We start from the raw sequence: 57671 nt of genomic DNA, 5'->3' as shown, positions 1-57671 counted from the left end.
CGGGGTGGGGCTACATTCATTTCCATGAGCGACAGCAACGACACCTCAGGCACTGGCGCGCAAGGCGGACTGCATCCGGTGGACCCGACGTTGACCGAACGTCAGCGGACCATCCTGAATGTCATCCGCACCTCCGTCGTCAACCGCGGATACCCGCCCAGCATCCGGGAGATCGGTGATGCGGTCGGCCTGACGTCGACTTCGTCGGTTGCTCATCAGTTACGCACCCTGGAGCGCAAGGGCTACCTGCGCCGTGACCCAAACCGGCCGCGGGCGGTTGACGTCCGCGGCGCCGACGACGGTGCGCCGACGGCGCCGGTGACCGACGTGGCCGGGTCAGATGCGTTGCCGGAACCCACTTTTGTCCCGGTCCTCGGACGTATCGCGGCCGGTGGGCCGATCTTGGCGGAGGAAGCGGTCGAAGACGTCTTTCCACTGCCGCGTGAACTGGTCGGCGAGGGCACGCTGTTCCTGCTCAAGGTCGTCGGTGATTCGATGGTCGAGGCCGCGATCTGCGACGGTGACTGGGTGGTCGTGCGGCAGCAGAACGTCGCCGACAACGGCGACATCGTCGCGGCCATGATCGACGGCGAAGCCACCGTCAAGACCTTCAAGCGTGCCGGTGGTCAGGTCTGGCTGATGCCACACAACCCCGCGTTCGATCCCATTCCCGGTAACGACGCGACCATCCTCGGCAAGGTCGTCACCGTCATCCGCAAGATCTAGCGTCAGTCCGCTCTGACGAAGCCGTTGGCTCGCGCGGTCTCTTCGCTGGTGAACCAAAGCTCAGCGAGTGTGTCGTGGTACAAGGGGCTGCTCGGCGTGTAGTACAACCCGAACCGCGCGCTGGCCTTGATGGGATAGCCATTGGGCGGCCGGTACGGGTCGTCTTCCAGCGGCAAGTGGATGGTGGGGCGCACTGCCGCCGTGGGGCCCGCCGCGGCCGCCGTGACCGGCTCCGACACCGGGTTCAAAGCCGGTTCGTGGCCGCCTGACAGCGCGTAGTCCTCGTCATCGTCGGGATCCGCGGCCGCGTGCCGTCCCGACCGAGCTCGACGTGGCGCGGGCGGCTGGGAGCCGGCATCAGGGAGCACGATGTCAGGACTCGAAGGCTCACCGGCGTCCGAAGGCTCACCGGCCGCACCGCCGCTCGTCGGGTAGAAGGTGTCCGGAATCGCTTCCCGGCCGTCAGACTCGTCGGGCCTTTCCGGGACGCCGCCATCCGATACCGGCGCCTCCGGGGCTCCCGGCGCAACGGCACTGGGCACCAAAGCTTCCGGGGCGAACTCGTCGGGCGCGACGGTTTCTGGAACGTCGGGCTCCTGCAGAACCTCCGATTCCTCGACCCGGGCACCGTCGGCCTCGGCCAGGGCCTCGGTCAGGGCGCCGTACGACGGAATTGGCGTCGTGTCCACCGAGTCAGGGTCGTCATCTTCGTGCGGGCTCGCATAGTCGGCCGCGAGCTCGTCAATGTGCGGTTCGGGCTCGACGTCGGAGTCCCGCGCGCCCTGCTCGAACGACCCGACCCCGGCTGCGCCGCGCGGCCAGCTGACTCGCGGCGCGGCCCCAGACTCCGGTGCAGCTGGTTCCTGCGGACGCTGATCCTCCGACCGGAACTGCTCGGACCCGAAATCGCCCTCGTCTCGCGACCCCCAGTGCCCGTCGGGACCGGCGTCATAGCCGGCAGCGCCCTCGTGTTCGTGTTGGTCTTCGTGTTCGTAGTGCCGGTCGAGCTGGTCGTAAGCCGCGGGCTCGCCTGCCGCGGCCCGCCGCCGACGCAAACTGAGCACCACCAGGACACACATGACGATGAGCAGCAGCACCGGCAGGATCCCCACCAGCCACCACCAATGCCAGGTGAATTTCTTGTCCTGCGGCGCCGGCCCCGCGGTGGCGGGCGCATTCTGGCCCGTCACCTGCACGCCCGACAGCAAAGGAGCGAGGTTCGCCGGGTCGGTGCTGAAGGAGTTCTTGGCGCGGTTCCAGGAAATCTTGCCGCCGGCGAACTTCTGCGAGATGACGTCGCCGTCCACGGTCTGATCGGCGACCGGTGCGCCGAGCTTGCCCGTGGGGCCCTTGAGCTTGTCCCAGGCGGCCTTCATGGCTCCCCGCACCACGAATGCCCCGTGTTCGGGAGTCCAGAAGATCACCGGTTTGTCAGCGGCCGAGAACTCAACGATTCGGCTGGCTGGGGTGATGCCGCCATCGGTCTCGTTGCTGGTGGGGAAACCCAGATCGCTGCTGACGGGCCCGCCGAGGGATTCGTACTTCTGCAGGATGGGACCTTCGACGGCATTCGCCCCGGTGGCTGGGCTGTAGAAGATCTTCCCGCCATTGAAATCCTGGGCGATGCCGTCACCGCCGATGGGATATTGACCGCCTTTTTTGGCACCTAGCGAGCCCGCTGCGCCACCAGCGGCGCGCCAGGCCATGTTGATAGCTGCCGTGGGATCGAGCGTGATCTGCAGGTCTTTCAGCTGGTCGCCCAGGTTCCCCGGATCGGTGGTGAATTCCTTGGTCTTCCGGTTCCAGGAGATCGAGCCGCCAGTGAACTTCTGCGAGGCGACGTCCCCGGCATAGGTTTCGTCGGCAATCGGAGCTCCCAAGACTCCGCCCGAGCTGCCGAGCCGGTCCCAGGCCGCGTTGATCGCGCCACGCACGACGAAGGCACCACGATCGGGTGTCCAGAAAATCACCGGGTTGTCGCCGGCGGCGAAGGTGCCGACCCGGCTGTCCGGTCCGGCAAGGCCGGGAACCTCGTTGATCGTTGGGAAGCCCAGGTCACTGTTGACCGGGCCGCCGAGCTCCTCGTACTTGTTTAGGATCGGGCCGTACAGGTAATGAGCGCCGGTGTCCGGCGTGAAGTACATCTTGCCGCCGTCAAACTCGAGGGCAAAGCCGTCGCCGACCGGGTAGACGTCACCCTTACGCGCGCCCAGCGTGGAAGTGGCTCCCCCGGCCTTTTCCCAAGCGGCCATCATTGCGGCCTCGGCGTCGCCGATTGGGGACGCCGAGGCAACGGGCGCGGTTGGCGCCAGCAACACAGCAGTCATCGCCGCAGCCACCAAGCTCAGCAGCGCACGCCCGACCAGCCTGCTCACTTGACCCCTCTGCCCGTTCACCAAGCCTCCCAGCCGATGGCCCCAGCTCCGTTTCGCATAGTCGCCGGGCTCGCATAACTTTGCTCTTGCGAACGAGAAATGCGAAGTCAAATCGTAGATATTACGGAAACGGATATCCAGCCGATGTCGAAATGATGCCGGGCTGCCGCCGTGTCGCGAGAAAGTGCAGTGCGGCCGGCCGGGTGGTTGCGCTACCGTGCCGTAGTCATCTGCCCCACCGATGCCGCGGGAGGAATCCCAGCACCAATGGGTGTTTCCGGAGCCGTCTGGGGCCTGACGATCGTCCTGATCGTGGGTCTGATGGTGTTCGACTACACCGTCCAGGTACGCAACACGCACGTGCCGACGTTACGTGAGGCGGCAATCTGGTCAACGTTCTATATCGGCGTTTCGGCTGTTTTCGGGATGGGCGTGGTGATATTCGGCAGCCCGAGCATGGGCGTCGAATACTTCGCGGGCTATCTGAGCAACGAAGCGCTGTCCGTCGACAATCTGTTTGTCTTCCTGGTGATCATCAGCAGCTTCGAGGTGCCTCGCATTGCGCAACAGAAGGTGTTGTTGTTCGGCATAGCCTTCGCTCTTGTTGCGCGCACCGGGTTCATCCTGCTCGGCGCCGCCCTGATCGAAAACTTCAGCTGGGCGTTCTACCTGTTCGGTCTTGGCCTGTTGGTCATGGCGGTCCACCTGGCGAAGCCGGAAGAGGACGAAAGCCGCAGTGCCGACAATGTCATGGTCCGGTCGGCTCATCGCTTCCTGCGGACCTCGGCGCACTACGACGGCGACCGCTTGCTCGTCGTCGAGAACGGCAAACGGGCGATGACCCCGCTGGTGGTGGTGATGTTCGCCGTCGGCGGCAGCGATCTGCTGTTCGCCTTTGATTCGGTGCCGGCGATGTTCGGTTTGACCCAGAACGTCTTTCTGGTCTTCGCTGCGACCGCGTTTTCGCTGATGGGCCTGCGCCAGCTGTACTTCCTGATCGACAACCTGCTGGATCGGCTGGTGTATCTGTCGTACGGGCTGGCACTGATTCTTGGCTTCATCGGCGTGAAGCTGATCCTTCAGGCGTTGCACGACAACAACATTCCGTTCATCAATCACGGCAAGCACGTCGCGCTGACCGAGGTCAGCACGCAGACGTCATTGGTCGTGATAGTCGTGATCCTGACCATCACCGCGTTGGTTTCGGTCGTCTCGGGACGCGGTCGCATGCAGAACTCCGTGAACCGGGCCCGTCGCATCGCTTGCGAATATCTCGACCTGGGCTCAGCGGCGGATCACGCCGAACGCGAGGCCAAATTCGTCGCGCTGGTGGCAGCCGAACACGAGATCGATTCGCTGGCAATGAAATACCGCACCAACTCACAACAGGAACGCGAACTGCGGGCGCTGTTGCAAAGCGCCCGCGTCGCGCACGAAGCGTACAACCTGCAGAGTTAGACCCCGAGACTGCGGCCCACGATCTCCTTCATGATCTCGGTCGTGCCGCCGTAGATCGTCTGCACCCGGGCGTCGAGATATGCACGGGCAACGTTGTATTCGCGCATGTAGCCGTACCCGCCGTGCAGTTGCAGGCAGCGGTCGATCAGGTGGACCTGCTTCTCAGTCGAGTACCACTTGGCCATCGCGGCCTGTTCGGCGGTCAGCTTTCCTTCGAGGTGCAGTGCGACGAACTGATCGACCATGATGCGCACCACCGTGGCCTCGGTGGCCAGTTCGGCCAGCAGGAACCGGCTGTTCTGGAAGCTGCCGATCGGCTTGCCGAATGCCTTGCGCTCCTTGGTGTATTGCAGCGTCTCTTCGAGCACGGCCTCCATGGCGGCGGCGGCCATCACCGCGATGTTGATGCGCTCTTGGGGCAGGTTCTGCATCAGGTAGATGAAGCCCATGCCTTCTTCACCGAGCAGGTTTTCCACCGGAACCTTGACGTCGGTAAACGACAATTCGGCGGTGTCCTGAGCGTCCAAACCGATCTTGTCCAGGTGACGACCGCGCTCGAAGCCCTCCATGCCACGCTCGACGACCAGCAGACTGAACCCTTGCGCACCTTTCTCGGGGTCGGTCTGGGCGACGACGATCACCAGATCCGAGTTGATTCCGTTGGTGATGAACGTCTTCGACCCGTTCAGTACGTAGTGGTCGCCCTGCTTGACGGCGCGGGTCTTGATGCCCTGCAGGTCGCTACCGGTTCCCGGCTCCGTCATAGCGATCGCGGTGATGATCTCTCCGGTGCAGAACTTGGGCAACCAACGCTGCTTCTGCTCCTCATTGGCCAGGTGCAACAGGTACGGCGCGACGATGTCGTTGTGCAGGCTGAATCCGATACCGCTGAAGCGCCCGCGGGTGGTCTCCTCGGTGACGATCGTGTTGTAGCGGAAATCCGGGTTGCCCCCGCCGCCGTACTCCTCGGGCACCGCCATCCCGAGAAAGCCCTGCTTACCGGCCTCCAGCCAGACCCCTCGGTCGACGATCTTGTTCTTTTCCCATTCGGCGTGATACGGCGCGACGTGCCGCTCCAGGAAGCTCCGGTAGGACTCGCGGAACAGATCGTGCTCGGGTTCGAAAAGTGTGCGCTGGTATTTGATGGCGCTGCCCATGGATGACCTTCCGAAAATGAAGACTGGCTTCCCCGAATATACCAACCGGACGGTTGGTAGATGCCCCGGCCCATTCCGGCATTGACCAGGTCCCGAACAGTCGGGGTGAGCTTGCGGCGCTACTGCGACGAGAACGGTCGCAGGCTGGCGGCCAGTGCCACCGGGACGCGGGCTTTGATCCGGGTGCCCTCGGGGTCGTGCTGGGTTTGCTGTACGCGTCCGTCGGCGTGCACGCGGGCGACCAGATCGCCGCGGTCATACGGGATCACCACGTCGACCGCGGTGTCGGTGGGGGCTACGAGCTCGGCCATTCGGGTCCGGAGTGCGTCGATTCCGTCCCCGGTGCGCGCGGAGACGAACACCGCACCGGGCAGTCCGTGCCGAAGCTTGGCCAGCGCGAGGTCGCTGGCGGCGTCGACTTTGTTCACCACCAGCAGTTCCGGCGGCGGTTCGCCGTGATGATCGGAGATCACCTCGGAGACGACTTGACGGACCGCGTTGATCTGTGCGAACGGGTTCACATCGGATCCGTCGACAACATGCACCAACAGGTCGGCGTCGACGACTTCCTCCAGCGTTGAGCGGAACGCCTCCACCAATTGAGTGGGCAAATGCCGCACGAAACCGACGGTGTCGGTGAGCACGAACGGGCGCCCGTCGTCGAACTGCGCACGACGAGTGGTGGGTTCCAGCGTGGCGAACAGCGCGTCCTGCACCAGCACCCCGGCATCTGTCAGGGCATTCAGCAGGCTGGATTTGCCCGCGTTGGTGTAGCCGACGATGGCAATGGACGGGACGTCGCTCTCGAGCCGTCGACTGCGCTGAGTGTCACGCACCTGCTTCATGGCCTTGATCTCGCGGCGCAGCTTCGACATGCGCTCGCGGATACGACGGCGATCGGTCTCGATCTTCGTCTCACCGGGGCCGCGCAGGCCCACTCCGCCGCCGCTGCCACCGGCGCGTCCGCCGGCCTGTCGCGACATGGATTCGCCCCAACCCCGCAGCCTGGGCAGCATGTACTCCATCTGCGCCAGCGAGACCTGGGCCTTACCCTCCCGGCTGGTTGCGTGCTGGGCGAAGATGTCCAGAATCAGCGCGGTGCGGTCGATGACCTTGACCTTGACGGCCTTTTCGAGAGCGGTCAGCTGGGCCGGAGACAGTTCACCGTCGCAGATGACGGTGTCGGCGCCGGTCGCGACGACGACCTCGCGCAGCTCGGCAGCCTTGCCCGAACCGATATAGGTGGACGGATCGGGGCGGTCACGGCGCTGGATGAGGCCCTCGAGCACCTGCGAGCCCGCGGTTTCGGCCAACGCGGCCAGTTCGGCCATGCTCGCCTGGTTGTCGGCCGCGGTGCCCTCGGTCCATACCCCCACCAAGACGACCCGCTCCAGCCGCAACTGGCGGTATTCGACCTCGGAGACGTCGGTGAGTTCGGTGGACAGCCCGGCGACCCGGCGCAGTGCCGATCGGTCGTCGAGTGCGAGTTCACCGACGCTGGGTGTGGTGTCTTTGTCGAACGAATCAGAATGTGTCATAAGCAAGATCCGATGGTGGCAGGTCCTGCGGACCGGCGCATCTGAATATTCACGATGTTCACGCCAGCGATTTCCACCAATCGTCGGAAAGCTCTCCCCGGGCCACCAGCACCGACGGTCCGCGCAGGAAGCTGGTGGCGTTCGTGACGGTGACGCTGACCTCACCGCCTGGTACGCGGACGGTCAGTGAGCCGGTGTCGGCGCCCGTGCTGGCCAGCGCGGCGACCGCCGCCGCGACCGTGCCGGTGCCGCAGGAACGGGTTTCCCCCACGCCGCGTTCGTGTACCCGCATATTGACCGCCCCACCCACGGGCGCCGTCAGCACCTCGATGTTGACGCCCTCGGGGAACTGCTCGTGGTCGAAATCGACGGGCGCCGCGACATCGAGTGCGGCCAGGTCTTCGTCGGACAGCTGGGGGTCCACGCAGGCCAGGTGCGGGTTGCCCACGTCGACCGCCATGCCGGCGAACCGTCGGCCACCGACCACGGCTTCGAATGCCGCCGAGCCGGCGCCGAGTTTGTTGGCCTTGCCCATGTCGACGGCGATGTCAGCGGTGGTCTGATCCACCTGGTGCACCGTCACCACGCGGGGCCCTGCCAGTGACCCCACGACGAACTCGTCGCGCAGCTCCATCCCGCTGGCCCGCAAGTAGTGCGCGAACACCCGCACGCCGTTGCCACACATCTGCGCGGTGGACCCGTCCGCGTTGCGGTAGTCCATGTACCAGTCGTAGTCGCTCACGCCGTCGGGCAGGCGTTCCAGGACACCGGCCTTGAGGAGCGCACCGGCAGTGGTGACCCGCAAAACGCCGTCGGCACCCAACCCCCGGCGCCGATCGCACAGGGCGGCCACCCGATGAGCGGCCAGGTCAACCCCTGCATCCGCATCGGGCAGCAGAACGAAGTCATTCTGGGTGCCGTGGCCCTTGGCGAAGATCACTCGATCAGGATACGTTCCGCCACGCGCGCAACGCGTCGTCGACGATCCCGTCCGCCTGAGTGTCCAACCAATGCACCCGGTGGTCCCGGCGGAACCAGGACCGCTGGCGTCGCACATAACGCCGGGTGCCTATGAAGGTTTGTTCGCGGGCCTCGCTCAGCAGATCGGCGTCACCGCCCTTGTCCAGAGCCGCGATCACCTGGGCGTAGCCCAGCGCCCGGCTCGCGGTGACCCCATCGCGCAGACCCTTTTCCAACAGGTCGCGGACTTCCTCGACCAGGCCCTGCTCGAACATTGCCTCGGTACGCCTCCGCAGACGCTCATCGAGAATCGTTGTGTCGCAATCTAATCCGACGATAACGGTGCCCCACCGTGGGACGCCGATGCGCGGCGCGGAGGCGGCAAACGGCTGCCCGGTGAGCTCGATCACCTCGAGCGCACGCACTGTGCGCCGGCCGTCGGTGGCCAGGATCGTCGCGGCGGCCGCGGGGTCGCGGCGAGCCAGTTCGGCGTGCAGCGCGCCGACGCCGATCTCGGCCAGCCGCTGTTCCCATCGCGCCCGCACCGCCGGATCGGTCGCGGGGAACGACCAGTCGTCGAGCAGCGACTGGATGTAGAGCATGGAACCGCCCACCACCACGGGCACCGCTCCCCGAGCCGCGATCGCCTCGATGTCAGCGGCCGCGGCCTGCTGGTAGCGGGCCACGGTCGCGGTTTCGGTCACATCGAGCACGTCGAGTTGGTGGTGCGGGATACCGCGGCGCTGTGCGACGGGCAGCTTCGCCGTCCCGATGTCCATGCCGCGGTAGAGCTGCATCGCGTCGGCGTTGACGATCTCCGCGTCGAATTCGCCGGCGAGCCGGTCCACCACGTCGAGGGCCAGTTGTGACTTGCCGGTGCCGGTCGGGCCGATGATCGCCAGCGGCCGCACGGCCGCCTCAGAGTTGCCAGACACCGGCGAAGTACCCCACGCCGTAGGGCGCACCACGGTAGAGCTCCTTGGCCGCGCGCGGTCCCGGCTCGGCAAGACCGGCCAAAACGTGAAATGCATTGCGCCCCAGAATTTGTGGTGGCAGTCGATGCAGTGCGCCGATGTCACCGCCGGCCAGGGCGTCGTCAAGGTGGAGCTGGAACTCGGCGCTGCGCGGGTCGTAGCCGCCGGGGGCTTTCGAGGTCAGGCTGTTGGCGCCGTCCGCGACGACCAGCACGCCGACGGGTTCGGGTGCCTCGTCGATTTCGGCTCGTAATGCCCTACCACGGGTCAGCGCAACATCCGGATCCTCGTCGGTGGCATAGCTGTACACCTGAGCTTCGGCGTCCGGCCGCACCTGGCCTCGCACCCAGCCGGCCATGAGAGCGCACAAGGGCAGCTCGGACGGCAGCTGCATGGGGTCACCCGGTGACAGTCGCACGCGCACGTCCGCGCCGAAGCCGGCAAATGTGCCAACCGCGTCCGGTCCGACCGAGATGTTCCGGTCGCCGACGCCGATGGCAATCCAGCGCGGCGGTAACAGGGCGGCCGCCGCGGCTACCGCCGCCGACAGGTCCGCCAACTCGGCCGAGGCTGCGCCGGCCAGTTCCGGTACCAGCACCGGTGCGGACGGGACGATCGCGATCGAGCTGAGCACGCCACCAAACTAACGTCTCGGTTAGGCGGAACCGACCCGGATGCCGGGGCCTACCGGGTCTTACCGAGCCTCAACGGGCTTTATCGGGTCGCAGAGGACCCCAGCGCCGTGCCGGCGCTGTCGGGAGCTGGGCCGCCCTCCACATCCTCCTTGATGTCGCGGCCAGTTTCGGCGACCATCGTCGCCGCCTCACCGCGGGCTAACCCGACGGTCGCAGCGATCACCACAACCACCGCCGCGAGCAGGACGAACCCCTCATATCCGGTGGCGTCAAGGGTCTCGCCGAGCACGGTGATCCCGAGCACCGTGGCCACAACCGGCTTGGCCACCGTGATCGTGGGCAGCGAGGCAGTCAGCGCGCCCGCACGGAAGGCGGACTGCTGGAAAATCATCCCGCACAGGGCCGTCGCCAACCAGGGGTAGAACTCCGGAGCGACAAGCACGCCGGCGAAACCCTTTTCATGCAAAACGTCGACGACGCCCTTGGTGAACACCGCGAACAGCGCCAACGACGCACCCGCGACAATCGCCAGCAGGACCGCAGCCTGGGGTCGGCCAACCCACACCCGCGCCAGCACGACGCACAACACCAGCAATGGGATCACCACCGCGGCCACGATGACCCAGATGTGCAGGGGCGCTCGGTGACGGCCTTCGGTCGGGTCGCCGACTTTGATGGCCACGGCCAGAGCAGCCGCGAGGAGCACCGCCCACATCCACTCAGACCGGGTGATGCGGTGTTTGGTCATCCACGAGTAGATCGGCAGGGCGAAGAGCAGCGCCGACACCTGCAGTGTGGTGACCAGCATGACGGAGCCCCAGATGAGCGCCACGGCCTGCAGGCTGTAGTTGATGACGGCCGCCACTCCGCCGAGCCACCAGCGGGCGTCGCGCAGCGACAGGCCAAACAGTTGTAGGTGGCCGACGTGCTGATCGGTGACCTCTTGTGCGGAACGCTGGCGGATCACGTCCCCGGTCGCCGATGCCAGCGCAGCGCATAACGCGATGATTGCGGCCAGCTGAAACCCGGTCATATGTGACCCCTCAATTCCCCAAAGTCCCCACCAGCATTCCCCCTGGCAGGTGCGCATACACCTGTCGTTCGCTGGTGGTTCGCTGAATACTCTATGGTCCTGCTCACAGTCCCGGAAGTTGTTCTCGGCTGCTAATGCATTTGGATACTTGCTTGCCAAGCTAAGCGGATCCGGTGCCTCCGCTGTGTAGTAGCTGTGCGAGATGGGTTCGCAACCAGTGTGCGTCGGCATCTGCAAGAAGCGCTACCGCGTTACCAAAACGGGATGTGGAGCCCGGCCAGAAGCCGGCCCAGAAAGCGCTGGTTCTTCGATGAAGCTGTACCCGGCGGGCCCGACACTGCCGAGGTCGCGGCACAGGGCCCTGTGCAACTGCTTCATACTGTTGAACACTGGTTGGCAGTGCCTGGCGACCGGCACGCCCGGCCGACCAACCGAATGGGTGCCGCTTCGCGCGGCAGGTGCGCGGGAAAGTGCCGCGCGAAGGGTAGGTGACGAGCGTATGACGGCTAGCGAGTCCAGTAGCGACACTTCCACCGGGTCGGCACCCGGACCCGTCCCCGGAGCGGTTCCGCGCCCTGGACCGCGTCCAGGCCCGAGGCCGGTGCCGCGACCTACCTCCCACCCGCTGATAGCGCCTCCGCGCAGCGATCCCCATCAGTTCGGCCGTGTTGACGACGACGGAACTGTCTGGTTGATCAGCTCGGCCGGCGAGCGCATCGTCGGTTCCTGGCAGGCCGGCGACCCGGAGGCCGCGTTTGCGCACTTCGGCAGACGATTCGACGACCTGGCTACCGAGGTCACGCTCTTGGAGGAGCGCCTGGCGTCGGGTACCGGTGATGCTCGCAAGATCAAGGCCCATGCCCTGGCGCTGGAGGAATCCCTGCCGACGGCGAACGTGCTGGGCAATGTGGACGCGCTCGCCGCTCGACTGGCCGCGCTGCGGGAGCACGCCGATGCCACCGCGGCCGAGGCTCGTGCCAAACGTGAGGAGCACCGGGCCGCGCAGACTGCCCGCAAGGAGGCGTTGGCTGCCGAAGCAGAGGACCTGGCGGCAAATTCGACTCAGTGGAAGGTCGCCGGCGACCGGCTACGCGCGATCCTCGACGAATGGAAGACGATCAGCGGCCTGGACCGCAAAGTCGACGACGCATTGTGGAAGCGCTATGCCGCCGCCCGGGAGGCGTTCAACCGTCGACGCGGCTCGCACTTCGCCGAGTTGGACCGTGAGCGGTCGAACATCCGGCAAGCCAAGGAACGGCTTTGCCGGCGGGCCGAGGAGCTGTCCGACTCCACCGACTGGACCGCGACCAGCGCCGAATTCCGCAAGCTGCTATCCGACTGGAAGGCGGCCGGGCGGGCGAGCAAGGACGTCGACGATGCCTTGTGGCGTCGATTCAAAGCCGCGCAGGATGCATTCTTCAGCGCCCGCAACGCCGCGACGGCAGAAAAGGACGCTGAGCTGCGTGCCAATGCGGCCGCCAAAGAAGCGTTGTTGGCCGAGGCGGAGAAGCTGGACACCAGCAATCGGGAGGCCGCCCGCGCGGCATTGCGGACCATCCTCGACAAGTGGGATGCCATAGGCAAGGTGCCTCGCGAACGGTCCGCCGAGTTGGAGCGCCGACTGCGCGCCGTTGAGAAGAAGGTGCGGGAGTCCGGCGAGCCGGATGGGCCGGACCCGCAGGCGCAGGCCCGAGCCGAGCAGTTCCGCGCCCGCGTCGAGCAATTTGAACAACAGGCTGCCAAGGCCGAAGCGGCCGGAAAGACCAAGGAGGCCGCAGAGGCCAGGGCAAACGCCGAACAGTGGCGGCAGTGGGCTGAAGCCGCTGAAGAAGCGTTGACCCGCCGGTCTTAGCCGTTTTTCCCAGCCGTTTCTACCAGCCGGTTCTCCCAGCCGGTCGGGGTCGTTACTGGGCGGAGGTCCCGGGGTCGGGGCCGCCGGCCGCCTTGCCGTCGTCGCGCGTGTCGTCCTCACGCAAGTTGTCCAGCAACGTCCTGGATTGTTGCTCGGCGACCGCGCGCCGACGCTGCTCTTCGGCCGCGAGCTGGACGATGGTGCGTTGCCACACCACCCGAGCCCAGTGGAACGTCAGCACGATCACGGTGAACCACGTGACGAAGATGCCGATGGCCGGACCGGGATGCCCGGTCGCCACTGTCTGGCGTGACCAAATGGCCAGCATCCCCGAAGCGCTGGCCAGCGCTGAGCCCGCCAACGCCACCCAGGCCACCGCCCAGCGTCTGGTCAGCAAGGCCAATATCGAGAAGCCGACGCCGAACACCAGCGCCAACCAGGCGAAAACCCGCTCGGGTAGGCCGACGGCGGCCGCGCCGGCGCCGTGACTGCCAAACAGTAGGTCCCAGCCCCGAACGCCGCCGGTGTGGGGCAGCGCAAACGATCCCACCAGGACGAATACCAGGATTGCGACAACCAAAGCCCTTGCCCCAGGGTCGATTTCGCGCGCAATGCGGCGCTCCGCCGCTTCGATTTCAGATCGGAAGGCGTCGAATTCCGCCACGTTCAGCTCTCCGTTCATTTGTCGCACCCGCCCGAGCATCCGGTGAGTTCGACGGGTGCGGCGGGTCCGGTCTGAGGCCGCCCGACTCCGGGAATGCCCAGTCCGACACCGCGCGGACGCTCCCCCGCGGCGTGTGCGTCACCGGCGCGGGTGCGACGGTGGGTGAGGATGCCTGCGTCGGCGATCAGATAGTGCGGTGCGGCGTCGGTGACTTTCGTGGTGATGATGTCGCCGGGACGCACGTGCTCGTCGCCGGCGGCGAAGTGGACCAGCCGGCCATCGCGCGCCCGCCCACTCATGCGTGCGGTGCTGGCGTCCTTTCGTCCTTCGCCGGTGGCTACCAGCACCTCGACGGTCTGCCCGATCAGTGCGGTGTTTCCTTCCAGCGAGATCCGCTCCTGAAGTTCCACCAATCGCTCGTAGCGTTCCTGTACGACAGCTTTCGGTAGCTGCCCGTCGAGTTCGGCCGCCGGCGTGCCGGGACGCTTGGAGTACTGGAAGGTGAACGCCGCGGTGAACCGTGCTTGCGCCACCACGTCGAGGGTGGCCGCGAAGTCCTCTTCCGTCTCACCTGGGAATCCCACGATCAGGTCGGTGGTGATCGCGGCGTGCGGCATGGCCGCGCGCACCCGCTCGATGATCCCGAGGTAGCGCTCGGCGCGGTAAGACCGGCGCATGGCACGCAGGATGCGGTCCGATCCGGATTGCAGCGGCATGTGCAGGGCTGGGCACACGTTGGGCGTTTCCGCCATGGCCTCGATGACGTCATCGGTGAATTCGGCCGGGTGCGGTGAGGTGAACCGAACCCGCTCGAGTCCGTCGATGTCCCCGCAGGCCCGCAGCAGCTCGGCGAATGCCCCCCGGTTTCGCGGTAAAGCGGGATCGGCGAATGAGACGCCATAGGCGTTGACGTTCTGACCCAGCAGCGTGACCTCGAGCACGCCGTCGTCCACCAGGGACCGGACCTCGGCGAGGATGTCGTTCGGGCTGCGGTCCACCTCTTTGCCCCGCAGCGACGGGACGATACAGAACGTGCAGGTGTTGTTGCAGCCGACGGAGATGGAAACCCAAGCTGCATAAGCGGATTCGCGCGCGCTGGGCAGCGACGAAGGGAACTCCTGCAGCGCCTCGGCGATCTCCACTTGGGCGGCTCGGTTGTGTCGTGCGCGTTCGAGCAACGTGGGCAGCGACCCGATGTTGTGGGTGCCGAAGACCACGTCGACCCACGGAGCCTTGCGCAGCACCGTGTCGCGATCCTTCTGCGCCAGGCAGCCGCCGACCGCGATCTGCATGTCGGGATTGTCGCGCTTGCGGGGCGCCAGGTGGCTGAGGTTGCCATAGAGCTTGTTGTCGGCGTTCTCCCGCACGGCACAGGTGTTGAAGACGACGATGTCTGCGTCGGAGCCGTCGGCGGCCCGCTGATAGCCGGCGGCCTCGAGCAGGCCGGCCAGCCGCTCGGAGTCGTGCACGTTCATCTGGCAGCCGTAGGTGCGGACCTGGTAGGTACGCGCCGAAATCGCGCTCGGGGCATCCCCCGGCACGTCTCGCGCCACCGTCGAAGTCACCCGGACATGGTACGGCGAGCCGGGCCTGCTCGATGAACGCGCAGGCCGGGGCACGAAGCCGGGCGGGTTAAGCGGACCCAGTGGCGCGCTTGACGGCGTACATGTTCCTGTCGGCGGCCCGAAGCGGGTCGGGCTCCCCCGCGGCGATCCCGGCGCTGAAGCCGACCTGCCCGCCCACCTCTGTCCAGCGCTGACGCAGCCGGGCCACGACCTGCTCTGCGTCGCTGTGGTCGGCCCCGAGCAGCATCAGCAGGAACTCGTCACCCCCGATCCTGAACACGACGTCGTCCTGGCGCACCGACCAGCGCAGCGCGTCGGCAAAGGTGACGAGGAGTTCGTCGCCGGCGGCGTGCCCGTGCGTGTCGTTGTACTGCTTGAAGTTGTCGAGGTCGATCAGCACGATCGTCGACTCTCCGGTGTGCAATGACAGCTGGTGGCCGAGCGTGCTGCGGTCGAGTAGCTGGGTGAGCGCATCGGTCTGGGCGATCTGGTGCAACAGCTCCGTCTGCCGCGTCAGCTTGGCGATCAGCCAGGCCGGGACCTCGGCCACGATGACCCACATGAGTGCGGCGGTCACCGCGGTCGGCGGCACCCCGCCAGGATGGGGGCCGGTGCCCACGATGAACGCGACGACACCGAGCGGCGCGAGGACCAGCGAGCGCCAGCGCGGACACGTCAGCCCGATGTAGACGAACGTGATCGTGATCGTGCCCGGCAGTTGCCGAGTGGCATCCGAGTCGACGGACCCGACGAGGATCGTGAAGAGGAGCGAAACAATCGGCCAGCCCAGGAGCAGGATGCGCTTGTTCTGCCAGCCGATCATCCTGCCGACCACCGCGACAGCCCCGACTAAAACCGTTGCCCCGCACAAGAGCCAGTACAGCCGGACGTCGACGCTGCCGCCGGCCACGTACGCGGCGTGCGCGCCGGCGGTGCCGTAGAGCACGACCAGGATGAGGAACCCGATCAGGCCGATCGCGTGCCAACGACCGGTCGACGGCTGAGAGTCGAACGGCCGGGGCACGAGCCAAGGATAAAACTAGACTCGCCGACGCTCCCGTTCTGCGGCCAACTCGGCCAGGACCACCTCACACGCCAGATTCTGGCTGTAGCCGCGACGTGCCAGCATCCCCACCAGCCTGCGGCTAACCCGCGTCTCGTCGGTCAGCGACTCCCGCCTCAGCTTGGCCCGCACCAGCTGTTCGGCTCGAGCCCGCTCGGCGCCGGCATCGATGCCGTTGAGCACCGTGGTGATGATGTCGTTGTCGACGCCCTTGGTGTGCAACTCGGCGGCCAGCGCACGCCTGCTCTTGCCCGCGTTCACTCGACGGGATTGCACCCACTGTTCGGCGAAGTCGGTGTCGTCGACCAGTCCGACGGCGGCCAACCTGTCCAAGACTCGGTTGCTGATGTCGTCGGGATAGCCACGTTTTGCCAGCTGGCCGGCAAGCTCAGCCCTGGTGCGTGCTCGCGCGGTGAGCAGGCGCAGGCACAAGGCCCGCGCCAGCTCCTCGCGAGACGGCTCAGAAGTCGACGGGGGCGGGCAGGACGCTGTCATCGGTCACCACTGCACCAATGCCGAGCTTTTCCTTGATCTTCTTCTCGATCTCGTTGGCCGTGTCGGCGTTCTGCATCAAGAAGTTGCGAGCGTTCTCCTTGCCCTGGCCGAGCTGCTCACCTTCGTAGGTGAACCACGCGCCGGACTTGCGGATAAAGCCCTGATCCACGCCCATGTCGATCAGCGAGCCTTCCCGACTGATCCCCTTGCCATAGAGGATGTCAAACTCGGCCTGTTTGAAGGGTGGCGAAACCTTGTTCTTGACGACTTTGACGCGGGTCCGGTTGCCGACCGCGTTGGTGCCGTCCTTGAGCGTCTCGATGCGCCGCACGTCCATGCGCACCGAGGCGTAGAACTTCAGTGCCTTTCCGCCTGTTGTCGTTTCGGGCGAGTTGTGCACCATCACACCGTCGACGAAGTAGTTGTGGTTGCCCTCGACCTCGATGTCGAAGCGATTCATCGAGCGGGTGTGCGGCTTGACGTGGACATCGAGAATCCGGGCGGGGACCAGCGCTTGAGTCGATTCAACGAACTCGGGCATCACTTTGCCCTGGCCACGGAACCGGGGCAGCAATTTGTACTCCATGGATGGCGCCATGTACGGCGCCACCAACTCCTGGAACTTGGACGAGGACGCCGTTGAAAACGTCAATACCGCCTTGCCGGCCGAACCTGCGACGCGCAGACGCACATCCATGCCGTATGTGTCGCGCAGGTAGTCACACAACCGCACCCTCGTGCCCTCGCTCATTGCCTCGACACAGATCTCAATGCGACCGGTACCGCCATCAGTGCGCTGCTGCAATCCCTTGGAGCGCAAGCTGAATGAACCATCATCCATGTACCAAATGGCCAGCGCCAACGGGGTCAGCGCCTTGAGGTACTCCTCCGAGAAGAACTTCTTCCCGTCCCCCAGATACACCGCCCGCTGCAACTCAGCGAGCTCTGGCAGCGGGGTGAAGTCGACAAAGCTTGCACCCTTGGAGTTCTCCCGCACGGTGTGCTGGATATTGCCCATCAATGCGGTTTTCCACCGCAGGTACTCCAACTGCTTGGCACCGTGCCCCAGTCGGAACCGGACGCCATTGCGACCCCGCAGGTTGGGCGACAGGTTCCCGTCACCCATAAGCGAGCCCAGCACCACCTGGAACTGCTGCTCACTCAGCAGATGGGGTTCGGTGACCAGCACCCTGTCGCCGGTGTTGAGGTCTCCGGCTTCGGTCCAGCCTCCGGGCGTGCGGATGAGGTGGTTAGGTGTGGCGGCAAACTGCGACTTACCGTTGCCACCGGACTTCTCAACGGTGAACTGCAGAAACTGCTCGGCGGGCCCGTTGTTGAACCAATTGACCACTTTGCGCGGGACAATCTTGTTTGCCACCGGGTCGTAGGACAGCACCTCGACGTCCATTTTGTTGTTGACGATTTTGCCAATCTTTTCGGTGCTGCCGTCTGCCAGGGTCACACGGGTGGAGTAATTCATGCACCCGAACATCACGCCGATTTTGTCGCGGAGCTGGTTGATGAAGATCGCCGTGGTTCCCGCATTGTTCAGCGCCCCAGTCATTTTCCGCAGCGCCTGGCTCATCAGCCGGGCTTGCAGTCCGACGTGGCTGTCACCCATCTCGCCCTCGAGTTCCGCGCGCGGAACCAACGCCGCCACCGAGTCGATCACCAGGATGTCGAGCGCGCCGGAACGGATCAGCATGTCGGCGATCTCGAGGGCTTGTTCGCCGGTGTCCGGCTGGCTGACCAGCAGGGCATCGGTGTCGACGCCGAGCTTCTTGGCGTACTCGGGGTCCAGTGCGTGCTCGGCGTCGATGAACGCGGCGACACCGCCGGCGGCCTGGGCGTTGGCCACCGCGTGCAGTGCCACGGTGGTCTTACCCGAGGACTCCGGCCCGTAGATCTCCACCACCCGGCCCCGCGGCAGGCCGCCGATGCCCAGGGCGACGTCCAGTGCGATCGAGCCGGTCGGAATGACCGAGATCGGTTGGCGCACCTCGTCACCCAGGCGCATCACCGAACCTTTGCCATAACTCTTCTCGATCTGGGCCATCGCCAGTTCGAGGGCCTTCTCACGGTCGGGGGCTTGCGCCATGATGCTTCTCCTGTGATCGGTGTTGGTGACCGGTTCGGTCGGTTAGCCGCGACACTAGGCGTGGGGTCTGACAAGTTCTGTTCGGATGATGATCACCACAGTAGCCGAACACCTGTTCGATCATGGTTCGACACGCCGGTGTGGCAGTATCAGCTACCGAAGATCCCATGAACATCTCGGCGGAGCTGTCCGAAATTTCCTCCTATGGAGGGTTTTTCGCGCTGACCGTGGGCGGTGACGCGACGGGGTGGCATCCCGTCAACCAGTCATACGCCCATGGTTTTGCGGATCTGATCGACACCACCGTCCAGCGCTACGGCACGTCAGAGCTACGAATCGGCGCTTCCCTGGTGCAACTCGCGCACGCCGCCCGGCTGTGGGCACCGGTCCTGGCGTGCGCATTGGCTCACGGTGTCCTGCCCGACCTGACCGACCTGCAGCGCGCCGACAACGGGACCCAGCTGCGGCTACCCGAACCCCGCGGCGAACGCGTCCAGCCATCCGCGGCGCTCCTGTACCGCATTGTCGTCACCGAGCACATGGAGGCGTTTGCAGCCGGGTTGCGCGTCAAGGTGGCACCCGCTCTGCTGTCGGGCAATATCGCGTCCGCCCTGGTCGGAGCGGCCAACGCCTTGCTTCGCGCGCGGCCCGACTTGCGGGAGCCGGTCGTAGGCATCACCCACGAACTGCTGAACCTCGGCTCCCTCGCCCGAACCGGAGTGATAACCCCGCCGCTGGCGTTCACCCGGCGCAGTTGCTGCTTGTTCTACCGCGTGCCGGGCGGCGGCAAATGCGGCGATTGCCCGCTCTAGCCCAGGCCGGGATCACCACTGGTCGCGAGGCACGTCGAAATCCACGCACAGAGCCCGCCACACGTCCCGGGGTTCGACACCGTCTTCGATCGCCTGCGCGGCGGTCCGGCCACCGAAGCCGCTCAGCACATGGTCGACCAACACCGACGCGCCGTAGGCAGCACCGAATCGCAGGGTGACCCGCTCGTTGAACTCCGTCAGCCGCACGTCAGCCAAGATACCCAGCGGACTAGGCCGGCTAGCCCGCCCGACTAGCCAGCCAAGGCCAGCGCTTCGTGGCACACCCGCACCGGGTCGGCAACTTCGCTGATGCTCGCGGCCGCCCGCTGCGCGGCTGCGCGGTAGCTCGGCGACGACAGCACCTCGCTTGCTGCAACCGCAAGCGCATCACCGGTCAACGGCCGAATCAGCCGGCCACTCCCCTGCCGTACCACCCGATTGGCCATCTCCCACTGATCCCCACCGCCCGGCACCACCACCAGCGGCACCCCGGCGAGCAGCGTCTTGGCAACGATCCCGTGGCCGCTGCCGCAGATCATCAGGTCGGCGTGTTTCAGCAATTCGTCCTGGCGGCCCAACCCGACAACGGCCCACGGCGGGACGGTCAAATCCTCACCCCCCAGCCGCGACACCACCACCCGCGACCCTTCGGGCAGCGACTCCCCGGGAATCAGACTCTCCAGCGCGACTTCGGCCAGTCCAGCGGTTCCGGTGTGTGCGGTCGAGGGTGCGACGACGACAACGGGCCCGGAGCCCGCCGGGATGTCCAGGATTCGGTCGGTCGGCTCGAAGTGCAGCGGGCCCACGACGACGGCCTCGGCCGGCCAGTCTGGCCGGGAAACCTCCAGCGCGGGCAGTGTGGCGATCAGCCGCCGCAACGGCCCCGGGTCGCGGGCCGGCAGTCCGATATCGACGCGCGCGGCGGCGCGTTGCCGCAGACCCGCGCGCAACGAACGCGCCGTCAGCGCCCTCATGGTGGCGTCCCGCAGCCTGCCGCGGGCCCCGGTGCCCGGCGCGAGCCCGCTGCCGATCGGGGGCAGTCCCTTGGAGGGCAGATACAGCGGATGCGGGCTGAGTTCGACCCACGGGATGCCCAGCAGCTCGGCGGCCATGCCGCCGCCGGCGGTGATCACGTCGGACACCACCAGATCGGGCGCCAGGTCGCGCAGCGTCGGCGCGATGAGCACGGCCATCCGTGCGGCCCGCCGGTGGATTCTGGCCCCGGCGTCGACATCCTCGTCGGTCGCTTTGAGGCCGTCCAACTCGATCGCATCGAGCCCGGCACCGCGGGCGGCTTCCAACCACTCCACCCCGGTCAGCAATGTGGGCCTGTCGCCGACCTGGCAAAAGCGTTGGCACAGCGCAATCGCGGGGAACGAGTGTCCGGGGTCCGGCCCGGCAACCACGGCGACGCGCACGGGCCCTACCCTGCCACAACCGCGCTCGCCTAGGCTGGCGACCATGACTGAGCTCACTCAGACGACGACCACTGACAACATCCGCGTAGTCGAAGGATTCCTCAACGCACTGCAGGACGAGGATTTCGACACTGTCGAGGCGTCATTCGATGACAACCTCGTTTACGAGAACGCCGGTTATTCACGGATCAAGGGCGGCCGGCGAACCGCCGCGCTGCTACGCAGGATGGAAGGGCGAATCGGCTTCGAGGTGAAAATTCACCGCGTGGCGGCCGACGGGTCGGCGGTGCTTACCGAACGCACCGACGTGTTGGTTTTCGGCCCGTTGCGAATCCAGTTCTGGGTCTGCGGAGTCTTCGAGGTGCGCGACGGCCGAATCACGTTGTGGCGCGATTATGTGGACGCGTTCGACATGCTCAAGGGGTTGGCGCGGGGTCTGGTCGGGCTGGTCATCCCGCCCCTGAAACCGACCCTGTAGCTCCACAACGCGCGCAAACCGTACATCCATTCGGCGAAATCGCCCGCTGCCCCCGGCGATAACCGACACCCGCCGGAAAATAATTCGGCGCAAGTTTAATAAACCTGAAAAAATTCAGGTCGAGCCGCTATACGATTCTGCTGCCCAGTCTCGAGGGTGAGCTCGCGGCCCCCAGATAGGCACGCTCTGTTGACCCATTGCGTATTTGGAGGTCCCGGATGTCATTTGTTATCGCGGCTCCCGAGTTCTTGACGGCGGCAGCAACAGACTTGGCAAGCGTCGGTTCGGCGGTGGGCGAAGCCAGTGCGGCCGCCTCGGGCCCCACCATCGAAGTGCTGGCAGCGGGTGCCGATGAAATCTCGGCCGCCGTCGCCTCGGTGTTCGCGAGCTACGGCCAGAGCTACCAGGCCATCAGCGCGCAAGCGTCGGCGTTTCATCAGAGCTTTGTGCAGGCGTTGACGGGGGGCGCAAACGCGTATGCGGCCACCGAGGCGGCCGCCGTATCTCCGCTGGGGCCACTGCTCGACGCCATCAATGCGCCCTTCCTAGCTGCGTTGGGACGCCCCCTGATCGGCAACGGCGCCAACGCCAAACCGGGTTCCGGGCAGGACGGCGGGGCCGGCGGGATCTTGTGGGGCAACGGCGGTAACGGCGGATCCGGCATCCAAGGCGGCGGTCAGAAGGGCGGCAACGGCGGGGCGGCCGGGCTGTTCGGCAACGGCGGCCGCGGCGGCGATGGCGGAGCCGGACTTTCAGCCGCAACTCCCAACGGGGGGGCCGGCGGCGCCGGAGGTGCAGCTGGGCTGCTGGCGGGTAGCGCCGGGGCCGGTGGCAACGGCGGCTATGCCGACCTTGTTGCTGGCGGGACCGGCGGGGCCGGCGGTGCCGGCGGCGCCGGTGGGCTCTTCACCCCGGGTGGCGTTGGCGGCATGGGCGGCGCCTCTCACTTCGCTACGGGCGGTGCCGCTGGCAGCGGTGGCCCGGGCGGGGCTGGTGGGCTATTCGCTGGCGGCGGGGCCGGCGGCGCCGGCGGCGCCAGCGTTAACGGTAACGGCGGTAGCGGCGGGGCCGGCGGGGCCAGCGGACTGTTCGGCCCGGGCGGCGGCTACGGCGGCGCCGGCGGCACCGCCCTTGCCGCGGCTGGCACGGGCGGCCACGGCGGTGCCGGCGGGACCGGCGGGCTGTTCGGTTACGGCGGTGACGGCGGGGACGGCGGCTTCGGCGGTAAGGCCGGCGGTGGCGGCGGCGCGGGCGGCGCGGGCGGCACGGTCTTAGGCGCCGGCGGGGGCGGCGGCGCGGGTGGCGACGTCACCGCCGCTGGTGGGACCGCCGGCGCTGGCGGTAACGGCGGCAATGCGGGCCTGTTGTGGGGCCTCGGCGGCGGCGGCGGCAGCGGCGGCTATGGCATCGGACCCAACTCGGCCGGCGGCGCCGGCGGCGGCGGCGGTACCGGCGGCCTGATCGGCAATGGCGGCGCTGGCGGCTCCGGCGGGTCGGGTCGATCAAGTGGTGGGGCAGGCGGGGCCGGTGGCAATGCGGGGGCGCTCTACGGCTCCGGCGGAGCTGGCGGCGGCGGCGGCGCGGGCGTGAACGGCGGCACCGACGGCGGTGTCGGCGGCGCCGGCGGCAAAGGCGGGTTGATCGGCGACGGCGGCAACGGCGGCAACGGCGGCGACGGGCTGGTAGGCAAGGGCGGCAATGGCGGTCAGGGCGGCAGCGCCTTCGTGTTGGGCAACGGCGGTAACGGCGGCAACAGCGGAGTTAGCGCCAATTTTGGTGCCGTCGCCGGCCTCGGCGGCACCGGCGGGCTGTTGCTGGGGCTGAACGGCCTAAACGGCCTGCAGTACCCGTAGCCGGTAGCTCGCGCGGAGCGAGCCCTCAGCTAAGCCCGGCGCAAACCACCGAGTTCGTCGAACGCCTGCGCCCAGCCAAGCAGGCGATCGGTCGCGCCGGTGAGTTCTTCGCGGTAGCGCTGTTGCGCCAGCGGCGTGACGGCCCCGGCGCCATCCCCATTCGCAGCCGAGACCAGATGCGCTGCGGCGGTCACCATTTCGTTGTACTGACGCACGCCGGCGCCCAACTGAGCGGTGTACGCGTTGATGGTCGGCACCAGGTAATCACGCGACGATGGTGTGTCGTGCGCGGCTCGCTCCATCGACACCACCTCGGCCGCCGTGGCAGCCATCGCCGCTGAGGTCCGCTTAGCCGCGTTGGTCAGGTCCGTAATCTCGTCGGGCGGCAGCATCGCCCCCCGCTCCAACACGCCCAGCAGCGAAAAGAACCCCCGTTCGGAAGCACCCAACGCATACATGGCCGGCCGTGCGGCCGAACCCGGCGGAGGCAGCCGACGCAGCGTCGTCGGCCGCTCAGCCGGCAGTGGCTCCGACTTGAGCCCGTAATAGCGGAAGAACAGCAACGTGGCCGGGAAGGCCATGAAAGCAGCGACGGCGCCGGTGATCTGCAGCAGTAGCGTGAACCAGCCCCAAGCCGCCAGAACGGCCGTCACCAAGCCCCAGAACACGCAGCCGAAGGTGAAAATCCAGGCCCAACGCAGCGCTCGGCGGCGCCGGCGAAGCAATCGGGCCCGTGGATCGCTGGCCGCGCTGATCTTGCGGGCGACCACGTCGGCCACGTCGGCGGCAGTGTCGAACCCGCGCTGCAACAACCCACGCCACAGACCACGCTGACCCGACTTGACCGCCATCAGTTACCGCTGAACCCTTACTGCCCGTACGGCTTCTCGGTCTGGGCGGGCGGAGCCGGTGTTGCCGGGGTGACCCCGGGAGCCGGCGCACCACCCGCAGGCAGCGCGTCGCCGCGCATCGACGCGCGAATTTGCTCGAGCCGGGAATGCCCGGCCATCTGTATGCCGGCCTGCTGGACCTCGAGCATGCGGCCCTGCACCGAACTCTGCGCGAGTTCGGCCGAACCGAGCGCGTTGGCGTAGCGACGTTCGATCTTGTCGCGCACCTCGTCGAGGCTCGGGGTGTTCCCCGGGGCGGCAATCTCGCTCATCGACCGCAACGACGCGCTGACCTGTTCCTGCATCTTGGCCTGCTCGAGCTGGCTGAGCAGCTTGGTGCGCTCCGCGATCTTCTGTTGCAGCACCATGGCGTTCTGCTCGACGGCCCGCTTGGCCTGAGCGGCCGCACCGAGCGCCTGGTCGTGCAACGCCTTGAGGTCCTCGACGTTCTGCTCTGCGGTAACCAGCTGGGCGGCGAAGGCCTCTGCGGCGTTGTTGTATTCGGCCGCCTTCGCGGCGTCTCCGGCGGAGGTGGCCTGGTCGGCCAGGGTCAGCGCCTGCCGAACGTTGACCTGCAATTTCTCGATGTCCGCCAGCTGGCGGTTAAGACGCATCTCCAGCTGACGCTGGTTACCGATCACCTGGGCCGCCTGCTGGGTCAGCGCTTGGTGGTTGCGCTGAGCTTCTTCGATGGCCTGCTGAATCTGGATTTTGGGGTCGGCGTGCTCGTCAATCTTGGAGTTGAACAGCGCCATAAGGTACTTCCACGCTTTGACGAACGGATTAGCCATCTGTGAGCTCCGCCTTCGTTACTTGTATGCCGGATGGGCGCATTCCCTGTCGCTCAAATTACCGGTTCAGCGCGGATCGCCCCACCCCGTGTGCCTATCTGGTCGCAATAGGACCGTCAGGCTACCGCGAGAGACACCACCGGGGGAATGACCACCTTGGTGCTGGCGTCGATGGTTGCAGTGCTCTCGGCGCGTTCCTCAGACGCCATCCGCTCCGCGGCGTCGAAGAGCACGTGCGACAACGGGACCTGCAGCGCATCACAAATCGAGGTGAGCAACTCGCTGGACGGCTCCTTTCGGCCCCGCTCGACCTCCGACAGATAGCCCAGGCTGACCCGCGCTGAATCTGATACCTCGCGCAGCGTCCGGTTCTGCGAAGTCCGGGCCTCGCGCAGCACGTCGCCGATGACCTCGCGTACCAATGACGCCATGGTGGTCTCCTTCGTATGGGTTCACGCCTGGACGGCATCTATTGACCTGAACGCAGTCGGCGGCGGCGTGGTTCCCGGGACAACCTATGAATCTTGTTTGGCAGGAGAATCCTGGTGGGCGCGGCGAATTTCTTTCGCCGTGGATGCCACATAGTCGATGCCGGTGACAACGGTCAGCACGATCGCGACGGCCATCACGACGTTGGCAACCGTGTGCAGGAGACCCGAAAGGGGTAGCACAAACAACCCGATTGCCACCGCCTGGACCAAAGTCTTGACCTTGCCGCCCCAACTGGCGGGGATTACACCGCGCCTGATCACCGCCAACCGCAGGACCGTCACCCCGATCTCACGAGCCATGATCACCACCGTGATCCACCACGGCAGGTCGCCGAGCATGGACAGACCGATCAACGCCGAGCCGATCAGCGTCTTGTCCGCGACCGGGTCGACAAAGGCACCGAATTCGGTCGCCATTCCGTAATTTCGAGCCAGCAACCCGTCAAATCGGTCGGTGATGCAAGCAACAGCGAAAATCGCCCACGCCACCACCCGGGCGGTCGAGTGGTGACCGTCACCGTAGAACAGGGCGAACAAGAAGATCGGGACCAGCAGCAATCGCAACAGGGTCAGGACATTGGCGAGGTTGGCAATGCTGGCGCGGCCTGGCATCTCTCCTGTTTGAGGCTGCCCCGACACGGCATCAGAATAACGGTTGACCAGCTCACACCGCCTTCGACGTCGATACTGTTCAAACGTGAGCGAAAGTCAACGGGATATCCAGCCGCTGGTTCGGCGCGCGCGAACGTCCGACGTCCCGGCGATAAAGCGGCTCGTTGACACCTACGCCGGAAAGATCTTGCTGGAAAAGAACCTCGTCACCCTCTACGAAGCGGTGCAAGAGTTTTGGGTGGCCGAGTACCAGGGCAAGATCGTCGGCTGCGGAGCGTTGCACGTCTTGTGGTCCGATCTCGGCGAGATCCGCACCGTTGCAGTCGATCCCTCCATGACCGGTCACGGCATCGGGCACGCGATCGTGAACAAGCTGCTCGAGGTCGCCCGGGACCTGCAGTTGGAGCGGCTTTTCGTGCTGACATTTGAGACCGAGTTCTTCGGCAGACACGGATTCAAGGAGATCGAAGGCACGCCGGTAACCGCCGAAGTGTTCGAGGAAATGTGCCGCTCCTACGACATGGGCGTCGCGGAGTTTCTGGATCTCAGCTATGTCAAGCCGAACATCCTGGGCAACACCCGCATGCTGTTGCACCTGTGAGGCAAGCGCGTCGATGCGGGCGAATGGCTGCGCTGGCTAGTCCTCGCCTCCCCCACCATCGGCGTTGCTGCCGCCCCGGATCAACGCCAGGGTCCCGGCCAGTTCGTCGGGCTTGACCAGCACCTCGCGCGCCTTCGACCCCTCGCTGGGTCCGACGATGCCGCGGGTCTCCATCAGATCCATCAACCGCCCGGCCTTGGCAAAACCCACCCTCAGCTTGCGCTGCAGCATCGACGTCGAGCCGAACTGGCTGGACACCACCAGCTCAACTGCCTGCAGCAACAGCTCCAAGTCGTCGCCGATGTCCGCGTCGATCTCGGCGCGTTCGCCGCTCGTCTTCGCCGTGGTCACGCCCTCGGTGTACTCGGGTTCGGCCTGGTCCTTGCAGGCGGCGACGACGGCTTGGATCTCCTCGTCGCTGATGTAGGCGCCCTGCAGCCGGATCGGCTTGCTGGCCCCCATCGGGAGGAACAGGCCGTCGCCCATGCCGATCAACTTCTCGGCACCCGCCTGGTCCAAGATCACCCGGCTATCGGTGAGCGACGACGTCGCAAACGCCAACCGTGACGGCACGTTCGTCTTGATCAGGCCGGTGACCACGTCCACCGACGGGCGCTGGGTGGCCAGCACCAGATGGATGCCCGCCGCACGCGCCTTCTGGGTGATCCGCACGATCGCGTCTTCGACGTCGCGTGGCGCGGTCATCATGAGGTCGGCCAACTCGTCGACGATCGCCACGACATAGGGGTAGGGCTGATACACCCGCTGACTGCCCAGCGGCGCGGTGATGGCACCGGAGCGCACCTTTTCGTTGAAGTCGTCGATGTGGCGCACCCGGGACGCCTGCATGTCCTGGTACCGCTGCTCCATCTCCTCGACCAGCCAGGCCAGCGCTGCCGCCGCTTTCTTCGGCTGGGTGATGATCGGCGTGATCAGGTGCGGAATGCCTTCATACGGCGTCAGTTCCACCATTTTCGGGTCGATCAGGATCATCCTGACCTCTTCCGGAGTGGCCCTGGTCAGCAGCGAGATCAGCATCGAATTGACGAAGCTGGACTTGCCCGACCCGGTGGATCCCGCCACCAGCAGGTGCGGCATCTTGGCCAGATTGGCCGAGATGAAGTCGCCCTCGATGTCCTTACCCAGGCCGATCACCAACGGGTGGTGGTCCCGACGGGTCGACGGCGCGGTGAGCACATCGGCCAGACGCACCATTTCCCGGTCGGTGTTGGGCACCTCGATGCCGACCGCGGACTTCCCGGGAATCGGGGCCAGCATGCGGACGCTCTCGGTGGCCACCGCGTAGGCGATGTTCTTCTGCAGTGCGGTGATCTTCTCCACCTTCACGCCTGGCCCCAGTTCGACCTCGTAACGGGTGACGGTCGGGCCGCGCGTGCAGCCGGTGACCGCCGCGTCCACCTTGAACTGGGTGAGCACGTCGCTGATGGCGCCGGCCATATGCGTGTTGGCGGCACTGCGCTTCTTGGGCGGATCGCCGGCGATCAGCAGATCGAGCGACGGCAGCGTGTAAGGACCTTCGACCACCCGGTCCAGCACTTGGGTTTCCTTGCGCGCGCCGCGGCGACGGCTGCGCGAGGCGGGCTCGGCTGCGGGTGCGGCAGGCTCGTCGGGTTCGGTGCTCGGAGATTGCGCCGACGGCCAGGCGGGCAGGCCGTTGTCAACGGAGGCGTCGTAGTACCCGTCGGAGAAGTCTTCGGGCATGACCTCCACGGTGTCCGCGTCGTCACCGGCGAAGTCCTGGACGTTCCCGTCCTCGTCGTACCCGTCTTCCTCCTCATATTCATCCAGGTAAGGGCCCTGGAAGAGTCGGGTGCTGAACATGTGACGCAAGGTCTCGGGCACCTCGCGAATGGTGATGCCGGTCAGCAGCAGCAGCCCGAACAGGGCAACGATGAACAGCAACGGCGCCGCGATCCACGGGGTCAACCCGTCCGACAACGGCCCCCCGATGGCGAAACCGACGAAGCCCGCCGCGCCCCGGCGCAACTCCGGTGTTTCAGGAGAACCCGCCCACAGGTGGCGCAGGCCGAGAACCGCCAGCGCGATGAGGCAGCCGCCCAGGATCAGCCGAGGCCGCGTGTCGGGATTGGGCTGCGTGCGCATCAGCACAATCGCTATCGCGAAAGCGATCAACGGCAGCAGCACGACGGTCGAGCCGATGAACGTCCGCAACACCACGTCCACCCAGGCACCGACCGGCCCAGCGGCGTGGAACCAGGAGCTGGCGGCGACGACGACGGCAAGGGCCAGCAGCACCAGCGCGATGCCGTCCCGACGGTGTCCGGGTTCGATTTCACGTGCCCGCCCGATCGACCGCGCTGCGGAACCGGTGGTCCTGGCGGCCAGCATCCAGGCGGCGCGCATGGCACGGCCACCGGTAAGTCCGACCGCTACCAGCATCGACTGGTTGCGCCGCGTTGGGCGCTTGGTCACCCGCCTCGCCGGCGCGCTGGGCCTCTTCCGCGGCGCGTTGGGCCGCCCGTTTCGGGTCGAAGCCCGGGAAGTGGCCTTTGACCTGCTCGTTCGGCTTGCTGAGCGGGCTGCGGTCTTATTAGCCATGCCCGCAAGCCTAGTCCCAAAAACACCATCTGCACCAACCGCCACACTGGTAACGAGAGCGGTCGCAATTTCGCGTTCCGCGGCTGAAATGCTTCTATGACTGCCAGGCTGCTATGACTGCCTGGACTGGCCCGCTGCGGTCCCGTTTTTTTCGACGAGTGCTAGAGGGGAGATCGACACATGCCACACATGCGGACAATCCGCAAAGCCTGCGCCATCGTCCTCGGCATCGCGATGCTGAGCGCCTGTGGCTCACGCGGGCCCGCTGACACATCGACCAAGCCCCCCCTGCCATCCGCACCCAGCTTCGAGGGCACTTATCAATTTGATTTCGACGGAGCTCAACAACTCGCGGGTGGCGAACTCAAGCCCACCAACTCCCGGACGCGCCTGTACGCCGTCCGCTCCACGTGCCTCGAAACCGGATGCATCGCGACGGCGACAAAGCTGGAGGACGGCAACCCGAAGAAGAAGTCGGATCCGGCGGTAGACCTGGTGCTCGACTACGTCAACGGGCATTGGCAAATGGCGGTCCGCGAGGACGCAACGTGCACCGACAGCACTTCCCACGGCCCGGCCATCACCGTGTGGATCCTGCAACCTCAACCCGACGGCACGCTGAACGGAACTTCGTCGGTGGCAATGAACCCGAATCCGGACTGCGGCGTGGCGACTCAGACGCCGATCAGGGTGAAGCGCGTGGGTGACGTCGATCTGAATGTCGCGGTTGCGAATCCTGCCAGGCAGGCATCACTTTCGCCGACCGCGTCCGCGCCCAACGGCCTGCACGGGCACTACAACGAGACCAGCGTGCTTCGGGGTGATGAGCGATCGCGGCCGGGAGTACGACGGGTCTTCCTGCAGACAACATGCGTACGCAACACCGATATCTGCGCGACGTTCAGGTCCTTCCTGTCGGCAACTCAGACCCAAATCGTGAATTCGTTGCTGTTCGACAACGGCAAATGGGCGCTCAACCAGCGCGTCGACGTCAACTGCCCCAACGGCCGAGTCGCCAAGACGGTGAAACACGAGGAATACGCCCTTCCCCAACCGGCGGATCGGCCGCTACAGCGACTCACCGGGACCATGCGTTTCGACGCCGCGGAATCATGCCCCGCACAGCAAGTCGACATCTCCCTGGAACGAACGGGCGACTGACGGGAGACTAGGGTGACTAGGAGTCACGCCGCGTCCGCGCCGTAGCAGGCGCGCAAACTCTCCCAGGAGGCCCCACGTGCCCGTCGTCGTTGTCGCAACCCTGACCGTCAAGCCGGAATCGGTCGACACCGTCCGCGACATCCTCACTACCGCAGTCGAAGAGGTGCACGGCGAACCGGGCTGCGACCTGTACTCGCTGCACCAGACGGGTGAGACGTTCGTCTTCGTCGAGCAATGGGCTGACGAAGACGCACTCAAGACCCACAGCACCGCGCCCGCCGTAGCCAAGATGTTTACCGCCGCCGGTGAGCACCTGGCCGGACCGCCCGACATCAAGATGCTGCAGCCGATTCCCGCGGGCGACCCCAGCAAAGGACAGATCCGACCCTGATGGGTCGGCCGCTGGAAGGCCAAGTCGCCTTCATCACCGGCGCAGCGCGTGGCCAGGGCCGCGCCTACGCGGTGCGCCTGGCGTCCGACGGCGCGAACATCATCGCCGTCGACCTCTGCGGCCAAATCGACAGCGTGCCTTATCCGTTGGGCACCGCGGAGGACCTGGCTGACACGGTCAAGCTGGTCGAGGACACCGGCGCCCGCATCGTCGCCGAACAAGCCGATGTCCGCGATCGCGCCTCGCTGGCCGCCGCACTGCAGGCCGGCCTTGACGAGTTCGGCAGGCTCGACATCGTCGTGGCGAACGCGGGCATCGCGCCGATGCAGGCCGGCAGCGACGGCTGGTACGACGTCATCGACGTCAACCTCACCGGCGCCTACCACACCGTGGACGTCGCGATCCCGACGATGATCGAGCAGGGCACCGGAGGGTCGATCGTGCTGATCAGTTCGGCCGCGGGACTGGCCGGGTTCGGCAGCTCCGACGCCGGCTCCATCGGCTACACCGCAGCCAAGCACGGCATGGTGGGGCTGATGCGTCTATACGCCAATCTCCTTGCACCGCACAGCATTAGGGTAAACTCGGTGCATCCGTCGGGGGTGAATACGCTGATGATCAACAACGAGTTCACCCGGCGGTGGCTGGCCGATATGGCCGACCAGGGAGGCACCGGCGGAGGCAATGCGCTGCCGGTGGCGATCATGCAGGCCGACGACATCGCCGACGCGGTAGCGTGGCTGGTGTCTGATCAAGCCCGCTACGTCACCGGCGTCGCGCTGCCGGTTGACGCGGGGTGTGTGAACAAACGGTAGGCGGCGCGCCATGGCACGAAATCCCGTAGCACAGACCGCCCTTGGCCCCATGGTGCTGGCGGCGGTGGAACAGAATGAGCCACCAGAGCGACGCCTCGTCGACGACGATCTGGCCGACTTGTTCTTGCCGGCACCGCTCCGGCTGCTGGTCGCAACGACCCGGTTGACCCCGTTGCGCCGCCTGCTCGTCCGCGCCTCGGAGTGGTCCGGCCGCGGACTGTGGGCAAACTTGGCCTGCCGCAAGCGCTTTATCGCCGACAAGCTGGCCGAGTCGCTCGGTGACATCGACGCCGTCGTCATCCTTGGCGCGGGATTGGACACGCTGCCCTACCGGTTGACCCGACAGGTGCGCAGGCCGGTCTTCGAGGTCGACCTGCCCGTCAACGTGGCGCGCAAGGCGAAAACGGTGCGTCGGGTCTTGGGGCAGTTCCCGCTGTCGGTGCGGCTGGTCGCGGTCGACTTCGAGCGCGACGACCTGCTGACCTCCTTGGCCGAGTACGGCTACCTCCCCGACTACCGGGTGTTGTTCATCTGTGAGGGCGTGACCCAATACCTCACCGAGAACGCGGTCCGACGCACCCTGGAGGGGCTGCGCCCAGCCGCGCCGGGCAGTCGCATCGTGTTCACCTATGTGCGCAAAGACTTCATCGACGGCACCAATCGCTATGGCACCCGGACGCTGTACCGGTCGGTGCGGCAGCGACGCCAATTGTGGCACTTCGGGTTAGCGCCCGAAGAGGTCGCCGACTTCCTCGCCGAGTACGGCTGGCGGCTGATAGAACAAGCCGGGCCTGACGAGCTGGTGCAGCGTTACATAGCGCCCACCGGCCGCAAACTCAAGGCATCACAGATCGAATGGTCGGCTTACGCAGAAAAGGTCGAAGAGGTCTGAGCGGGCGTCAAACTTCGATGACGGTCGGGACGATCATCGGCTGGCGGCGGTAGGTCTCCCCCACCCACTTGCCGACGGTGCGGCGCACGCCTTGAGCGATCCGGATGGGATCGGTGACATTGTTGGCCACCAGCTGTTCCATCTCCGCCTCGACCCTACGCACGGCGGGCTCGAGGGCCTTGGGATCTTCCGAGAAGCCCCGCGAATTCAAGTGCGGCGTAACGACGGGCCGCCCGGTGCCGCGTTGGACCACAACCGTCACCGCCACGAAGCCTTCGGACAAGATCAGCCGCTCGCCCAGGGTGATGTCGCCGACATCGCCGGTGATCAAGCCGTCGACGAACATCTTGCCGACCGGCACCGCGCCCGAAATGCTGGCCTTGCCGGCGACGAGGTCGACGCTGACACCGTTCTCCGCCAACAAGATTGCCTCCGGCGGGACACCGGTGCTGGCCGCCAACTTGGCGTTGGCACGCAGGTGCCGCCAGGTGCCGTGCACCGGCATGACGTGACGCGGCCGCACCCCGTTGTACAGGAAGAGCAGCTCGCCGGCATATGCGTGACCCGAAACATGTACCCGCGCTTGGGCGTTGGTGACAACCCTGGCCCCGATCTTGGCCAGCGCGTCGATCACGCCGTAAACCGCTTCCTCGTTGCCAGGAATCAGTGACGACGACAACACCACCAGGTCACCTGCGGTCAGCGTGATGCTGCGGTGCTCGCCGCGCGACATGCGCGACAGTGCCGCCATCGGCTCACCCTGGGTGCCGGTGGTGACCAACACGACTTGTTCGGGCGGCATCTCCTCAGCGGCCGAAATGTCGATGATGTCGGAGTCGGCCACCCGCAGAAATCCCAGCTCGCGCGCGATGCTCATGTTGCGCACCATCGACCGACCGACGAACGACACCCGTCGGCCCAATGCCACTGCGGCATCGATGATTTGCTGCACCCGGTCGACGTTGGATGCGAAGCAGGCCACGATCACGCGGCCCTCGGCTCCGCGGATCAGCCGGTGCAGGGTCGGGCCGATCTCGCTTTCCGACGGTCCGACCCCCGGGTGCTCGGCGTTGGTCGAGTCGCACAGGAACAGGTCCACGCCGGCATCACCGAGCCGAGACATTCCGGGCAGGTCGGTGGGGCGGCGGTCGAGCGGTTGCTGGTCGAGTTTGATGTCCCCGGTGTGCAATATCGTTCCCGCACCGGTGTAGACGGCGATGGCCAGTGCGTCCGGGATCGAGTGGTTGACCGCGAAGTATTCGCACTCGAATACGCCGTGTTTGGAGCTCTGGCCCTCTTTGACCTCGATGAACACCGGTTTGATGCGGTGCTCACGGCATTTGGCGGCGACCAGCGCCAGGGTGAATTTGGAGCCGACGACCGGGATGTCGGGTCGCAACTTGAGCAGGAACGGGATGGCGCCGATGTGGTCTTCGTGCGCGTGCGTCAGCACCAACGCCTCGATGTCGTCGAGCCGGTCTTCGATGTGACGAAAGTCCGGCAGGATCAGGTCGACACCGGGCTCGTCGTGGGTGGGGAACATCACTCCGCAGTCGATGATCAGCAGTCGGCCTAGATGCTCGAAAACCGTCATGTTGCGGCCGATTTCGCTGATGCCGCCCAGCGCGGTGATCCGCAGCCCGCCCGCGGGCAGGGGGCCCGGTGGAGCGAGTTCGGAATCCACCTGCGGACCTACCGCAGTACCGAGGCCGCGCGCATGTCGGCGGCCAGCGCGTCGATCTGCTCCGGCGTCGCGGCGACCTGCGGCAGCCGGGGATCACCGACCTCGATGCCCTGCAGCCGCAGACCCGCCTTGGACAGGGTCACCCCACCCAACCGGGCCATCGCATTGCACAGCGGCGCGACGGAGAGGTTGATCTTGCGTGCGGTGGCGATGTCGCCGGACTGGAACGCGGACAGCAGCTCCCGCAGCTGACCCGCCGCAACATGCGAAATCACGCTGATGAAACCGGTGGCGCCCATCGCCAGCCAGGGCAGGTTGAGGGCGTCGTCGCCCGAGTAGTACGCGAGACCGGTGTCCGCCATGACCTGTCCGGCGCTGTGCAGGTCGGCCTTGGCGTCCTTGACGCCCACGATGTTGGGGTGCGCCGCGAGTGCGCGCAGCGTGGCGGGCTCGATCGGCACGACCGAGCGGGGCGGGATGTCGTAGAGCAGCACCGGCAACTCGGTGGCATCCGCCACGGCGGTGAAGTGCGCCAGCAATCCGGCCTGCGGGGGCTTCGAGTAGTAGGGCGTGACGACCAGCAGTCCGTGCGCGCCCTCGGCAGCGCAGGCTTTGGCCAGCTTGACGCTGTGGGCGGTGTCATAGGTTCCCGCACCGGCAATGATGCGAGCGCGATCGCCCACCGCCTCGAGGACCACCCGCAGCAGTTCGAGCTTCTCCTCGTCGGTGGTGGTGGGCGACTCGCCGGTCGTTCCGGAGACCACCAGGCCATCGCAGCCCTGGTCTACCAGGTGGTTCGCCAGCCGCGCCGCGGTGGCGGTGTCCAAGGAGCCGTCGGGCCCGAACGGGGTGACCATCGCGGTCAGCAGGGTCCCCAGGCGTGCTGGGGCGTCGAATCCGACGGTGCTCACGATGTTAAAGATTACCTGGCGCCACCAAGCTGGTTACCAGCAGCGCGAGCGTGCGTGTTGTGCCAGGACACGCCGGGTCGGCGGGTACATCTGCGCACGCTCGCCAACGATGTCTGTCAGGCTTCGGTCGCCAACGGGCTGGTCGCGACCTCGGTGCCGTCGGCCAATGCGGTGATTTCGAAGTCGGCGAACACCGCCGGAGCCACGTCGACCAGGCGTCGCAGGCATTCGATGGCGAGCCGCCGGATCTCCACGTCGGCGTGCTCGCTGGCGCGCATCGCGATGAAGTGCCGCCAGGCGCGGTAGTTGCCGGTCACCACGATGCGGGTTTCGGTCGCATTCGGTAGCACGGCGCGAGCGGCCTGACGTGCCTGTTTGCGACGCAGCGCCGCGGTCGGTTGGTCGGCGAACTTGGCTTCCAGCTTGGCCAGCAGCTCGGTGTAGGCGGCGCGGCTGGCGTCGGCGGCCTCGGTGAGAATCCGCTCCAGCTCGGGGTCGCCTTCCACGCCGGGCGGCACGACCACCTGCGAGTCGTGCTCGGGCACGTAGCGCTGCGACAGCTGCGAGTAGGAGAAGTGCCGATGCCGGATCAGTTCGTGGGTGCAGGACCGCGAGATGCCGGTGATGTAGAACGACACGCTGGCGTGTTCGAGGACCGAAAAGTGGCCGACGTCGATGATGTGCCGGATATAGCTCTCGTTCGTCGCGGTCTTCGGGTTGGGCTTCGACCAGCTCTGATAGCAGGCCCGGCCGGCGAACTCGACCAGCGCGGGACCCCCGTCGGCATCGGTCGTCCAGGGCACGTCGGGTGGCGCCAAGAAGTCGGTCTTGGCGATCAGCTGCACGCGTAGCGGCGCGGTCTGGGCCACGGCGCTCACCCTAACCCGATGACTCTGCGGTTACAGCCGGAGCTCCCCCGATACCAGCGGCGGCAGCAGGGTGTCACGGAGGGCGGCAAGCCGCACGTTGTCGTTGCGGCGCGCATGACAGAGTTCACCCAGGTACGTGATCGTCTGCAGTTCGCCGGCGGACAGCCGCCTGACGTCTCGCACCGGCATGTCGAGCAGTTCGTCCGGCCGGATGCGTTGGTGGCTGCCCGAGGTGCCGTCGACGCGCTGCCGCAACGTGCGCGATATCTCCGGCTGTCGCACCGCCGCCCACAGGGCCGACGTATCGATGCCGACGGGGCTCAGGACAACGAACTCGGTACTCGCCAAGGCCATTTGCGGAGGAAGTCCCATCACGTTCCAGATTCGCGGCCGCCCGGGGTTCAGTTTGGCGAACAACACGCAGGGCGCCGATATCAGGAATTTGGCGCTCTTCACCGACGCACCGGCGACAACCTGCGGTCGCCCGCCGTCGTCGAACGCCGGAAGGCTGAAATGGGCGACGACGTCGTCGAAGTCGGAGGGGTTGACCAGGCCGGTCGACCGAATTGCCAGTTCCGACAGCGGTACGTAGCCGGTGATCGATGCGACGGTGGCTACCATCAGCGCCTCGGCGGCGTCGACCACGCGCCGGTTGGCGACGATCTTGTCGTCCAGCGCCCCGAGCAGTGCGGCGATCCGCACGCGGTCGTCGGCGTCGACGGTCTGCAGGGAAAGATCGTGCAGCGTTCGCTGATTGAGTAGCGGCTGTCCCGATCCGGATCGGTGTTCATTGAGCCGGCAGGTCTGCAGCGCGTAGTACCAAAACCGGGTCTCATCGGGATTTCTCGCCCGGCAGATCAGCGCGTTTTCGGTGACCCAGACGTCGGTGTCACAGAAACGCACACTGCCGCAATAAGATCCGACCCGACCGATGACGATGAGCGGTCCGTTGGCATTGTGTTCTGCGGCGTACCCGATCACGCCGTTGGCTCCGTAGATGGGATACGGCCCCGTCTTCGCCCGTCGCGGTGGGCTCTTGCCGCTGCGCAATTCCAGTTGGTCCCCCAGCTTCACCTCCATCGCAGCCGCTCCACTTCCTTGCGGACGACGTCGTCCAGCCGAGCGGATTCGTCGAGCGCGGTGAGCAACTCGGTGGTCAACCGCGCGATTTTGTTGTCGAGGGGCTCGGCGTCGCTCTTGGGCGTGGGGGCATCCACATACCGGCCGGGCGTGAGCACATAGCCCGCGGCCCTGATCTGGTCCAACGTCGTTGACTTACAGAACCCCGGAATGTCTTGGTATTCAGAGTGTTTGGTGCGCCACGCGTGATATGTGTTGCCGATGCGGCCGATCTCTTCGTCCGTCAACGCACGCTCGGCGCGGTCCACCAAGTACCCGAAGCTACGTGCGTCGATGAACAGCACCTGACCACCCCGGTGCCCTTTGTCTCTGGCGAAAAACCACAGGCACACCGGAATTCCGGTGCTTCGGAACAGTTGGGTGGGCAGTGCGACCAGGCACGAGACCAGGTCCGCGTCGACGATACGGGCTCGAATGGCGCCCTCGCCGCCCGCGGTGGACGACATCGACCCGTTGGTCATGACGACTCCGGCCTGGCCGCCCGGGGCCAGCTTTTGCAGAATGTGCTGGATCCAGGCGAAATTCGCGTTGGTGGCGGGAGGAACGCCGTATCGCCAGCGCGGATCGTGTTCGTCGCGGGACCAATCCTTGATGTTGAACGGAGGATTGGCCATCACGTAATCCATCTGCAGGCCGTCGTGCAAGTCGGCGACAAAGGTGTCGCCGCGGACGATTCCGGTGTTGTCTATCCCGTGGATGGCGAGGTTTATCCTTGCCATTCGCCAGGTTTCTTCGACGCTTTCCTGTCCGTAGATGGCGACGTCCCTGATGTCGCCGTCCTGGCAGCGCAGGAACTTGTCGGTCTGCACGAACATCCCGCCCGAGCCGCAGCACGGGTCGTAGACTCGTCCGCTGGTGGGTTCTAGGACTTCGACCATCAGCCTCACGATGCTGGGCGGGGTGAAGAATTCCCCACCCCGGCGCCCTTCCGCGCGCGCGAAATTGCCCAGGAAGTACTCGTACACCTCCCCCATCAGGTCACGCGCGGGGTGGTCGACGCGCCTGGTTATCCGGGTATCGGCGAGCAGTTCGACCAGTTCGCCGAGCCGTCGCTGGTCGAGGGTGTGGTATCGCTGCGGCAGGGTCCCGGACAGGGCCGGATCACCCGCCATCACTGCACCCATCGCCGCATCGATCAGCTGACCGATGTCGGGAGATTTAGCTTTGTCCGCCAACGACTTCCAGTGTCCGTCCGCGGCGTACTGCAGGAACACCAACCCGAGCACGACGTCCTTGTACTGGCTGGCCGAAAGGGAACCGCGCAGCTTGTCCGCCGCCTTCCACAGCGTGCCCTTCAGCGGGTCCATCAGCCGGCTCGTTTGGCGGCGCCACGCAACGGCGCGGCCAGGTCACCGCGGCCGGAGACGGTGACGCCGCCCAGTCCCAGCCAGCTCGCCATCGTCGTCAACTCGCCGGCCAGCGCCGCGGCGACCGCGTTGCGCGGCGCATCGGGTTCGGCGAACGCACCCACGACCCGTAGTGTGCCCGCGTCGCGGTCGGCTTTGAGGTCGACCCGCCCGACGAGACGCCCGTCCAGCAGAAACGGCCACACGTAATAGCCGTACCGGCGCTTGGCCGCGGGGGTGTAGATCTCGATGCGGTAGTGGAAATCAAACAACCGCTCCACCCGCGGCCGAAAGAAGATCAGCGGGTCGAAGGGACACAGCAAGGCGGTCCCCCGGTCGACACGTGGCACTTTCTGCCCGGCCCGCAGGTACGCCGGCGCCGACCACCCTTCGACGTCCACACGTTCGACCTCGCCTGCCGCGACCAACTCCGCAATGACCGGTTTGACCTGCTGGGCCGACAGGCGGAAGTAGTCGCGGATGTCGGCCTCGGTGGCGACCCCGAGCGCGGTGGCGGCCCGCAAGGTGAGTTCCCGGACGGCCTCGTCGTCGTCGACCTGCCGGGCCAGCACGTGGGCGGGCAGCACCCGCTCGACCAGGTCGTAATGGCGCGCGAAGCCGACCCGGGTGGCCGTCGTCAGCACTCCCGAGGCGAACAGCGCCTCGGCCACCCATTTCGTGTCGCTGCGTCCCCACCAGGGCCCCTTCGCGCCGCGCGGTTCGGCCTCGAGGTAAGCCTCGATCTGCCCGGCCGTGCTGGGCCCGAGTTCGGTGACGGCGGCGACGATCTCGTCGGCAAGCTTGAGGTTGGCCTTGACGATGTGCGTGCCCCAGCGGCCGTGTCGATACTGCCGCATCCGCCACCGCAGCAGCGGCCAGTCGTCGACGGCCATCAGCGCGGCCTCGTGCGCCCAGTATTCGACCAACAGGCGCTTACGCGGCGGACCCCAGGCGACGTTGTCGAGGAGGTCCCGGTCGTAGTGTCCCAACCGGCTGAACACCGGGGCGTAGTGGGCGCGCACGGCCACCGACACCGAATCCAGTTGCAGCACTTGGATTCGGGATATCAGGCGACGCAGGTGCCCGCGCGTGATGGCGCCAGCGGGGCGGGGTTCGCTAAATCCTTGGGCCGCAACAGCTATCCGCCGGGCTTGCGCTGCGGTAAGCCGGTGCGTCGCAATCGACACGGCGCCGAGAATACCGGCCCGGTCGGACAACCTCAGCGGCGCGGTTCAGCCGGTGCTGACCTTCTGCTCGAACGGGACCACGGTGCCAGTCTGCGGGTTCTTCAGATCCTGATATGCAGACTCGAGTTTGGCCGGAACCGCGTCCAGGTCGCGATACACGTCCATCAGTTGCTCAAGCACGCTGATTCGCTGCTTGGTGGCCTCGTCCACCGCTTGCCGGGCCTGCTCACGGTAGTGATCGGCCTCCAGCCTCGCGTCGGCGAGCAGTTGCTCACGCTCCTGCCGGGCGTCCTGGCGAGCCTCCTCGATTTCCGACTCCGCCTCCGAGCGCATGCGGGCCAGGTCCGCCGCCAATTTTCCCTTGGCTTCCTCGATCTCGTCTTCCAGGGCTTTGCGCTGCGCGGTCAGCTCCGCCAACACCTCTCGGTGCTCTTGCTGCATTGTCTCGATCTCGGCCTCGGCGTTGCGGATCAATTCCTGCGCCTCGGCTCTCGACTCGGCCTGCATCTCGGCGACCTCGTCGATCGCGCGCTGCAGCAACTTCGCCATCCGAGATCGCACGGCCTGGGGAGCCGACGAGGTGTCGTTGAGCCCGGCCACCTCCTGCCGCAGCGCGGCCACTTCCTCGCTGGATGCCTGGAGTCGCCGCGTCAGGCGCTCGACGTCGGCGAGCAGCAACTCCTGCTTGGTGGTCAACATCTCGATGTAGGCGTCGACAGCTGCGGGGTCATAGCCCCGAAAGATCCGAGAGAACCTCTTTGCAGGTTCGGTTTCCATGTAAATCCCCCGTTCCGCACGTTTCGTAGTACCCGTGAGATTTTGAGTCCGACCCCGAAGTCGAGTATGTCAGGTCAGGCCGTCGGCGCGGCTGTGAGTTTTATGACCTGCGGTAACTGTGAAACCGGTAGCGCAGCCCCGACTTGCTGACCAACCAGTCGCCCGTCTCGGCGAGCCACGTCTCGTCGAGCACCGGAGCAACCGCGTCGTCGTCGTCGCGGGCCAGGTCAATGTCGACCTCGGTCACCTCACACCGGCTGGCATACGGCAACGCGAGCGTATAAATCTCAGAACCCCCGACCACCCAGGTCTCCGGCTCGGTCAGGGCCTCATCAAGCGACGTGACCACCTCGGCTCCGGGTGCGGTGAACCCGGGTTGGCGGCTCAACACGACGTTCCGGCGCCCGGGCAGCGGCCTGACGCGGGGCGGCAGGGAATCCCACGTGCGCCGGCCCATCACCACGGTATGACCCATGGTGATTTGCTTGAAGTGATTGAGATCTTCGGGAAGCCGCCAAGGAATCTCACCGTCGCGGCCGATGACTCCGGACGTCGATTGCGCCCAGACCAGGCCTATGACCATTGGCGCGTCATACCGCGACGGGAGCCTTGATTGCCGGATGCGGGTCGTAGTTCTTGACGACGACGTCTTCATAGGTGTAGTCGAAAATCGAATCCCGTTGCGCGAGATAGAGTTCCGGGTACGGTCGCGGTTCGCGGCCGAGCTGTAACCGCACCTGTTCGACGTGATTGTCGTAGATGTGGCAATCGCCTCCGGTCCACACGAACTCACCGACTTCGAGGCCGGCCTGGGCTGCCATCATGTGCGTGAGCAGCGCGTAGCTGGCGATGTTGAACGGCACCCCGAGGAACAGGTCGGCGCTGCGCTGGTAGAGCTGGCAGCTGAGCCGTCCTTCGGCAACGTAGAACTGGAAGAAGGCATGGCACGGCGGCAGCGCCATCCGCGGGATTTCGCCGACGTTCCAGGCGGACACGATGATGCGCCGGGAGTCGGGATCGGTGCGCAGCAAATCCAGCGCCGCGCTGATCTGGTCGATGTGCTCACCCGACGGGGTCGGCCACGATCGCCATTGCACGCCGTACACCGGCCCGAGATCGCCAGTCTCACTGGCCCATTCGTCCCAGATGGTGACACCGTGCTCCTGCAGCCATCCGACGTTGGAGTCGCCGCGCAGGAACCACAGCAACTCGTACACCACGGATTTGAAGTGAACTTTCTTGGTGGTCAGCAGCGGGAAACCGGCCGACAGGTCATAGCGAATCTGCTGGCCGAACAGGCTGCGGGTCCCAGTGCCGGTACGGTCGGATTTGGCGACTCCCGTTTCGAGTACCACGCGCAGCAGGTCCTCGTAGGGTGTGGCGATTGGCACGCGCTCAGCTTAGCGGCGATCGGGAGCGCGGCGAAGCCGGGCGCGGCGGGTCGACGCGGTTAATTCGAGCCCAGAAAGCTGGAGTAGAACGGGTGCCATGCCGAAAATCACCGACAACGTAACCACTCCGGACGGCGAGTGCCCCGTTCAGCTGTTCACTCCCGACGGCACCGGTCCCTGGCCCGGCGTGGTCATGTTCCCCGACGCGGGCGGGGTGCGCGACACTTTTGACCAGATGGCGACCAAGCTGGCCGGCTACGGCTACGCCGTGCTGCTGCCCGACGTGTACTACCGGGAGCGCGACTGGGCGCCGTTCGACATGTCGACCGTGTTCAGCGACGCCAAAGAGCGCGGCCGGCTCTTCTCCATGATCGGCAGCCTCACGTCGGACCGGATCACCCGCGACGCGGGTGCATTGTTCGACTACCTGGCCGGGCGCGACGAAGTGGCAGGCGAGCGGTTCGGCGTCTGCGGCTACTGCATGGGCGGACGCATCTCGGTCCTGCTGGCCGGTCGTCTTCCGGAGCGGGTCGCCGCCGCGGCGTCCTTCCACGGCGGCGGCCTGGTCAGCGACACCGCGGACAGCCCGCACCTGTTGGCCGATCGCGTGAACGCCAAGGTGTACATCGGCGCCGCCGAGAACGACGCGTCGTTCACCGCCGACCACGGCGAACAGCTGGAGAAGGCGCTGACGGCGGCCGGTGTGGACTACCGCCTCGAGTGGTACCAGGCGGCCCACGGCTTCGCGGTCCCGGACAACGCTCCCTACGACGAAGCGGCCGCCGAACGCCACTGGGCCGCGATGACCGAAACCTTCCGCTCGGCCCTCACCTGACTCTCGCGAGCAGACGCGAACTCGTACATTTCCTGCCCGGAACGTACGAGTTTGTGTCTGGGCGCTAAGAGGGCGGTAGGTCGACCAACTCGGCGAGACGGGTGCGGTGCCGGTAGGCGGTGCCCAGGGCCAGCTGGTCGCTCTTGGCCCGCTTGAGGTACAAGTGCGCCGGATATTCCCAGGTCATCCCGATACCGCCATGCAGCTGTACGCACTCCTCGGCCGCATGCACCGCGATGTCGCTGCAGAACGCCTGCGCGAGGGCGGCCGCGATGGCCGCGTCCTCGTCACCGCGTGCGGCCGTGTCCGCGGCATACCGCGCCGCCGCGGTCGCCGAACTGACCTCGAACCACAGGTCCGCGAGCCGGTGCTTGATCGCCTGGTACGACCCAATTTCGCGGCCGAACTGCTTGCGTTCCTTGGCGTAAGCGAGTGTGGTGTCGAAGCACCACTGCGCCACGCCGAGTTGTTCGGACGCCAGCAGCGCCGCGCCCGTCTGCAGGGCGGCATGCAGCGCACCGTCCGCGGAACCCACCCGCGTCGACGCCGCACCCGAAAAGCGGACATCGGCAAGCGGTCTGGTCATGTCGAACGCCAGCCGTGGGGAAATCTCAACGCCGGCCGCGTCGCGGGCCACGGTGTGCAGCTCCACTCCGTCCGTTCCGGCGACCGGCACCACCAACACGTCGGCTTCGGCGGCGCCGGCGACGGTGCTGACCTCACCGGTGAGGCCGTCGGCACCGTTGCGCACCCCGCAGACCGCGTCGCCGGGCGCGGTGGACAGCGGCACCGCCAGCGCCGCCGTGACGGCTCCCTCGGCCAGCGCCGACAACGTTTCCGTCTCGCCGGCCGTCAGCAACGTGACTGTCGCCAGCACAGCGCTGGACAGGAACGGCACCGGCGCCACCGCCCGGCCGATCTCCTCCATGACGACGGCGGCTTCGCGGGCGCTCGCGCCTGCCCCGCCGAGGGATTCGGGCACCAGGAGTCCCGCTACCCCGAGTTCGGCGGCCAGCGTGCGCCACACCCCTGAAAAGTCATGCGGCGGTGTGTCGTACGCCTTGTTCAGCGTCTCCGGTGGGCATCGTTCGGCGAACAGTTGCCGGACGCTGTCACGCAACGCCTCTTCGGTGTCGGAGTAGAGCAAGTCGCCGGCGCTCATCGCGGCAAGTCCTTCCACGCAACGGTCTTGTCCACGCGATGTTCGCCGGGCAAACCCAGGATTCGTTCGGAGATGGTGTTGCGCAGAATCTCCGAGGTACCGCCCTCGATCGAGTTGCCGCGGGCGCGCAGGTAACGATAACCAGGTTCGCGACCGATCAGATCGACGGTTTCGGGCCTGCGCAGGGTCCAATCGTCGTAGTGCAAACCGGTTTCGGGGTGCAACTCGATGTCAAACCCCGAAATTCGTTGCGCCAGACGGGCAAAGGCGACCTTCATGCCGGCCCCCTCGGGTCCGGGCTGACCGCTGGCGGCCTGCTGGCGCAGGCGTTCCCCGGTCAGGCGGAGCACTTCGGCCTCGACCCACAGTCGCATCAACTCGTCGTGCATCGCCGGATTACGCAACGATGGATCATCACGCCAGGCTCGGGTGACGTTCCCGATATGGCCGGCTTCGCGCGGGAACCCGGTGCGCGCCCCGATGGCGACGCGCTCGTTGTTCAGGGTCGTGGTGGCTACCCGCCACCCACCACCTTCGGGACCCAGTCGGTTCGCGTCGGGCACTCGGACATCGGTGAGGAATACCTCGTTGAACTCCGCCTCACCGGTGATCTGGCGCAGCGGCCGAATATCGACCCCAGGTTGGGTCGTGTCGCACAGGAAATAGGTCAGCCCAGCGTGTTTGGGCACGTCCGGATTGGTGCGCGCGACCAGGATCGCCATCTGCGCGTGCTGCGCCATGGACGTCCATACCTTCTGGCCGTTGACAACCCAGTCGTCACCGTCGCGGACGGCGCGGGTGGCGACCGCGGCCAGATCCGACCCGGCACCCGGTTCGCTGAACAGCTGGCAATAGAGGTGTTCACCAGTGAACAACGGCCGCAGAAACTTTCGCTTCTGTTCGTCGGTCCCGAACGCCGCGATGGTGGGCGCCGCCATGCCAATGCCGATGATGTTGCGCCCACCGCCGGCGGGCGGCGCGCCCGCTGCGGCCAGTTGTGCCTCGACCTGCGCCTGGTAGGTGCGCGGCAGATCCAAGCCGCCTATGCCCGTCGGGAAGTACACCCAGGCCAGGCCCGCATCGAAGCGCGCGCCGAGGAAGTCCCGCGGGTCAGTGCTGGCCGGATCATGCTCGTCCAAAAGTGCTTGCACCCGGGCATTTAGGTCATCTTCAAGGCCCATCACTGGCCTTCCTGAGTCTGGAACCCCCGGGCATCACCGAGCAGCAGTCCGCCGTCGATCACCATCGTCTCGCCGGTGATCCAACTCGCCGCATCCGAGACCAGGAACGCCACCGCTTCAGCCACATCGTCGGGTTCGCCGATGCGTCCCAGCGCAATCGATGCGCCCAGTGGATCTTCGTTGCCCTTCCACAGCACCTCCGCGAGTCGAGTGCGCACGACGCCGGGGGCAATTGCGTTGACCCGCACCCGCGGTGAGAGTTCCAGCGCAAGCTGTTTGGTGACGTGAATCAATGCGGCTTTGGTGGCGTTGTACATACCCATCCCGGGCGATTGGTGCAGGCCGCCGATCGAGGCGGTGTTGACAATGGCCCCGCCGTGTTCGCCCATCCATGCCTTGACCACCAGCGAGGTCCACAGCAACGGTGCCCAGAGGTTGACGTCGAAGATCTTGGCGAAGCGCGCATGGTCCTGGTCGATCAGCGGCCCGAACGCAGGATTGGTGCCCGCGTTGTTGACAAGGATGTCCACGCTGCCGAAGCGGTCCAGCGCAAGGTCGACGCAGGAGCGCGCGGCTTCCTCGTCGACAGCGTGCGCCCCGACGCCCACGGCACCGTCACCGACCTGTGCTGCGGCCGCGTCCGCGGCCTCCTGTTTGCGTGCGGTCAAGATGACGTTTGCACCGGCAGCGGCCAGTTTCTGGGAGATCGCCAATCCGATGCCTCGCGAGGCGCCGGTGACGATTGCGGTGCGGCCGGTCAGATCCAACGAAGTCATGGCGCCTGATTTCTTGTGCAAATGTTTGCACACGTTGAGACGTGGTATGCGACAGGAATGTTAGCGAAATTAAACCTCATCAAACCATTGGTGGTTGCGGGGGCTATCGCTGCAGCGACGGTTACCGCCTCGGCAAACCCTGCTGAGGCAGCGGTCGGCCCTGCCTCGACCACCACCGGCATTACTCACTTCGTACCGATGAACGAACCCGGCGGCGGCGGTTGCGATGCCGACGGCAACTGCGGCTCTGGCGGCGTGGACCAAGGCCCCAACGGCGGGCCGGGCGGTTCCGGCTGCATCCCCGGCGTGGGTTGCGGCAACGGCGGACAGTTCTGGGGCCCCGGCGGGGTGCCGGGCGGCGAAGGTTGCCTACCGGGCGTCGGTTGCGGCAGCGGCCACCTATAAGCGACCACGCATCAACAACTGAAAAATAACTGAAAATACAACTGAATCCGTCAGCGTCCCGGCAGTCTGGTGATCCAGGCCCGGGACTCTGCGGGGTCGATAACGTCGTCCAACTCGAAGGTGGTGGCCGAGCGCAACGCTTTGCCGTGTTGGTAGGCCGCCTCGACGAGCTTGTTGAAGAGGGCTTGGCGCTCAACGTCATCGGCAGCCGCGGCCAGTTCTTTGCTGAAGCCCAGGCGTACCGCCCCTTCCAGTCCCATGCCGCCGATCTCACCGGTGGGCCAGGCGATGGTGAACTCGGGCGCGTGAAATGATCCGCCCGCCATGGCCATCGCGCCCAAACCGTAGGCTTTGCGCAGGATGATCATTCCCAGCGGCACCGTCAACCGGGCGCCGGCGATGAACATGCGCCCGAACCGGTGCACGGAGGCCTCCTTCTCCGCTTCCGGCCCGACCATGAATCCAGGTGTGTCACAAAGCGAAATCACTGGCAGCCGGAACGACTCGCACAGCTGCAAGAATTCGGCGACCTTGTCCGACGCCTCCGCATCGATCGCGCCGCCGAGGTGGTGACTGCTGTTGGCGATCAGCCCATAGGCGACGCCCTCGACGCGGACCAGCGCGGTGACGATACCCACACCGTAGTCGGGGCGCAGTTCCAGGACGGAGCCCACGTCCACGATCGACTCGATGGCCCGGCGTACGTCGTAGGCACGTAATCTGTTCTCCGGAACCACATGTCGCGCCAGGCGAGGGTCCGGCGCCGTCCAATCGGCCACGCTCCCCTGGAAATACGACAGATATTGCTTGGCGAGCGCAACCGCGTGCGCTTCGTCGCGCGCGACCAGACTCACCACGCCGTTGCGACGCTGGACATCGATCGGCCCGATGACTTTCGGTGAATACACCCCCAGCCCACCGCCCTCGATCATCGCCGGGCCGCCCATCCCGATGTTGGCGTCAGGAGTAGCGATGATCACGTCGCTTACCCCGGCCAGCGCGGCGTTGCCGGCGAAACAGTAACCGGAAACGATCGCCACCAACGGAACCTGGCCGTTGAGCGCCGCCAGCGTCCTGAAGGTCGGGACATCCAGTCCCGCCATGCCCCCGACATCGGTGTCACCGGGCCGGCCGCCGCCGCCCTCGGCAAACAGCACCACCGGCAGGCGTTTTCGGACGGCCAAGTCGAACACTCGGTCGGTCTTGGCGTGGTTACGCATGCCTTGCGTACCAGCGAGCACCGTGTAGTCGTAGGACACCACGACCGCCTCAGCGGCGGCGCGCCCGAACCGATCCGCCCCGATCGTCGCCAGACCGGCCACCAGACCGTCGGCGGGGGTGTTCAAGATCAGGTCCTCTTCCGACCGTCGGCTGCGCTGCGCGGCGATCGCCAGCGCACCGTATTCGACAAAGCTGCCGGGGTCTACCAAGTCGGCGATGTTCTCACGCGCGGTGCGTCGGCCCTTCTCGTGTCGCTTCGACACCGCGGCTGGGCGTCCCTCGTCGAGGGTGAGCCAGTGTCGCTGTCGCACCTCTTCGAGATCGGCGCGGTGACGGTCGAGATCGACTGCAGCGGTGGCGGATTCACTGTCAATGGACAAGCCGGTTCGGGTATAGACCAACAGTGCATCGCCGGTCCCCACCACCTGGCCGGGCGTCACCAGATTGCGCACGGTGCGCAGCGCGGCGGGAGCGGCCAACACGTGTTGCATCTTCATCGCCTCGAGGACCACCAACTGCTCGCCGCCCGCCAGCTCGGCGCCTTCGACAGCGATTTCAACGACGGTTCCGGCCATCTGAGCGCGCAGCGCTTCCTCATCCGGGTGCAGCTCGACAGCGGCCACCCGAACGCCGCGCTGATGAGACAGCGCCGCGGCGGCAAGCTCGGGCAGCCTCGCGTCGAGGAAATCGGTAGTTACGACGCCCGACTCGAACTGGCTTTCCGACAACAACTCCCGCAGCAGGCCGACGTTCGTGGTGACGCCTTCGATGCTGAACTCGGTCAACGCGGTGCGCGCTTTGCGTATGGCGGCGGGGAACGACGAGCCATGCACGTGGGTGATGACCTTGGCCAGCAACGAATCGTAGCGAGGACTCAGCGCAAGGCCCGGCTGGGCGTAGGTGTCGACGCGAACTCCCGGACCGCTCGGCGGCGTAAACGTTGTCAGGGTGCCGGCGGACGGAAGAACGGCGCCGTCGGGAGCGAGAGTCTCGGCGTTGACCCGCGTTTGAATAGCGACGCCTCGCACGGCAGCAGGCTCACCGATGGTTTCACTTCCGTCCGAGGCAATTCCGGCGGGCAGTCCCAATTCGTAGAACGAGGCACCACCTGCGATCTCCAACTGCGCAGCGACCAGGTCTACTCCGGTGACTTGCTCGGTGACCGTGTGTTCCACCTGGATTCGCGGGTTGATCTCTAGGAAGACGAACTCGTCACCGGCGACGAGGAATTCGACGGTGGCCACGCCGGTCAGTCCCACCCTGGCGCAGAGCCGGGTCGCGGCCTGGTGCAGGCCGCGTCGCAGTTGGTCGGAAAGTCCTTGCGCAGGCGCAATTTCCACTAGCTTCTGGTAGCGCCGCTGGACGCTACAGTCACGGTCGCCGAGCGCGAGCGCACGCGTTTGGTGCCCCACCGGGGCAGCCACGACCTGTACCTCTATGTGCCTGGCTTCGTTGAGGACAGCCTCGGCGAACAGGTCCGGGTTGCCGAATCCTAACTGCGCTTCGGCGGCGCACTGGCGGTAGGCCGCGTCGATCTGATCCCGACTGTCCACCCTGCGCATCCCACGGCCGCCCCCACCGGCCAGCGCCTTGATCATGATGCTGCCGTCCTGGGCGGCGAAGAACGCGCGGATGTCGTCGATGCTGCTGGGGCCCTCAGTCGCGGCCAGCACCGGCACCCCGGCGGCGGAAGCAGCCGCGCGGGCCGAAGTCTTGTTGCCGACCAGCTCCAGCACGTCGGCGGCGGGTCCGACGAACCTGTAGCCGGCGTCGGCACAGGCGCGGGCGAATTCGGCGTTCTCACTGAGGAACCCGTAGCCGGGATGGATCAGCGCCGCACCAGATGTCTTGGCCGCGGCGAGGATCGCGGCGCCGTCCAGGTAGCCAGGTACGCCGATCGCTTCGTCGGCGGCATGCACGTGCGGACTTTCGGCATCGTCGTCGGCATAGATCGCGACGGTGTTGATACCCAGTTCGGTTGCTGTGCGGATGATTCGGACGGCGATCTCCCCACGGTTCGCGATGAGAAGGGTCGCATCGAAATCGCGCGGTGGTACCCGCATAGGCCATAGCGTACGGCCCTGTTGTCAGAAGCCGCGCTTGGGCATGACGACCGGCTTGACTCCGTACCGGGGCAGAATGATGCGCTCGTCGTCGGCACCCGCGACGATTCGGAGCGTCGGCGTCACTGCTTCGACCAATTCGTCCTCTTCGGGGGCTGACCAGCTCGCGAAGTGCACGTCAGTGCCGGCGGCCAGCGCCGGCGCCGCGAGGGACCAGGTCTTTGGCACCGACAGGCTGCCGACCGCAGCGGCATCGCCCAACGCGGCCGCCAACGGAGGTGAGTTGGCTATCGCTGTCTTGAGCCCGCTGCCAGCCGCACTACCGCCCGAAATGGCAGCGCTACTGATGGACTGGGTTTTGTTGCCGGCCCCCAGGACGACGGCATTGGTGATGATGTCCGTGGTGTAGTCAGCGACACCGCCCAGCCCGTGCGTCCCATAGTGAAAGAGCCCAAGCTCGGCAACCTCATCGATCTCGTGGTAAAACGTCACCCATTCCGACTCGCCGAGCGTCGACGCCGCCGGTGACGCGAGGGCCATCAAAGCTTCGGGACCCTTGGTGACCAGGTTGGCGAGATCCGCTTGCCGGGCGCCACCGGATGCTGCGGCTTGGCCGACAGCGGCGGCTTGATTGGCGATTCCGGCCGGATCGTTGGCGTCTGACGGGCTGGTCAGCGGCTCCAGTTTCCCGGCAAGGGCGCAGGTGGCCGCGTACTCGTACATGGCCATGGCATCTTGGGCCCACATTTCGCTGTAGTGCGCCTCAGTGGCCGCGATGGCCGACACGTTTTGCCCGAGGACGTTGCCGGCTACCAGTTCGGCCAACAGGGCACGGTTGCCGGCAACGGCGGCCGGTGGAACCGTCCTAGCAAACGCCGCCTCGAAGGCGCTCGCGGATGCCATGGCCTGCGTCGCCGCGCGGCCCGCCGACTCAGCCGTGCAGTTCAGCCAGGCTAGAAAGGGCTGCGCCGCGGCGGCCACCGACAGCGACGCGGGACCCATCCACTGGTCGCTGGTCAGTCGCGTGACGATCGCTTCGAAGGAAGAAGCGGTATTGGCAAGTTCTGCGGCTATGCCATTCCATCCAGCAGCCGCCGCCAGCATGGGTGCTGCACCCACGCCGGCGTACATACACTCGGAGTTGACCTCCGGGGGTAGCGCTCCAAAATCCAATCAGGCAGTCCGTTTCACGTCGGGTTATCGGCGACGAGTGCTGCACAACAGGAGCTATTCCCCCCCTGACTCGAGCACGTCGTCGGTCTGAAATCGGCGACGATCCGGGTGCGAGTTTACCGACGGCGACAGCTGCGCGGCCCGTGTAGCGCGTATTGTCATGCATCCCACACACTGTCTGCGGCCGCGCTGAACCGACGTATTTTCCCTGGCAGAGACGCCGTACCTGGTTAGACCATCCGCTGGCTCGGCATGACCACCGGCTTGAATCCGTACCGGGGCGGCCCGGCGAAACCGTCCCTGGAGCCGGCGATGCCGGGCGCGCCTGGCACCGCCACCATCGCTGCGGACTCCTGGGGGACAGCCCAGCCCGTGCCTTCCAGCACCGTGGTGCCGGTGGTCATCGCCGGCGCCGCGCTAGACCAACCGACGGGCACCGACAGGCCGCCAACCGTGGCGGCTTGACCCAAACCGGCCAGGGCCGGAACCGCCCCGGCAATCGCCGGCGTCGTCGTGTGCGCCAAGGCGGCCGCCCCCGCAGCACCGGAGATGGCGCCGACGGCCGGCGCCGCGGTGTTCAGCGTGTGGCCCAGGAACACCGCGGTGGTGATGCCCGCCATCGTGAACCAGCCCGCGGTGTTCACCACACCGTTGACGGTGTTCATCACGAACGGTGTTTCGAGCAAAGCGGAGATCTGCTGCGCCACGGTATCCAGCGCGGTCGCCTCTGCCGTCGACGCGACCGGCGTGGCAAAACCCATCACGGCATTGGGCACGTTGCTGATCAGGTTCCCCAGACCCGCCTGCTGGACGGAGTTGGCTGCGGCGATCGAGCCGACCGCCGCAACTTGGTTGGCGACTCCGGCCGGGTTGGCGATCTGCGCCGGCGGGGTCAACGGGTTGAGCCGCCCGGCGACGGCCGAGGCGGCCGCATATCCGTACATGGCCAACGCGTCTTGCGCCCACATCTCGGCGTAGTGGGCCTCGGCGGCCGCGATCGCCGGGGTGTTCTGGCCCAGGATGTTGGTCGCGACGAGTCCCGCCAGCAGAGCCCGGTTCGCCGCGACCTCCGCGGGCGGCACCGTCATCGCCAAGGCTGACTCGAACGCTGCGGCCGACGCCGTGGCCTGTGAGCCGGCAAGTGCGGTGGATTCGGCGGTGTAGGTCAGCCAGGCCATGAAGGGTTGGGCCGCGGCGGCCATCGCCAGTGACGCGGGGCCCATCCATTGCTCGGTGGCAAGTTGGTTGATCACCGACTCGAAGGATGCCGCCGTCGTACTCAACTCGGCGGCGATGGCATGCCACGAGGCCGCGGCGGCCATCAGCGGCGCCGCCCCGGCTCCGGCGTACATGCGGGCGGAATTGACCTCAGGGGGCAAAGCTCCAAAATCCATTACTGTATTCCGTTTCGCTAGAAGGGATTTGGCTGCACTCAGACGGCCCGCGCGGCAGTCATGACCAGGGGCTTGACGCCATAGCGTGGCGCGCCAAAGCCCGCGTTACTGCGCGTGCCCAATGTCCCTGGGGCCCCCGGGAATATCGCCATCGGAGCTGTGGGCGGGGCGGGCGCCGTCCAACCGGCGACCTGCGCGGGCGCGTGGCTTGCCACCAGAGTGGCGGACCCGGCCCATGATGGCGCCCGCACGCCGATCGAAGACGCGGCGCCGAGGCCGGCAGCCATCGAACCACCCACGGACCCCGCGGCGGCGGGCTCCGCGACGGATCCCAGTTCCGACATGCCCTCGGCACCCGCGCCGGCGGCTGCGGCCCCCTCCGCGGGAAGCAGACCGCCATTGGCCATTCCGATCAGGTTCGAGGCTGCCGAAGCCCAGTTCCCTACCCCGATATTCGCAACGTTGGCGAGGTCCGACAGCGCCCTCTGCGTGGCGGCCCCCGGCACGGCCTCAGCAGTTCCCGTCACAGCAGAGAACGGAGAGGCCGCCGCGGACGAGTTGACGCTTTCGGCGGCGGCATAGGTATCGGCACTGACGCTCAAGGTGTTGACAAACATGTCGTACATGGCGGAGACCTGCGCGCTCAGCTCTTGATAGAGGGTGCCGTACGCCGCGAACTGCGCCGCCTGCAACGCCGAAACCTCGTCGGCGGCAGCGGGGATAACGCTCGTCGTGGTCGGCGCGGCCGCCGCGTTCTGGGCGAACATCGCCGATCCAATCGTGCCCAGCTTGCCCGCCGCAGCCGCCAATTCTTCGGGCTGTGTGACCAGAAATGACATCTTCTCGCTCCTTCTGTGTGAACATGCCGAACGTTCGGAGGCCTACGGGGGAGACGCCAAGCCACGAATCCGAGTACGGCTCCTTCAAAGCCCACGCAGCGGTCGCCACACCGCTATTTCGAGCGTGACACCTTGTCGTGTGCACCGCACCGAAATCGGTCAGCGAAGTGGCGGACCCCAGCGCACCTCTTCACGCAGCCGGCCCTTGAGCAGCTTGCCGCCGGCATTGCGGGGCAGCGCATCGCTGACCACCGTGATGTATTGCGGAAGCTTGTAATCGGCAAGCTGGCCGCGGCAGTGTTCCAGCACCGCGGGAACGTCGATTTCGGCTGCGCCGCCGAACAATACGGCGCCGACCTTCTCCCCCATGACCTCGTCGGGCACGGCGAGCACGCATGCGTCGGCGACGTTGGGGGCACTCAGCAACGCGGCTTCCACCTCGACGCTGGAGATGTTCTCGCCACCCCGGTTGATGATGTCCTTCATGCGGTCGATGATGTGTACGCGACCGGCGTCGTCGACCCGAACCACGTCGCCGGTGTGCAGCCAGCCGTCGACGATGGCGGCCTCGGTCGCCTCCGGACGGTTCCAATAACCGGCCGTCACGTTGGCTCCCCGGGTCACCAATTCACCGACCAGTTCGCTTGAACCGTCATTGAGGGGGACCACACCGAGGTCCACCGACGGCACCGCATAACCGACCGAGTCGGCGTGCTCGATGGCTTCGCCGTCGGGCAACACGGTCATCAGCGAGGCGGTTTCGGTCATGCCGTACCCGTTGAACACGGTGGCCTGCGGAAACGCCTCCTTCACCGACCGCACCAGAGAGGGGGCGATGGGCGCGCCGCCGTAGCCGACCCAACGGACGCTGGACACGTCCGCCGCGGCGAAATCCTTGTGCCGCAACAACAGAGAGTAGATCGCCGGGACGGTGACCATGAGCGAGATGCGTTCAGCGGTCAGAGCGGTGATGAGCCCGTCGAGGTTGAGGGCGGGCATGATCACCGCCGCTCCCCCGAGCCGCGTGGCCGCCAAAAGTTGTGAGTTGCAGCCGGTCACGTGGAACAACGGCACCGAGATGAGGGTGCGCAACCCCGCACCGAGATCCCTGGGCTGGTTCAGACACCGGATGCCGTTCTCGGTGTTGGTCACGAAGGCCGCGTGGGTGGTCGGCACCCCTTTGGGATGCCCCGTGGTGCCCGACGTATAGAACAACGCGGCAATGTCGGTGGGGCCGAGTTGCTCGGTCACGTAGGGTCCGCCGTCGGGCAGCGGCGCGTCGGGCGTCAGGTCCACCTCGGCGCCGGCGTCGGACAGCACGAACTCGACCTCCGGCTGAGCCGACCGCGTATTGACGGCCACCACCACCCCGCCGGCCATCACCGTGCCCCAGAACGCCAGCACCCAGTTCAACCCCGCTGGATGGCGCACGGCCACACGGTCACCGGGCTTGAGGCCAGACTCACGCAACCCACCGGCAACCCGCGATGCCCGATCCCACAGCTGTCGGTAGGTCAGCCGTCCCGCGCCCAGCTCGACCACAGCCTCGCTGTCCGGACGCTGGTCGACCTGCGCGGCAAGCACGTCCAGCAGGGTGGCCGGCAACCCGTCGTAGTGCGGAATTCCGTTGTGGTCAACAGAAACATCCGTCCGCGGGAACGGGTTGTGGTCGCGCGAAACCCTTACTACGTGAGCCGTGTTGCGAGCCATCTTGCGCTACTCCATCACTTGGCGACCGCCCTCTGTGCGCAACGGTACTCGCGACGACCCGCCGACAAACCTACGATGCACCCCATGAGCCTGGTCAGCTACAACCTGGAAGACCACATCGCCACCATCACCCTCAACCGCCCCGAAGCCGGCAACGCCATCAACGGCGCCCTGCGACGCGAGTTGAACGCGGCCTGGGACCGATTCCGCGACGAGGAAGACGCCTGGGTCGGAATCCTCACCGCCAACGGCGACGTCTATTGCGCCGGAGTCGACCTCAAGGACGGCGAGGGGGCGGTCGGCACTTTTGGTGGCACTTTCTGGGAGAAGCCGACCATCAACTCCTTCGAGAGCGGGATGGAGTTGTTCAAGCCGACGATCGCGGCCGTGCACGGTCCCTGTGTCGGCTACGGGTTGACGGGCGTGCTGTTCTGCGACTTCGTCATCGCCAGCACCGAGGCCACGTTTTCGTACCGCGAGGTTCTCCTCGGCATGCCCACCATCGTTGGAGCCATCCGCCTACCCCAACGGGTGCGCTGGGCGCACGCGATGGAACTCCTGCTGACCGGGCAACCGATCAGCGCCGAGCGTGCTCTGGAAATTGGCCTGGTGTGGAAGCTGGTGGAACCCCAAGACCTGCAGGCCGAGGCCCGAAAGTGGGCCCAAACCCTCACCGCTGCGGCGCCTCTGGCCCAGCGCGCCACCAAGGAGGTGGCGTGGCGAAGCGCCAACATGGGTTGGATCGAGTCGGTCCGCTTCGGCGAGACCATGCGCCGGGTCGTTGGGGCCACCCAGGACCTGGCCGAAGGTTTTCGCGCGTGGCGGGAGAAGCGCAAGCCCGACTGGCAAGGCCGCTGACGCGACCGGGTGTCCTATCGTGTTGCCGTGACGATCGACGATGTCGCCTTGACGCCCGAGCCGTTCTTCACCGTAGACGGAGACTCCTACGTTCCGAGCGACACGACCCGGGGGCCGTGGGGCGCGGCGATGGGCGGTCAGATCGTCGGCGGCCTCTTGGGTTGGGGAATCGAGCAGTCCGGTGTGGATGCGGACATGCAACCCGCCCGCTTCACCGTCGACCTGCTGCGTCCGGTTCTGTTGGAGCCGGTCCAACTTCGGACCTCGGTACAACGGGAAGGCCGGCGCATCAAACTCGTCGACGGCACTCTGGTGCAGCACGGCAAGACCGTAGCGCGGGCCAGCGCGCTGTTCCTGCGACGAGGTGAGGATCCCGGCGGAGAGGTGTGGTCGGCGCCCGCAGAGATGCCACCCCTGCCGAGCAACTCCGAAGGTTTCCCGGCGGATATGCCGTTTCTGATCTGGGGATACGGCGCCACGAAGGATGGCCATCCTGGTATCGCTGCGGGCGAGTGGGAACAGACCCATTCGCAGAAGTTCGCCTGGACGCGGTTGTTCCGCCCCCTGGTGGAGGGGCATCCCTTGACGCCGTTCACCCGCCTGGCGTTCGTGGGTGATGTGACGAGTTCGCTAACCCATTGGGGCACAGGCGGATTACGCTATATCAACGCCGACTACACGGTCACCGCCAGTCGGTTGCCGGACGGCGACTACATCGGCCTGGCCGCCCAGACTCACCTTGGCACCGCCGGAGTTGCCACCGGCAGCGCCATCCTGTTCGACCAGCACGGGCCGCTGGGCACCAGTTCGGCGCAGGCTCTGGGCCAACCGGCCGAGGCGTTTAAGCCGAGACATACCTAGCCCGGTTTGCTAGGCCGCCCTAGCCTCGATCAGGCTGTATGGCGACGCCGTCGGAATCACCCGGGTCATCTTGAACCCGGCGGTTGCGAGCAACGTGCCGTACTCGTCCTCGGTGCGCTCCCGGCTGCCGTCCAGACCCAACAACATCTCGAGGTCGGCCCACTTGCCGACAAAGTCGCGGTCGTGGTCGGGAATCACCAATTCGGCCAGCACCACCCTGGCGTCGGCGCCGCCGGCGGCGCGCACATTCCGCAAGATCGTCACGGCCTGGTCGTCGGGCCAGTCGTGGATGATGTGTTTCAGGAAGTAAAGGTCGGCTCCTGCCGGGACGCCGTCGAAGAACGACCCTGTCTCGATCTGAATTCGTTCTGCCACACCGAGTTTGCGTAGCAGCGACTGCGCTCCGGGGACGACGTCGGGAATCTCGAAGAGCACGCCGCGAGCGGCCGGCACGGCCGTCAGAATCGCGGCCAACAAACGTCCGTGTCCGCCGCCGACGTCCATGATCATGCGGTACGGCGTGAAGTCATAGGCGGCGACCACGGGCAGCTCCGCCATCTCCGAGATGCTGGTCATCGCGCCGTTGAAGAGCTCTGCCAGGTAAGGGTCATCTTCGAGGTAGGCGAAGAATTCCTTGCCACGCAGGCGCGGAATGCTCGCCCTACCGGTTCTGACCGACTCGGCAAGCATGCTCCAATGCTCGCGGTGCTGTGGCGATCCGTAATAGCGCGCGGCCGCGTTCATCGAGCCCGCAGCATCGGTCCGCAGCGTGGCCGCGAGCGGAGTGAGGGCATACGAGCCGTCCGTCCGTCGGCGGAATACACCACGACTGCACAACGCTCGCAGCAGTCGGCTCGGCGCATCGGGATCGGCACCTATCTTGGCCGCAAGATCGTCGGGCTGCATCGGGCCGGCGACTAGTGCGTCGGCAACACCCAGTTCCGCGGCGGCTTCGATGGCCTGAGACGTCCAGCCCGCAAGAATGAGTTCCACCATCGCGGCGGGCGGGGGAACGAGTCGCTGATGGAGGCGATAGAGGTTATACCGAAGGCGGTCAACCAGTTTCACCAATCGAGGCGGAGGTACGCGTGTTGATTGCATTGCCGTTCACGGCTCTGCAGTACTATTAGATGGAGTTAACTACTTTCAATAGAGCCAACTATATGGAAAATGGGGTGCGGGTGTCAACTTCACACGAGGTGCGCCGCCGAAACTATGACAACAGGCGTCGGCAAGCCGACGCCGAAGCCCGGCAACATCGCATCGTCCAAGAGGCGACAACGCTTTTCGTCGAGCAGGGATTCGCCGCTACGTCGATCGACCAGATCGCGAAGGCGGCTGAAGTCTCAGCCCAAACGATCTATGCGACACACGGATCAAAGGCCGGCGTGCTCTCCCGGGCGATCGACGTGGCAGTAGTCGGTGACCACGCCCCCGATACCGTGGCCGATCGATTGCCGGTGCTCACCGGTGATTCGATTGAGTCGTATCACGTGTTCTTCGCGGTCAC

General features: G+C 66.3%; 53 protein-coding genes (1 of these 53 only partly in view). 16 read left to right on the top strand and 37 right to left on the bottom strand.

The window, feature by feature from the left end; translation table 11 throughout:
- The first annotated feature begins 24 nt into the window (after positions 1-24).
- Positions 25-726, top strand: coding sequence for a transcriptional repressor LexA (lexA, locus tag BST27_RS03295; RefSeq protein WP_069421087.1), 702 nt, complete (start codon positions 25-27; stop codon positions 724-726).
- 2 nt (positions 727-728) lie between these two features.
- On the opposite strand, the gene BST27_RS03290 is transcribed toward lexA, so the two are convergent.
- Complete coding sequence (locus BST27_RS03290) at positions 729-3122, bottom strand: sunset domain-containing protein (protein ID WP_197518170.1); 2394 nt, start codon at positions 3120-3122, stop codon at positions 729-731.
- 246 nt (positions 3123-3368) lie between these two features.
- Here BST27_RS03290 and BST27_RS03280 point away from each other — a divergent pair, with 246 nt between their 5' ends.
- The gene (locus tag BST27_RS03280; RefSeq protein WP_069421086.1) at positions 3369-4559 is read left to right on the top strand and encodes a TerC/Alx family metal homeostasis membrane protein; all 1191 of its coding nucleotides are present in this window, start codon (positions 3369-3371) and stop codon (positions 4557-4559) included.
- On the opposite strand, the gene BST27_RS03275 is transcribed toward BST27_RS03280, so the two are convergent.
- From BST27_RS03275 to BST27_RS03250, 6 genes are all read right to left on the bottom strand, one after another.
- Positions 4556-5716 carry an acyl-CoA dehydrogenase family protein gene (locus tag BST27_RS03275; protein ID WP_069421085.1) on the bottom strand — a complete coding sequence of 387 codons (1161 nt, stop codon included), beginning with the start codon at positions 5714-5716 and terminating at the stop codon, positions 4556-4558. The two genes, BST27_RS03280 and BST27_RS03275, sit on opposite strands and share 4 nt — an antisense overlap.
- A gap of 119 nt (positions 5717-5835) precedes the next feature.
- Positions 5836-7254 carry a GTPase HflX gene (gene hflX / locus BST27_RS03270; protein ID WP_069421084.1) on the bottom strand — a complete coding sequence of 473 codons (1419 nt, stop codon included), beginning with the start codon at positions 7252-7254 and terminating at the stop codon, positions 5836-5838.
- A 58-nt stretch (positions 7255-7312) separates the two neighbouring features.
- Positions 7313-8194, bottom strand: coding sequence for a diaminopimelate epimerase (gene dapF, locus BST27_RS03265; RefSeq protein ID WP_069421083.1), 882 nt, complete (start codon positions 8192-8194; stop codon positions 7313-7315).
- Between the two features lie 4 nt (positions 8195-8198).
- Positions 8199-9125: a tRNA (adenosine(37)-N6)-dimethylallyltransferase MiaA gene (gene miaA / locus BST27_RS03260; RefSeq protein ID WP_069421082.1), complete on the bottom strand. Its 927-nt coding sequence runs from the start codon at positions 9123-9125 to the stop codon at positions 8199-8201.
- A 7-nt stretch (positions 9126-9132) separates the two neighbouring features.
- Entirely contained in the window at positions 9133-9822 is a 690-nt protein-coding gene (locus BST27_RS03255; protein WP_069421081.1) for a class III extradiol ring-cleavage dioxygenase family protein, read from the bottom strand.
- An 80-nt stretch (positions 9823-9902) separates the two neighbouring features.
- Positions 9903-10856, bottom strand: coding sequence for a DMT family transporter (locus tag BST27_RS03250; RefSeq protein ID WP_069421080.1), 954 nt, complete (start codon positions 10854-10856; stop codon positions 9903-9905).
- A 499-nt stretch (positions 10857-11355) separates the two neighbouring features.
- Between BST27_RS03250 and BST27_RS03245 the strand changes: the two genes are divergently transcribed.
- Complete coding sequence (locus tag BST27_RS03245; RefSeq protein WP_079220139.1) at positions 11356-12708, top strand: DUF349 domain-containing protein; 1353 nt, start codon at positions 11356-11358, stop codon at positions 12706-12708.
- A 52-nt stretch (positions 12709-12760) separates the two neighbouring features.
- Here BST27_RS03245 and BST27_RS03240 read toward each other — a convergent pair whose 3' ends face one another.
- The 5 genes from BST27_RS03240 to recA all read right to left on the bottom strand — a co-directional run bounded on the left by BST27_RS03240 (position 12761) and on the right by recA (position 18593).
- Positions 12761-13390 (bottom strand): Rv2732c family membrane protein, encoded by a 630-nt coding sequence (locus BST27_RS03240; RefSeq protein WP_069421079.1) that lies wholly within the window; start codon positions 13388-13390, stop codon positions 12761-12763.
- Positions 13387-14937, bottom strand: coding sequence for a tRNA (N6-isopentenyl adenosine(37)-C2)-methylthiotransferase MiaB (gene miaB, locus BST27_RS03235; RefSeq protein ID WP_069421078.1), 1551 nt, complete (start codon positions 14935-14937; stop codon positions 13387-13389). The genes BST27_RS03240 and miaB overlap by 4 nt, the downstream gene beginning before the upstream one ends.
- A 67-nt stretch (positions 14938-15004) precedes the next feature.
- Positions 15005-15961: a GGDEF domain-containing protein gene (locus BST27_RS03230; protein WP_069421077.1), complete on the bottom strand. Its 957-nt coding sequence runs from the start codon at positions 15959-15961 to the stop codon at positions 15005-15007.
- 15 nt (positions 15962-15976) lie between these two features.
- Positions 15977-16495 (bottom strand): recombination regulator RecX, encoded by a 519-nt coding sequence (recX, locus tag BST27_RS03225; RefSeq protein ID WP_069421076.1) that lies wholly within the window; start codon positions 16493-16495, stop codon positions 15977-15979.
- Complete coding sequence (gene recA / locus BST27_RS03220) at positions 16461-18593, bottom strand: intein-containing recombinase RecA (RefSeq protein WP_069421075.1); 2133 nt, start codon at positions 18591-18593, stop codon at positions 16461-16463. The genes recX and recA overlap by 35 nt, the downstream gene beginning before the upstream one ends.
- Positions 18594-18760: 167 nt before the next feature.
- On the opposite strand from recA, the gene BST27_RS03215 reads away from it, so the two are divergent.
- Complete coding sequence (locus BST27_RS03215) at positions 18761-19405, top strand: (2Fe-2S)-binding protein (protein WP_069421104.1); 645 nt, start codon at positions 18761-18763, stop codon at positions 19403-19405.
- 12 nt (positions 19406-19417) lie between these two features.
- Here BST27_RS03215 and BST27_RS03210 read toward each other — a convergent pair whose 3' ends face one another.
- Both BST27_RS03210 and BST27_RS03205 read right to left on the bottom strand, forming a co-directional pair.
- Entirely contained in the window at positions 19418-19612 is a 195-nt protein-coding gene (locus BST27_RS03210) for a DUF3046 domain-containing protein (protein WP_069421074.1), read from the bottom strand.
- A 44-nt stretch (positions 19613-19656) separates the two neighbouring features.
- Entirely contained in the window at positions 19657-20823 is a 1167-nt protein-coding gene (locus BST27_RS03205; protein ID WP_069421073.1) for a glycosyltransferase, read from the bottom strand.
- 43 nt (positions 20824-20866) lie between these two features.
- Between BST27_RS03205 and BST27_RS03200 the strand changes: the two genes are divergently transcribed.
- Both BST27_RS03200 and BST27_RS03195 read left to right on the top strand, forming a co-directional pair.
- Positions 20867-21301 (top strand): limonene-1,2-epoxide hydrolase family protein, encoded by a 435-nt coding sequence (locus BST27_RS03200; protein ID WP_069421072.1) that lies wholly within the window; start codon positions 20867-20869, stop codon positions 21299-21301.
- Positions 21302-21519: 218 nt separating this feature from the next.
- The gene (locus tag BST27_RS03195; RefSeq protein ID WP_083148373.1) at positions 21520-23154 is read left to right on the top strand and encodes a PE family protein; all 1635 of its coding nucleotides are present in this window, start codon (positions 21520-21522) and stop codon (positions 23152-23154) included.
- Between the two features lie 29 nt (positions 23155-23183).
- On the opposite strand, the gene pspM is transcribed toward BST27_RS03195, so the two are convergent.
- The 4 genes from pspM to pgsA all read right to left on the bottom strand — a co-directional run bounded on the left by pspM (position 23184) and on the right by pgsA (position 25938).
- Positions 23184-24005 (bottom strand): phage shock envelope stress response protein PspM, encoded by an 822-nt coding sequence (gene pspM, locus BST27_RS03190; RefSeq protein ID WP_069420337.1) that lies wholly within the window; start codon positions 24003-24005, stop codon positions 23184-23186.
- A 17-nt stretch (positions 24006-24022) separates the two neighbouring features.
- A complete protein-coding gene (gene pspA, locus BST27_RS03185) occupies positions 24023-24835 on the bottom strand; it encodes a phage shock protein PspA (RefSeq protein WP_069420338.1) in 813 nt (270 codons plus the stop codon).
- A gap of 116 nt (positions 24836-24951) precedes the next feature.
- Positions 24952-25266 carry a transcriptional regulator ClgR gene (gene clgR, locus BST27_RS03180; protein WP_069420339.1) on the bottom strand — a complete coding sequence of 105 codons (315 nt, stop codon included), beginning with the start codon at positions 25264-25266 and terminating at the stop codon, positions 24952-24954.
- Between the two features lie 84 nt (positions 25267-25350).
- A complete protein-coding gene (gene pgsA, locus BST27_RS03175) occupies positions 25351-25938 on the bottom strand; it encodes a CDP-diacylglycerol--glycerol-3-phosphate 3-phosphatidyltransferase (RefSeq protein WP_069420340.1) in 588 nt (195 codons plus the stop codon).
- Between the two features lie 85 nt (positions 25939-26023).
- Here pgsA and BST27_RS03170 point away from each other — a divergent pair, with 85 nt between their 5' ends.
- Positions 26024-26539, top strand: coding sequence for an amino-acid N-acetyltransferase (locus BST27_RS03170; RefSeq protein ID WP_069420341.1), 516 nt, complete (start codon positions 26024-26026; stop codon positions 26537-26539).
- A 36-nt stretch (positions 26540-26575) separates the two neighbouring features.
- Here the strand turns inward: BST27_RS03170 and BST27_RS03165 are convergent, their stop codons facing one another.
- Entirely contained in the window at positions 26576-29119 is a 2544-nt protein-coding gene (locus tag BST27_RS03165) for an FtsK/SpoIIIE family DNA translocase (RefSeq protein WP_079219725.1), read from the bottom strand.
- A gap of 180 nt (positions 29120-29299) precedes the next feature.
- On the opposite strand from BST27_RS03165, the gene BST27_RS03160 reads away from it, so the two are divergent.
- The 4 genes from BST27_RS03160 to BST27_RS03145 all read left to right on the top strand — a co-directional run bounded on the left by BST27_RS03160 (position 29300) and on the right by BST27_RS03145 (position 32378).
- Positions 29300-30280: an LptM family lipoprotein gene (locus tag BST27_RS03160; RefSeq protein WP_139804988.1), complete on the top strand. Its 981-nt coding sequence runs from the start codon at positions 29300-29302 to the stop codon at positions 30278-30280.
- A gap of 76 nt (positions 30281-30356) precedes the next feature.
- Positions 30357-30671: a putative quinol monooxygenase gene (locus tag BST27_RS03155; RefSeq protein ID WP_069420344.1), complete on the top strand. Its 315-nt coding sequence runs from the start codon at positions 30357-30359 to the stop codon at positions 30669-30671.
- Positions 30668-31486, top strand: a complete 819-nt coding sequence (locus tag BST27_RS03150; RefSeq protein WP_139804987.1) for a mycofactocin-coupled SDR family oxidoreductase — start codon at positions 30668-30670, stop codon at positions 31484-31486. The genes BST27_RS03155 and BST27_RS03150 overlap by 4 nt, the downstream gene beginning before the upstream one ends.
- Before the next feature lie 10 nt (positions 31487-31496).
- Positions 31497-32378 carry an SAM-dependent methyltransferase gene (locus BST27_RS03145; RefSeq protein WP_069420346.1) on the top strand — a complete coding sequence of 294 codons (882 nt, stop codon included), beginning with the start codon at positions 31497-31499 and terminating at the stop codon, positions 32376-32378.
- A 7-nt stretch (positions 32379-32385) separates the two neighbouring features.
- On the opposite strand, the gene BST27_RS03140 is transcribed toward BST27_RS03145, so the two are convergent.
- The 9 genes from BST27_RS03140 to BST27_RS03100 form a co-directional block, all read right to left on the bottom strand.
- A complete protein-coding gene (locus BST27_RS03140; protein WP_069420347.1) occupies positions 32386-34062 on the bottom strand; it encodes a ribonuclease J in 1677 nt (558 codons plus the stop codon).
- A gap of 8 nt (positions 34063-34070) precedes the next feature.
- The gene (gene dapA / locus BST27_RS03135; protein WP_069420348.1) at positions 34071-34973 is read right to left on the bottom strand and encodes a 4-hydroxy-tetrahydrodipicolinate synthase; all 903 of its coding nucleotides are present in this window, start codon (positions 34971-34973) and stop codon (positions 34071-34073) included.
- Between the two features lie 116 nt (positions 34974-35089).
- Entirely contained in the window at positions 35090-35842 is a 753-nt protein-coding gene (gene thyX / locus BST27_RS03130) for an FAD-dependent thymidylate synthase (protein ID WP_069420398.1), read from the bottom strand.
- A gap of 30 nt (positions 35843-35872) precedes the next feature.
- Positions 35873-36922 (bottom strand): restriction endonuclease subunit S, encoded by a 1050-nt coding sequence (locus BST27_RS03125; protein WP_069420349.1) that lies wholly within the window; start codon positions 36920-36922, stop codon positions 35873-35875.
- On the bottom strand, positions 36913-38289 hold the full coding sequence (locus tag BST27_RS03120) for a class I SAM-dependent DNA methyltransferase (RefSeq protein WP_069420350.1): 1377 nt from the start codon (positions 38287-38289) through the stop codon (positions 36913-36915). Before BST27_RS03120 ends, BST27_RS03125 begins: the two co-directional genes overlap by 10 nt.
- Entirely contained in the window at positions 38289-39545 is a 1257-nt protein-coding gene (locus tag BST27_RS03115; RefSeq protein ID WP_197518140.1) for a winged helix-turn-helix domain-containing protein, read from the bottom strand. The genes BST27_RS03120 and BST27_RS03115 overlap by 1 nt, the downstream gene beginning before the upstream one ends.
- 15 nt (positions 39546-39560) lie before the next feature.
- Positions 39561-40292: a DivIVA domain-containing protein gene (locus BST27_RS03110; protein ID WP_069420351.1), complete on the bottom strand. Its 732-nt coding sequence runs from the start codon at positions 40290-40292 to the stop codon at positions 39561-39563.
- A gap of 100 nt (positions 40293-40392) precedes the next feature.
- Positions 40393-40875 carry a dihydrofolate reductase gene (locus BST27_RS03105; RefSeq protein WP_069420352.1) on the bottom strand — a complete coding sequence of 161 codons (483 nt, stop codon included), beginning with the start codon at positions 40873-40875 and terminating at the stop codon, positions 40393-40395.
- Positions 40876-40882: 7 nt separating this feature from the next.
- Positions 40883-41683 carry a thymidylate synthase gene (locus tag BST27_RS03100; protein ID WP_069420353.1) on the bottom strand — a complete coding sequence of 267 codons (801 nt, stop codon included), beginning with the start codon at positions 41681-41683 and terminating at the stop codon, positions 40883-40885.
- 97 nt (positions 41684-41780) lie between these two features.
- Between BST27_RS03100 and BST27_RS03095 the strand changes: the two genes are divergently transcribed.
- Positions 41781-42518 carry a dienelactone hydrolase family protein gene (locus tag BST27_RS03095; protein WP_069420354.1) on the top strand — a complete coding sequence of 246 codons (738 nt, stop codon included), beginning with the start codon at positions 41781-41783 and terminating at the stop codon, positions 42516-42518.
- 64 nt (positions 42519-42582) lie between these two features.
- Here the strand turns inward: BST27_RS03095 and BST27_RS03090 are convergent, their stop codons facing one another.
- From BST27_RS03090 to BST27_RS03080, 3 genes are read right to left on the bottom strand one after another with little or no spacing between them, the layout of a single operon-like run.
- The gene (locus tag BST27_RS03090; protein WP_069420400.1) at positions 42583-43680 is read right to left on the bottom strand and encodes an acyl-CoA dehydrogenase family protein; all 1098 of its coding nucleotides are present in this window, start codon (positions 43678-43680) and stop codon (positions 42583-42585) included.
- A complete protein-coding gene (locus BST27_RS03085) occupies positions 43677-44861 on the bottom strand; it encodes an acyl-CoA dehydrogenase family protein (RefSeq protein WP_069420355.1) in 1185 nt (394 codons plus the stop codon). The genes BST27_RS03090 and BST27_RS03085 overlap by 4 nt, the downstream gene beginning before the upstream one ends.
- The gene (locus BST27_RS03080) at positions 44861-45637 is read right to left on the bottom strand and encodes an SDR family oxidoreductase (RefSeq protein ID WP_069420356.1); all 777 of its coding nucleotides are present in this window, start codon (positions 45635-45637) and stop codon (positions 44861-44863) included. Before BST27_RS03080 ends, BST27_RS03085 begins: the two co-directional genes overlap by 1 nt.
- A gap of 57 nt (positions 45638-45694) precedes the next feature.
- Here BST27_RS03080 and BST27_RS03075 point away from each other — a divergent pair, with 57 nt between their 5' ends.
- Positions 45695-46042, top strand: a complete 348-nt coding sequence (locus tag BST27_RS03075; protein ID WP_069420357.1) for a PE-PGRS family protein — start codon at positions 45695-45697, stop codon at positions 46040-46042.
- A gap of 50 nt (positions 46043-46092) precedes the next feature.
- On the opposite strand, the gene BST27_RS03070 is transcribed toward BST27_RS03075, so the two are convergent.
- The 5 genes from BST27_RS03070 to BST27_RS03050 form a co-directional block, all read right to left on the bottom strand.
- Positions 46093-49326: an acetyl-CoA carboxylase family protein gene (locus BST27_RS03070; RefSeq protein ID WP_069420358.1), complete on the bottom strand. Its 3234-nt coding sequence runs from the start codon at positions 49324-49326 to the stop codon at positions 46093-46095.
- 24 nt (positions 49327-49350) lie between these two features.
- Positions 49351-50499, bottom strand: coding sequence for a PPE family protein (locus BST27_RS03065; protein WP_079219724.1), 1149 nt, complete (start codon positions 50497-50499; stop codon positions 49351-49353).
- 230 nt (positions 50500-50729) lie between these two features.
- Positions 50730-51893 (bottom strand): PPE family protein, encoded by a 1164-nt coding sequence (locus tag BST27_RS03060; protein ID WP_069420360.1) that lies wholly within the window; start codon positions 51891-51893, stop codon positions 50730-50732.
- A 38-nt stretch (positions 51894-51931) separates the two neighbouring features.
- Entirely contained in the window at positions 51932-52732 is an 801-nt protein-coding gene (locus BST27_RS03055; protein ID WP_069420361.1) for a PE family protein, read from the bottom strand.
- Between the two features lie 159 nt (positions 52733-52891).
- Positions 52892-54442, bottom strand: coding sequence for a class I adenylate-forming enzyme family protein (locus tag BST27_RS03050; protein ID WP_069420362.1), 1551 nt, complete (start codon positions 54440-54442; stop codon positions 52892-52894).
- An 84-nt stretch (positions 54443-54526) separates the two neighbouring features.
- On the opposite strand from BST27_RS03050, the gene BST27_RS03045 reads away from it, so the two are divergent.
- Complete coding sequence (locus BST27_RS03045; protein ID WP_069420363.1) at positions 54527-55300, top strand: enoyl-CoA hydratase/isomerase family protein; 774 nt, start codon at positions 54527-54529, stop codon at positions 55298-55300.
- A 27-nt stretch (positions 55301-55327) separates the two neighbouring features.
- The gene (locus BST27_RS03040) at positions 55328-56161 is read left to right on the top strand and encodes a thioesterase family protein (RefSeq protein WP_069420364.1); all 834 of its coding nucleotides are present in this window, start codon (positions 55328-55330) and stop codon (positions 56159-56161) included.
- A gap of 9 nt (positions 56162-56170) precedes the next feature.
- Here the strand turns inward: BST27_RS03040 and BST27_RS03035 are convergent, their stop codons facing one another.
- Positions 56171-57229, bottom strand: a complete 1059-nt coding sequence (locus BST27_RS03035; protein ID WP_308205983.1) for a methyltransferase — start codon at positions 57227-57229, stop codon at positions 56171-56173.
- A 113-nt stretch (positions 57230-57342) separates the two neighbouring features.
- Here BST27_RS03035 and BST27_RS03030 point away from each other — a divergent pair, with 113 nt between their 5' ends.
- Positions 57343-57671: the 5' portion of a TetR/AcrR family transcriptional regulator gene (locus BST27_RS03030; RefSeq protein ID WP_069420401.1), read on the top strand. It continues 319 nt past the right edge of the window; the window shows 329 of its 648 coding nt (coding positions 1-329); its start codon is at positions 57343-57345; the stop codon falls past the right edge of the window.

Source organism: Mycobacterium intermedium (assembly GCF_002086275.1).
In the GTDB taxonomy this organism is placed as follows: Bacteria; Actinomycetota; Actinomycetes; order Mycobacteriales; family Mycobacteriaceae; genus Mycobacterium; species Mycobacterium intermedium.
The sequence above is the reverse complement of the archived record's forward strand: the minus strand, read 5'-3'. Positions and strand labels throughout refer to the sequence as shown.

Excerpts from the sequence above, each read along its gene's own strand:
- lexA (WP_069421087.1), top strand. The coding sequence starts at position 25 with ATGAGCGACAGCAACGACACCTCAGGCACTGGCGCGCAAGGCGGACTG.
- BST27_RS03280 (WP_069421086.1), top strand. The coding sequence starts at position 3,369 with ATGGGTGTTTCCGGAGCCGTCTGGGGCCTGACGATCGTCCTGATCGTG.
- BST27_RS03275 (WP_069421085.1), bottom strand. The coding sequence starts at position 5,716 with ATGGGCAGCGCCATCAAATACCAGCGCACACTTTTCGAACCCGAGCAC.
- hflX (WP_069421084.1), bottom strand. The coding sequence starts at position 7,254 with ATGACACATTCTGATTCGTTCGACAAAGACACCACACCCAGCGTCGGT.
- BST27_RS03250 (WP_069421080.1), bottom strand. The coding sequence starts at position 10,856 with ATGACCGGGTTTCAGCTGGCCGCAATCATCGCGTTATGCGCTGCGCTG.
- BST27_RS03245 (WP_079220139.1), top strand. The coding sequence starts at position 11,356 with ATGACGGCTAGCGAGTCCAGTAGCGACACTTCCACCGGGTCGGCACCC.
- BST27_RS03240 (WP_069421079.1), bottom strand. The coding sequence starts at position 13,390 with ATGAACGGAGAGCTGAACGTGGCGGAATTCGACGCCTTCCGATCTGAA.
- recX (WP_069421076.1), bottom strand. The coding sequence starts at position 16,495 with ATGACAGCGTCCTGCCCGCCCCCGTCGACTTCTGAGCCGTCTCGCGAG.
- recA (WP_069421075.1), bottom strand. The coding sequence starts at position 18,593 with ATGGCGCAAGCCCCCGACCGTGAGAAGGCCCTCGAACTGGCGATGGCC.
- BST27_RS03215 (WP_069421104.1), top strand. The coding sequence starts at position 18,761 with ATGAACATCTCGGCGGAGCTGTCCGAAATTTCCTCCTATGGAGGGTTT.
- BST27_RS03200 (WP_069421072.1), top strand. The coding sequence starts at position 20,867 with ATGACTGAGCTCACTCAGACGACGACCACTGACAACATCCGCGTAGTC.
- BST27_RS03195 (WP_083148373.1), top strand. The coding sequence starts at position 21,520 with ATGTCATTTGTTATCGCGGCTCCCGAGTTCTTGACGGCGGCAGCAACA.
- pspM (WP_069420337.1), bottom strand. The coding sequence starts at position 24,005 with ATGGCGGTCAAGTCGGGTCAGCGTGGTCTGTGGCGTGGGTTGTTGCAG.
- pspA (WP_069420338.1), bottom strand. The coding sequence starts at position 24,835 with ATGGCTAATCCGTTCGTCAAAGCGTGGAAGTACCTTATGGCGCTGTTC.
- clgR (WP_069420339.1), bottom strand. The coding sequence starts at position 25,266 with ATGGCGTCATTGGTACGCGAGGTCATCGGCGACGTGCTGCGCGAGGCC.
- pgsA (WP_069420340.1), bottom strand. The coding sequence starts at position 25,938 with ATGCCAGGCCGCGCCAGCATTGCCAACCTCGCCAATGTCCTGACCCTG.
- BST27_RS03165 (WP_079219725.1), bottom strand. The coding sequence starts at position 29,119 with ATGGCTAATAAGACCGCAGCCCGCTCAGCAAGCCGAACGAGCAGGTCA.
- BST27_RS03160 (WP_139804988.1), top strand. The coding sequence starts at position 29,300 with ATGCCACACATGCGGACAATCCGCAAAGCCTGCGCCATCGTCCTCGGC.
- BST27_RS03145 (WP_069420346.1), top strand. The coding sequence starts at position 31,497 with ATGGCACGAAATCCCGTAGCACAGACCGCCCTTGGCCCCATGGTGCTG.
- BST27_RS03125 (WP_069420349.1), bottom strand. The coding sequence starts at position 36,922 with ATGGAGGTGAAGCTGGGGGACCAACTGGAATTGCGCAGCGGCAAGAGC.
- BST27_RS03120 (WP_069420350.1), bottom strand. The coding sequence starts at position 38,289 with ATGGACCCGCTGAAGGGCACGCTGTGGAAGGCGGCGGACAAGCTGCGC.
- BST27_RS03110 (WP_069420351.1), bottom strand. The coding sequence starts at position 40,292 with ATGGAAACCGAACCTGCAAAGAGGTTCTCTCGGATCTTTCGGGGCTAT.
- BST27_RS03105 (WP_069420352.1), bottom strand. The coding sequence starts at position 40,875 with ATGGTCATAGGCCTGGTCTGGGCGCAATCGACGTCCGGAGTCATCGGC.
- BST27_RS03095 (WP_069420354.1), top strand. The coding sequence starts at position 41,781 with ATGCCGAAAATCACCGACAACGTAACCACTCCGGACGGCGAGTGCCCC.
- BST27_RS03090 (WP_069420400.1), bottom strand. The coding sequence starts at position 43,680 with ATGAGCGCCGGCGACTTGCTCTACTCCGACACCGAAGAGGCGTTGCGT.
- BST27_RS03085 (WP_069420355.1), bottom strand. The coding sequence starts at position 44,861 with ATGGGCCTTGAAGATGACCTAAATGCCCGGGTGCAAGCACTTTTGGAC.
- BST27_RS03080 (WP_069420356.1), bottom strand. The coding sequence starts at position 45,637 with ATGACTTCGTTGGATCTGACCGGCCGCACCGCAATCGTCACCGGCGCC.
- BST27_RS03075 (WP_069420357.1), top strand. The coding sequence starts at position 45,695 with ATGTTAGCGAAATTAAACCTCATCAAACCATTGGTGGTTGCGGGGGCT.
- BST27_RS03070 (WP_069420358.1), bottom strand. The coding sequence starts at position 49,326 with ATGCGGGTACCACCGCGCGATTTCGATGCGACCCTTCTCATCGCGAAC.
- BST27_RS03060 (WP_069420360.1), bottom strand. The coding sequence starts at position 51,893 with ATGGATTTTGGAGCTTTGCCCCCTGAGGTCAATTCCGCCCGCATGTAC.
- BST27_RS03055 (WP_069420361.1), bottom strand. The coding sequence starts at position 52,732 with ATGTCATTTCTGGTCACACAGCCCGAAGAATTGGCGGCTGCGGCGGGC.
- BST27_RS03050 (WP_069420362.1), bottom strand. The coding sequence starts at position 54,442 with ATGGCTCGCAACACGGCTCACGTAGTAAGGGTTTCGCGCGACCACAAC.
- BST27_RS03045 (WP_069420363.1), top strand. The coding sequence starts at position 54,527 with ATGAGCCTGGTCAGCTACAACCTGGAAGACCACATCGCCACCATCACC.